This is a genomic window from Niallia sp. 01092 (genome assembly GCF_052318935.1).
In the GTDB taxonomy this organism is placed as follows: domain Bacteria; phylum Bacillota; class Bacilli; order Bacillales; family Cytobacillaceae; genus Niallia.
The window spans coordinates 1-47,863 of the sequence record NZ_JBQRKO010000029.1 but is presented as its reverse complement, the minus strand read 5'-3'; the positions used below and the strand labels follow the sequence as shown (position 1 = coordinate 47,863).

Here is a 47,863-nt window from a genome sequence, read left to right as displayed (position 1 = left end):
GCATACGCTCCTGTGGGGTCTCGTCTTTCTCGCATTCCCACAGGAGTCTACGTGTATTCAGTCTGCTGATACTTCTTCTCTATGTGAAAACAACAAACTTTGAGAAAACAGCCTTACTGAAAGCATATTGTAAAAGGAAAGTTAAATTTAACTACCTGTAAGTTCCAAAAATCCACTATAATGGAAGAGAAATACGAAAGGAGTATGTGTATGAACTTATCTGTTAGTAAAGAGCAGCGCATTAAGTCTATTGATGTGCTGCGCGGCTTTGCTATTTTAGGAATCTTCCTTGTTAATATTCCCACTATGCTCGGAATGGAATTATTTTTAGAGGAACGAAGCTACAACGGTTTCGATGCTTATCTGCGGCTATTTTACGATTTATTTGTGCAAACGAAGTTTTATGTTATTTTTTCCTTTTTATTTGGATTAGGATTTTGGATTTTTATGAGTCGTGCTGAACAAAGAGGAGCAAAAATGTATCGATTATTCTCACAGCGGTTAGTCATTTTACTCTTATTTGCTTTGATTCATATCAGCTTTTTTTGGAATGGAGATATTTTGAATACATATGCCTTCACAGGATTTTGGCTGCTGCTTTTTTATAAACGAAATCCAAAAACGATTTTAATCTGGTCGATTGTCCTGTTGGTGCTATCTGAGCTAATTACTATATTAGGTTCACTCGTAGAGACAACCGAATCTGTCGACTCGATCGTTCCAGCCTTTAATCAATTTGATGGCTGGTTAGAACAAGCGTATGCTAGAATTCAATTTTTTTTAATATACGGTATCCCTGCTAACATTGTTTATTTTCCAGAGATTTTAGGTTTATTTTTATTAGGCTTGTTTGTAGGAAAAATTGAGCTTTTTCAGCGGATAAATGAGTTAAGAAAAAACATCCGCACGATTCAGATCATCGCGTTCCTTTTAACCATCCCAAGCTGGATTATGCTTTTTGTCCAATTTACTCCAACAAGCTACAATCCGTCGGAAAACTATGTTTATGTGGTAACAAGCGGGAAAACGTTGTCGATCTTTTATGTCACTTCTTTATTACTATTACTTGAAAAAGAAAGATGGCAGACGTTCTTGGCTCCTGTTGGATACGTAGGTCGAATGGCTTTAACTAATTATTTAGGCCAAACCGTTGTGACTACAACATTATTCGCTCTATTATTTGATAATACGGCTGAAATTACGCTATGGCAATCCGCTATTTATTGTCTTGCTTTTTATGCGTTGCAAATGTTTTTAAGTAAGTGGTGGCTATCGCAATTCCAATTTGGCCCACTTGAATGGCTATGGAGAATGGGGACATATAGAAGAGTTCAGCCTTTATAAACGAAGGATCTGGAAAAAGTCGTTAATTAACAATATTTCTTTTATGAATCGCTCTTTCAAAGGCATCCGCATCTACCTTCAAAATAGGCTGTGTTATTATTGCAAATCTTATTATTAAAAATTAGATTTTTGAGGTGTAAAGTGTGTTTTTAAATAAAAAAATAGAGCAAAGACTATTGTTCTTTGCTTTTCTTGTTATTGTTTTATGTGTATCGCCCCTTTTTATCCTAGGAGAAAATGCTCATATTCGCGTACACGATAACTTAGACTCAAACTTAGCGTGGTATAAGGTATTAGCTGAAAGCGGAAAAATCATTAGTCCGGTTGATGCAACCATTCCTCAAATCATAAATGGATTACCCCGAAATGCTTTTGGAACGGAATTTAGCTTAATTGTATGGCTATATGCCTTATTTCCAACCATGACTGCTTATGCACTTAGTCAATTTATTACACGTATTGTCGCGTTTATTGGCATGTATCTTCTATTAAAAAAGCATTTTTTGCCTAAAAGCGAATGGGGATTCATTCGAATTGGGGCTGCTCTATCATTGGCGCTTACTCCTTTTTGGCCATCCGGCATGCTCAGTACACTCGGAATGCCATTAGCATTATGGGCATTTCTCAATATTCGCAAAGGGGAAAAATCTTGGGTAAATTATTTAACCTTAACTCTTTTGCCCTTCTATTCGAGTATTGTTCTAGGCTTTTTCTTTTTCTTAAGCGGAATGGGAATATTTTGGATTGTGGATGTAATGAGAGGAAAAGGATGGAATCTTCGCTTCTTCCTATCCATTGTTTATATGTCATTGATTTATTTACTGGTAGAGTATCGGCTTGTTTCTTCGTTTCTTTTTGATGATGAGCCTAATAGCAGAGATGAATACTTTCATGCAAGATTATCTTTTTTTCACTGCCTCCGACTCACATTGAAAAACTTTGCTTTAGGACATAACCATGTTATGACGATTCACACACTATTCATTTTACCTGCTTTATTAATCGCTTTATACTTAGTTTTTTATAAAAAACTGTGGAAGCAGGAAAAAGTGTTTGTATGGTTGTTTTGGCTAAACCTTGCTTTATCAGCATGGTATGCTTTTTGGTTCTACAAAGGCTGGCTTCCGCTGACAGAACGCTTTCATTTTTTGGATACGTTTAATTTTGCCAGATATCATTTTTTAAAACCTTTGATTATTTATGTTATGTTTGCTCTTTCTTTAAAAATCATTTGGTTTCATGGATGGAGAAAACTTACCTTTTATTTAGTTGCTGCTCAAATTGCATTGGGTTTACTTTTTAATGAAGAAATCATTTTTCATAAAGAACCTACTGTCAAACAATTTTTTGCAGAAGAACAATTCCAAGAGATGAAAGAGTACATAGGGATGCCGCAGGAAAGCTATCGTGTAGCAAGTATTGGAATCCATCCAGCGATTGCTCAATATAACGGCTTTTACACGCTTGATAGCTACAATAATTTTTACCCTTTAAGCTATAAACATGAGTTTAGAAAAATAATAGAAAAAGAACTTGATAAAAATAAAACGATTCGTACCTACTTTGATGAATGGGGTGGGCGCTGCTATATTTTTACGGATGAGCTTGGGAAACATTATATGTTTAAGAAAAGCTCTAAAAAAAGGCTGGAGAATCTTGAACTTAATATCGAGCCTTTTAAAAGAATGGGAGGCAAATATATTTTTTCTGCTGTTCCAATAGACAACGCCAACGAAAACAATCTAACACTAAAAAAAGTGTTTGAATCAAAATCTTCTGCATGGAAAATTTATTTGTATGAGGCTTTATAATTGGCTCTGTTAAATTCCATTGTTGATTTTCAAAGGCTGTTTTCGTATAGATTGTTGCTTTTAAACTCGCAGACTGAATACACTTCGCTTTCCGTGGGCGAGCGTCGAGCCTCCTCGTCGCATACGCTCCTGTGGGGTCTCGTCTTTCTCGCATTCCCACAGGAGTCTACGTGTATTCAGTCTGCTGAGCACTTCTTCTCCCATTTTTTATGTGAAAAACAACAAACTCTGAGAAAACAGCCTTTTCAAAAGGTCAGGGTATCCACTCCCTTTCCACGGACGAACTGACAAGCCTCCTCGCTCGTTCCTCACTGCGGGGTCTTGCCAGCCCGTTTTTTCCGCAAGAGGCTCGCAGATTCCCTTCCTATAAACAACATTATCATTTAACAGTTCCTTATAGTACCTGACTCCAGTGCATAATAGCATTACCGCACTAGGGTTAAGACACTCGTATGCTTAAATTCTAAATTTGGAAATAGCCTCTTGAAGCTCTAATGCCATAGACGACAATTCTTGACTCGCCGAGCTAATTTCCTCAAAGGAAGCTGTCTGCTCTTCAGCTGCAGCTGCTGCATTTTCAAAGTCTCCCTGAGCAGAGTGGGCAATCTCATCTACCTCTTTTATTGCTTCAACGATGTGATTTGTACTCGATGATATCTGCTTGATCGATGAAGAAATATCTTTCATCTGCTGAGAGACCTGTGAAACGATGGAGGTTATATCTTTAAATGTCACACCAGCTGTTTGGACAACATTCGAACCTTTTTCCACCTCTTGTGTACCACTATTAATAGAATTCACTGCAAGGTCTGTATCCGTCCGGATTTCTTTAATCAAGTCCCCAATCTGACCTGCTGCCTGTTTCGATTGTTCGGCAAGCTTCTTCACTTCATTGACCACAACGGTAAAGCCCTTTCCATGCTCACCTGCACGCGATGCCTCAATCGAAGCATTTAAAGCTAACAAGTTTGTCTGATTGGAAATATCAGAAATTGTATTAACAATCTGATCAATTTCATTGGACCGTTCTCCTAGCTTTGCGATAATATTTGCCGCTGCATTTACAGTTTGTTTGATTGTTTCCATCTGAGTCATAGCTGAAACTACAGCTTCTTCCCCAATCTTTGCTTTTTGAACAGCTTCTTCAGAACTTCTAGCAACCATATCTGAATCAGCGGAGACAATCTGAAACGTCTCAGACATTGTTACCACTGTTTCAGCAGCTTCACTCGTACTGTTGATTTGTTTTAAAGTTCCTTCTGTTACCGAATCAATTGTACCTGCTACTACTTGAGCTGCCTGAGCAGTCTGATCAGCGCTCGCATTTAGCTGTTCAGAGGAAGCAGCCACTTGTGCTGCATTGTCCTGTACTGTGTGAATGAGTCCGTTCAAATTATTCAACATACCATTCAAATCATTCGATACTTGACCTAATTCATCTTTAGAATGAATATCAAGGCGGTGCGTCAAATCTCCTGCCGTAATCTTTTTGATTATTTCAGACATATTAGAAAGATTTTTCAACGTATACTTTAATAGAAAATAAGTAATTGCTACGAGAATAACCACTATAATAATGAAATAGATTAAGAGATTTTTCGTCATACTCTTTAAAGGTGCAAATACTTCATCCTGCGTTACTGTAGTTGCAACAGACCAACCAGCGGACTCAACTGGTTCATATCCTATGTAATACTGTTCGTTGCCAAGCTTGGCCTCTTCTAATCCATTTTTTCCCTCTATCATTTTTTTCGCAATCGCTCCGATATCACCGTTTTGGCTTGTAAGAGGCTTATTCATAATGAAGTCTTTATCTGGGTGGTAAATTACGTTGCCGTCAGGTGCTAGCAATATACTGTAGCCTGTTTCTCCAATTTTAAATGGCTCCATTATGGAAGGAATGGAGTCTAAGAATAGATCAATGGCTACGATACCTACCTTCTCATTATTGACCTCTACTTCCTTCATTACGCTCATAATTACTTTACCGAAGACTTGATCCATATATGGTTCCGTGTAATATACGCCTTCAGCATCCTTTACTGGCTTATACCAAGGACGTTCAGAAAGGTCAAAGTCCGGACTTGACAGAACCTTTCCTGTCCCCGTTAAAAAGTTCCCTTTCTCACTCGCTACCCAGACCATTGCCACATCCGGGTCCATGCCTTTAATCGCTTCTAGTGACTGATTCATATCCTTATAATATGAGTTCGTTAACGCTTCATCCCGTGTTTTTGCTGTCTTGAGGTAATGAAGTACTGTTTGATTACTCGTAATTTGATCCACTAGCTGCCCTTTTTCCTCGAAAAAATTATTGATCTGATCAGCAATCCATTTACTCTCAACGGATACTTCCTTCTCAATATTTTGAGTCAAAATATTCTTGGTGTACATGTTTACAATTACAGCAGCAACAGAGAGAACTATTGCAATTGCTACAAATAAAACAAGGGATACTTTTGTTGAAATACTTTGTCGGTTCATTTATGGCCCCTCCTAAAATGATGATTAATTTCCTATAAATTTGGATGTATTAATGCTCCTATATTTTGAGTGATTATCCCAACTATATGTACTTCTTATTTATCGGTAATTTCACCTAATATGTTTATATAAAAACAAAGAAAGACATATTAATAATAAGATATTATGATTTATTAAGAAGGGGCGAAATGGATGGAATTTTTATCACGAGAACAAATTATTAATGAATTACAACAGTCATTTGAAATTTATATTAATAAATTCGGTATAGAAAATATCGGTATTTTTGAAGAAGAGGGACAAGCTGATCAATACTATATTGGTTATACAGTTAAAAAAGACGGCAAAACCTATCATATCCATATTCCATATATAAAAAACAATACTGGAGGGTTAAGCCCTATTAAGAAAGAGTGGACGGTAGAAACAGATGATCCAAAAGAGGAAGATGTTAGGGGATACAATGATTTAGAAAGTGTTTTTCGCGAAATTTAAAAGCCTCTACCTTTTTCGTTATAATATAAAGTAAGGGAAGAATAAAAAAACGACCTCTTCCCTTTACCTGTTTAAAATCCTTTGCAAAATTTTAATATTAATTTAGCAGGAGGTATTTTTTCGTTACATTTTTAAAGCGAGTTGTGCAACACATTCCACGTGCATCGTCTGCGGAAACATATCCACAGGCTGCACTTCAAGCGTTGTGTAGCCTCCGTCTTCTAAAATACGCAAGTCTCTTGCTAATGTCGCGGGGTTGCAGGATACGTAGACTACTTTTTTTGGCTTCATGTTAATAATTGTTTGCAGCAGTGCTTCGTCACAGCCTTTTCGAGGCGGGTCGACTACTAGCACATCTGCTTCATTTCCTTCTTTATACCAATTGGGGATAACTACTTCTGCTTCGCCAACGGAAAAATCCACATTGTGGATATCATTTATTTCTGCATTTCTTTTGGCATCATCTATTGCTTGTGGAACGATTTCGACACCGAATACTTTTTTTGCTTTTTGGGCAAGGAAAAGCGAGATTGTTCCGATGCCGCAATAAGCATCAATAACGCTTTCTTCTCCTTGTAAGCCTGCATATTCGAGCGCTTTATCATAAAGAACCTTTGTTTGCTCTGGGTTTACTTGATAGAAGGAACGGGCAGATATCGCAAATTTAATTTCTCCGATATAATCCGTAATCGTTTCTTCGCCCCAAAGCACTTTTGTTGTTTCTCCCATAATCACATTCGTTTTTTTGTTATTCACATTGTGGATAATGGATTTTAATCCAGGGATGCTTTTTACGATTTCATCCACAATTTTAATTTTATTCACCATTTCATTTGTGCGGGTAATTAGTACAACCATAATTTCTCCCGTCACTAATCCACGTCTTGCCATAATATGACGCAAATCGCCTTTATGGCGGCTTTCATCATATGCACGTATGCCATATTTATTGCAGATTGCTTTTACTTTTTTGATGACAACATCATTTTCTTCTTGTTGAATAAGACATTCTTCCATGTTGATAATTTGATGGGAACGCTGTTGATAAAAACCGCCAATCAGTCCGCCTTCTTGCTCACCAATAGGAACTTGTACTTTATTTCGGTAGCGCCAAGGTTCATTCATGCCAAGGGTTGGGTGAACAATTGTATTAATTTTTCCGATTCTCGTTAAAACATCTTGGACTTGTTTATGCTTTATTTGCAGCTGTCCTTCATAGCTTAAATGCTGAAGCTGGCAGCCTCCACATTCTTTATAAATAGAACATGGAGCTTCTACTCTATATGGGCTTTTTTCCTTCAGTTCTAAGAGACGGCCAAATCCGTAATTTTTATTTGTTTTAACCACCTTAACGGTAGCTTTTTCACCAGGCAACCCATTGGGGATAAATAAAGGGTATCCATCTACCTTTGCCACTCCGGAGCCATCATGTGTTAAATCTTCAAATACTATATCTATTATATCGTTCTTTTGAACAGGCAATGTTCGACTCATATGCTTCTTCCTTTACATATTGTTTTCCTAAGGCTGTTTTCTCAAAGTTTGTTGTTTATTACATAAAAACATGGGAGAAGAGTACTTAGCAGCCTGCATACACGTAGACTCCTGTGGGAATGCGGGAAAGACGAGACCCCGCAGGAGCGAATGCGACGAGGAGGCTTGTCGCTCGCCCACGGAAAGCGAAGGGTATGCAGGCTGCGCGTTTAAAAGCAACAATCTATACGAAAACAGCCTTTCCTAAATTAAGAGACAATAAAAAAATTATAACAATCGTTTACAAAAGTAAATCATACCATAAAAAAGCTAATTGATTACAGGAAGTTTTTTGGGAAGGACTTTGTTGAAGAAACAGTGGGATCTTTTTTACATAGAGAATGAGCTATTTTGGAGAATAGCCCATTCTTGTCCATTTATTATTGCTCAATCATTCTAGTTTTTTCAGGGTTGTCTTCATCGCGAATTTCGTTAATCGGAACAAACACCTCAAAGTGTCGGTATAAATTAACAAATTCTGCAGGAAGCATTCCGCCTAATTCACCATCAAGATTTAATTGCACCGTTTCATTGGACGTAATTTTTATATGATTGGCATTTGCATAAATAACGTTCGGATCATTTACATGCTCTCCGCGAAGAGCAAGGGTAGCAATGCGAATAAAATCTGCTAGATTTGCTTTTTTCAAGATAAGCAAAGAAAACAATCCGTCATTGATAGACGCACCGGGTGCTAATTTCTCAAACCCGCCGACAGAGTTCGTTAAACCAACTAAAAAGAGCATAACTTCCCCTTCAAATAGTTTTCCATCGTATTCAATCTTAACCGTTGTTGCCTTTAAAAATGGCAGCATTTCAATTCCTTTTAAATAATAAGCAAGCTGCCCAAGCATTGTTTTTAATTTGCTCGGCACTTCATATGTCAGCTCTGTTAAATGACCGCCGCCTGCGATATTAATAAAGTATTTATCATTTATTCGACCAATATCCATTGGAATCGTATCACCTTTTGCAATGATATCTGCAGCCGCTTCTATATCTCTTGGAATATGTAAAGCTCTTGCAAAATCATTTGTAGTGCCGACAGGAATAATTCCTAGTTTTGGACGGTATTCTTGTTCAGCTAACCCGTTCACCACCTCATTAATGGTGCCATCTCCGCCAGCTGCAACTACAAGATCATAACGCCTCTCTACTGCAATCTTTGCTGCTTTTGTAGCATCTTCAGGTCCTACTGTTGCGTGGCAGGAGGTTTCATATCCTGCATTCTCCAATTTTTTTAGCACTTCTGATAAATGCTTTTTAAACGCTTCACGACCTGAAGTAGGATTATATATAATTCTTGCACGTTTCATAACCATCATCCTATTTTTTCAAGATTTCGATCCATACTATACCATCTAACATCATAAACGATAACTACATCTTTAGGCAATATTTAGTAGCTTTTCAACAATGATTCTTCCCCATTATGCCCCTCTACTTCTTTTCTCAACCTATTATTTTTGGACAAAACTTAGTGCTTTTTGCTTTATTTTGTCCTTCATAAACTCTCTCAAAGACAAAACTTAGTGCTTTTTGCTTTATTTTGTCCTTCATAAACTCTCTCAAAGACAAAACTTGGTGCTTTTTCTTTATTTTGTTCTTCATAAGCTCTCTCAAGGACAAAACTTGGTGCTTTTTCTTTATTTTGTCCTTCATAAACCCTCTCAAAGACAAAACTTGTGCTTTTTTCTTTATTTTGTCCTTCATAAGCTCTCTCAAGGACAAAACCTGGTGTTTTTACTTTATTTTGTCCTTTATAAGCCCTTTCTCCAAGCGTTTAGCAACGCCGGTAGTTGATCACCCTGTACGCCTACGCTGAAGTTTCTAAGTTAAAAGAACTTTTCTTTTCTTATTAAAAACAATTAATCAAACGTTTGATTTAAACAAACGTTTGATTAATCTCTTTGAATGACTAAAATTGCACTGCTCATGCTATTAGTACAAAGAAAAAATCTGCATAAAAACAGATTTTTTACTATTTTTTATTCAGTTGTTACCTCTAAACTACCGCTGTTTACAATGTTAATTGTGGCATTTTTTTTGCCTTTTACATAGCTTGCTTCTGCTAGTATATTCGGTTCGTTTTCGTCTGCTTCATCTTTATTTTCACTTTTCCATTTTTCGCTTTCACTATCTAAAATCTCAGTATCTTTCACCTTTACTTGCACATTTTCTGTATCAGCCAGATTCAGATTAAGTGATGATGCATTGGAAATACTCCAATCTGTTCGAAGATTGCGTGGATTAACCGTTAATTCATCATTTTCTCCCACAATTTCAACTTTTATATTATTTGGAATAAGAATGGTTGACTGAATCGTAGAATAAGAAGAAGAAAAGCCCCTTGATTGGATCGGTAAATCTTTTAGATTTACATAAACGGTATCTCCTTTTTCATTTACTAATACATAATCTTGTGCTTTTTTAATCATTACTTTTTTATCCGCATTAACTGACCGGTATGTACCAAATAAGGAAACGGTATTATCATCTGTTCCTTCTATTGATAAGGGGCTGCTTTGCCCTTCTGTATCAATGACCACTCTTTTAATATTGTTCTTTATTTTATAATCATATGATGGTAAATCCATCGTTACTTCTTCTCTGTTAAATTCTTCTTGCATAGCAGTTATCAACCCAGTTGACTGTAAAAATACAATCGCTATACCAGCCGTTCCTATTATGCCAACAATAATAATGCTGAATAGATCAAAATTTAAATATGGTTTTTCCTGTTTAGAAGTGAATAGATAAAGCAGTATTTCTACGCCAAGCACCACTAAAATAACCGGCCACCAAACCTTCAGCACCGTTGTTATATCCCACTGTAAAAATTGCGATAATAACAGAAAAATTCCGAGAAATAGCAGTGATAACCCCATCGAAAATGTACCAACACGCCAAGTTCTCATTTATTTGCCCCCCTTGTTTCATTTAGGCTCTTTTCGTATAGATTGTTGTTATTTACCCCGCAGCCTCAATACACTTCGCTTTCCGCGGACGAGTGCCGAGCCTCCTCGTCGCTTTGCTGAGGACACTAGAAAAGTGGATGCTATGAAATATAGATAGTGAAAATCAAGCATTTAGAGGTTTGCGTTCGGTTTTCCGAGGCTTACCGCACGCTTTCCGCGGGGCGAGTGCCGAGCCTCCTCGTCGCTTTGCTCCTGTGGGGTCTCGTCTTTCTCGCTAATCCCGCAGGAGTCGTGCGGACGCCTCTCCTAACCAACATGATGGTCGTTTTCAAACTCCCTATACCATTTTTATCCTACTAAAATATAAGTGTTTTACCTATAATTTATATAATAAAACACTTCAGTGGCCTCGCTATGCTCCTGTGGGGTCTTGTCTTTCTCGCTTTTCCCGCAGGAGTCTACGTATATTCAGGCTGCTCAGTGTTTCAAAAACAACAAACTTTTAGAAAACAGCCTTCTTAAACCTTTATCTATTTTACCTGCTTCACTTTTTTCTTGCCCATTAATAAACGGCCGCCGCCTAATATTAGAACGAGACAAACAATTCCTGTCTGGAAGTAATGGTAAAATAAAAACTGCAGATCAATGCCATATAAGACGTGTATTTTTGGTGCTAATCCAGGCAAAATTATATTCACAAATAAATAATATACACCTAATAAAACAAGCCCTATACCAATCCATTTCTGGTGATTAATTAAATAGGAGATGACTGGTGTATCTTGCAACGGCTCATCTTCTCCTGCTTTTGACGCTTTTTGCAGTCCATCAAAAAAGCTATAAAACCAAATCAATGGAACCAAAAATAAAAAGATTCCTAATCGCAATTCATTTAAAATAAAGATCGAGAATAAAAATGCTGCCATTAATTGAATTCCACGCTGCTGCAATCCTAAATATAAATGTCCTGCACCAGGGAAAATTGATAAAAAAGTAGCAATGGCTTTGCTTTTTTTGCCTTCTTCTCTATTTTTTTCTAAGTCTTGAAAAATGGTTTGATCGACTAATTCTTCTCCATTTTGCTTCTTTGTAAATTGCTGCATCGCATCGAAAAATCCATATACCCATATAATAGGAAGAATAGCGATAAATATTAAAAACTCGCTTCTACCCGTTAATAAGGTAACAAAAAACACCATCATTCCCAGTCCTAAGAAAGAGCTCAACAACGTGATCCCACGATACATCAACCCTAATTGAAAATGACCAAGACCTGGTACAAAGGATAAAACAATCGTATAAAAACGATCTGACTCTGTTGTATTTACGAGAATCGTTTCTCCATTTTCATTTTGTTGTTCAACAGGCAATCTTCTTTTTAAATACCTGCTTGTTGTGATGCAAGTATCGATGATGCTGATGCAATAAATAACAAAACCAAAAAATACGATAAAAATGACAACTTCCTCATCCATAGAAGATGCTGCTAGCATAATAGAAAACAATGCCAATCCAAAAACAGCAGAACCATACAAAAATCCTCTCAGCTTCTGCCCGATATAAAACAACCCACCTCCCGGAAAAAACGCTAATATAAATGCGACGATCGGGTTCTTCATTACTTCTTTTCCTCCTTTATGTTGCCTTCTAGTTCATCCATCCAAGAAAAAGTTTTATCCACAAATCCAACGGTTACAGCCTCTTTTTTGGTTGGTATTTCTGCTTTTTGAATATTTTCTGTATGTTGAATAATCGATTGAAAAACCCCTGTAGACATCAGAATTAATGTTACCGCAGCTGCTAGTGTATATTGAAAAATAGTGGAGTGATAAAACCTCCGTCTCTTTTTTGTCTTTACCTCTAGCTTTGTTTCTGCCTCTTCATTGGAAATTCGCATCATAATTTGGTCGGTAAAAGCAGTTTCATCCGAAATGGTAGGAAGCACCGTTTCTTGTTCAGCTACAGCAGTTACATATATATCGAGACATTGATCACATGTATAAAGATGATCTTCTAAAAGAATTCGTTCATGCTCTTCTAACTCATTCTTTACATATTTCAGCCATTGTTCAAAAGAATAATGTGTTGTCATAAAAAGTCTTCCTCCTTCCAATGCTTTTTCATCCATATTCTAGCCCGATAAAGCTTTGTTTCAATCGTTTTCACTTGTACATTTTGTTCTCGTGCCATTTGTTGATAGCTTTTTTCGGCAATATAATAACCATAAATAACATCCCGATAATTGTCCGGCAGTTCTTCTAATCTTTGTCGAACTAATAACCGTCGCTGTCGATTGACAACTACTGTTTCTACCTCTTCTTTATTTGTATAGTGTAAATCCAGTTCGACAACTTCTGAAATATCTTCTCTTCTTCTTTGCTGCTTTCGTTTGACATCAATGGCATGATTAACAGCTATTCTTGTTATCCATGTTTTGAAGCCCTGGTTCTCGTATTTGGGGAGAGAGGTATAAATTTTGAGAAACACTTCTTGTGCAGCATCTTCTGCTTCCTTCTGGTCTTTCAAAACACTATATATAGTCCGAAACAAATCATGTCGATATTTTTCCACTAATAATCGAAACGCATGATCATTTCCGGCAATAATTTCTTCAATAAGATCTTGATCACTAATTCTTCTCTCCCCCTCTCCAAACCAGCTTACACACTAATAGACGATATACATAACAAAACCCCTACAGTAAAATAAAATTTTTTTGTAAGGAGAGAAAGTTTTTATTATTTAAATGATGACTGTTTTCGTATAGAATGTTACTTTTAAACTCGCAGCCTGAATACACTTCGCTTTCCGTGGGCGAGCGTCGAGCCTCCTCGTCGCATACGCTCCTGTGGGGTCTCGTCTTTCTCGCATTCCCACAGGAGTCTACGTGTATTCAGTCTGCTGAGTATTTCTTCTCTCATTAAAAAAACAACCAACTTTGAGTAAACAGCCTAAAATATAAGAACAATTCAACATGAAATAGTTTATAAAATACTATAATATCTTATCATGTATTAAAAAGAAGACAACTTCCTATTTTAATATGTTCATCATTTTTCAAACGGAACTATTTCCAGTAAAATACGTATAACAAAGAAAAAGTCTCTGGAAATGCGTGTTCAAAAGGTAACAAATTAGAAGCAAGAAGGTCGAGGCGGCGTAGCTTTGAGCAACGGAACGTATGCAATTAGATACGTGAGTAGCGGAAAAGCAAGCCAACGAAGAGATTCGCCGCTTATCATTTGGTACCTTTTTGAACATCCTCTGGAAAGGAGAAAAACATGATTTATTTATTTGCTGTGTTAGCTTTAACGTTAAATCCATTTGTATGGAAAACATATTATCAGAAAAAAGGGTTTCTTTCTTCCCAAATTTTCCGTGTCGTTGTTGGAGTAGTCTTTATTTTTCTATTAGATTATTTCCGCTTAATTGATTATTCTGTGCAAGCATTCATAAAATTCGGTTTACTTTATTTAGCTTTTTTCTTTTTTTGCGATTTATTTTATCCACGAGTGAAAGGATATGCTGTCACCTTTTTACTTAGCATTGTACTGCTCTTGATTTGGGCATATTTACAGTTTTTCTATCCATTGACAATTGCAAAAGATAAATATGCATTTGTAGCAAGTAAAACTACTGTTGCCAGTCGCGAAGAGGAATCAATGGATGAACAGCATATTGCCGTTGTCCCAGAAAGTTATGCAAGATATCGAAGTGAAAAGAAATTGGGAGAGCTTGCTCACTCCTCTTATTATGACCTTGGCGATTCTACTTTACAGAAGATTGATAACCACTTATATTGGGTAACTCCTATTGAATATACCGGCTTTTTTAAATGGACCAAAGGAAAAAACATCCCAGGATATATTAAAATGAGTGCAGAAGATGAAAATGAAGATGCTATTTTAGTAGAAGCTTCCATGAAATATGTACCTTCTGCTTATTTTCAAGAAGATATAAAAAGGCTCGTCCGCAGCAAGTATAAAGATACGATTTTGCTAGAAGCAAGCTTTGAACCAGACGATGAGGATAAACCATATTATGTAATTCCTTACGGGTACTATCATAAATTCCGTCAAATGGTGGATATAAAGGGAATCTACATCGTTGATCCAAAAACAGGTGATATAAAAGACTATTCCATAGAAAATATTCCTGATTTTATTGATCATGTCATTCCTACAAGTGTCGCCGAAGATTGGAATGAATGGTACGGCAAATATGTTCACGGGTTTTGGAATACAATTTTTTCAAAAGAAGATATGATTATGCCGACACAATGGGAAGATAATGATGAAGTAAACGGCGTTTTCAATCAAGCACTACAATTAAACTGGTTTACAGATTTTACTCGAGCTAAATCAGACAGCGGCTCGATGGTCGGCTATTCACTGTTAAATGCACGAACTGGAAAAATAACGTTTTATACAGAAGCAAATGGTTCGTTAAATGGAAAATCGGCTATTAATGTAGCGGAAAAAACTTTCCGAGCAGAAAAATATGAAGCTGGAACTCCTTTGCTTTATACAATTTACGGACAGTTCACATGGGTTGTTCCCCTTATGGACAGCAACAATGTACTGCGCGAAATGATGCTGGTTCATGCAAAGGATGAGAAGATCTACAGCTACAGCAACTCAAAAATAAAGCTATTTAATGATTATAAATATGCACTTGCCACACAGCTTAAAAATGATAAAACGGTACCTACAGATATTGCAAATAATAAAAAAGCAACTGGAACTGTCCGTTATGTTTATAAAGCTGAAGGGCAAAGCAGTACCGTGGTTAAGTTTATGCTAGATGGACAGGATACGATATTCCAAGTTTCCTCTACTGATTTTCCTTACAGCGTTTTTATTGAAAAAGGAATGAAGCTGTCTCTCGATTATATCGATACAGACGAAGCCATCGTATCTGTTGAACATTTAACAATAGAAGGGCTGCATTAAACTATTTTTTTGTTAAGATAGAAGAAGGTTAAAAACTTTCTTCTATCTGCAAATAAAAGAAACAAACATTATTCTTCAGCAGCATATAATGAAGACAACAGAACAACTATTATAAGAAAAGCGCAAGCGCCCTTGCTCATCGACGGAAAAAGCTGGACTGAATCGAGTGAGATAAAGGAAACACGAAGAGCGTAGCGATTCGATGTTGACTTATCGTAGACGAGGTGAGGGAAGCGTTGATGTCGATAGGGCGCTGGAGCTAGACACCCATCAGACTTCAGAAAACTTATATTTTCTTATCTTTTGAAAAAGGAGAATGCGATTGTTTATACTTTTGTTTGCTTCCTATCTTATCGGATCTATCCCTACTGCCTTAATAATAGGTAAAGTGTTTTATGGAATTGATATTCGCAAACATGGCAGCTTTAATCCTGGTGCAACGAATTCTATTAGAGTACTAGGAAAAAAAGCAGGATTAATTGTTCTTTTCATTGATATTGGCAAAGGTGCACTTGCTGCGTCCCTCCCATTGCTTTTCCAAGTAAATGTAGATCCTTTGTACACAGGTCTGCTTGCCGTTTTAGGTCATTGCTTTCCGATTTTTGCAAACTTTCGTGGAGGAAAGGCAATTGCTACTACTGCCGGGTCATTACTTATCGCTAATCCTTGGATGCTGCTCATTGCTTATGTTACCTTTATTCTTGTAATTGCTATTACAAAATACGTCTTTATTGGCAGTTTATCCGTTGGCGCAGCATTATTGTTATACGCCATCATCGAGCCTGGATTAAAAAATGAACTCATCTTTGTCATCTATTTGCTTTTATTAATCTACTTGCATCGCTCGAATATTATTAACTTCATTCAAAAAAAAGAACCTAAAATCAATGATAAAAATATCAAAAAAGATCGAATTGACCCGAAGAAAATTAGCTAGTACTCTATATTCAGACAAGTATTGCAACAATTTTTATGAAACAAAAAGGAATCTGTAGATTAGTAACTTTTCCTGGGAAATGAATGGAGAAATTGTCGAAATAAATGGGGAATAAAAAAGCGGAAGCGCCTTGATCAGCCCCGAAGAACAATGTTCTCTTGTCTCCAAAAGTGCATTTTACTTTTGGCTGTTTTCTCAAAGTTTGTTGTTTTTTACGTAAAAAAATGGGAGAAGAAGTACTCAGCAGACTGAATACACGTAGACTCCTGTGGGAATGCGAGAAAGACGAGACCCCACAGGAGCGTATGCGACGAGGAGGCTCGACGCTCGCCCACGGAAAGCGAAGTGTATTCAGGCTGCGGGTTTAAATGCAACAATCTATACGAAAACAGCCTTACTTTAGAAAATTTCTTATCTTAAAAAAAAGCGAAGGGAAACGATTTTGTATCGTTTCCCTTCGCTTTTTATTATCTTTTTGTTATTTCTTGCACCAATAACTTATTAACCAACTGAGGATTTGCTTGTCCTTTTGTTGCTTTCATAATTTGTCCAACAAGGAATCCAATCGCTTTTTGTTTTCCGTTTTTAAAGTCATCAATCGACTGTGGATTATTATCCAATGCTTCGCCAATAATTTTGAGCAATGCACCTTCGTCGGAAATTTGCACTAATCCTTTTTCTTTTACAATACTTTCCGCATTTCCGCCTTTTTCAATCAACTCTTTGAAAACTTGTTTCGCAATCTTGCTGGAAATCGTTCCATTTTCAATTAATTTGATCATGCCTGCTAAGTTTTCTGGCGTAAGCCCTACATCTGAAAGCTCTTTTTGTTCTGCATTAATATAAGCGGAAACATCGCCCATTAACCAGTTGGAAGCAAGCTTTGCATCTGCTCCTTGTGCGACTGTTTCTTCAAAGAAATCTGCCATTTCCTTTGTTACTGTTAAAACATTCGCATCATATGCTGGTAATCCAAGCTTTTCTACATATCTTTTTTTGCGAGCATCTGGAAGCTCTGGAATTTCTGCACGGATGCGCGCTTTCCAATCCTCATCAATATACAGATCCAATAAATCTGGCTCTGGGAAATAACGGTAATCGTCAGATCCTTCTTTTACACGCATTAATAATGTTTTATTTGTCGCTTCGTCATAACGGCGCGTCTCTTGGTCAATAACGCCGCCAGCACTTACTACTTCTCTCTGGCGTATTTCTTCATATTCCAGCCCTTTGCGAACAAAGTTAAAAGAGTTTAAGTTCTTTAATTCTGTTTTTGTACCAAATTCCTCTTGTCCAACTGGACGGATAGAAATATTCGCATCACAGCGAAGAGATCCTTCTTCCATCTTACAATCAGATACACCAGTATACTGAACAATCGATTTTAATTTTTCCAAATAAGCATATGCTTCATTTGGTGTACGAATATCAGGCTCTGATACAATTTCAATAAGCGGCGTTCCTTGACGGTTAAAGTCAACTAAAGAAAAGCCGTCTCCATGATTCAGCTTCCCTGCATCCTCTTCTAAATGAACGCGTGTGATGCCGATCTTTTTCTTATACCCATCAACTTCAATCTCAATCCATCCATGCTCACCGATCGGTTTATCAAATTGAGAGATTTGGTATGCTTTTGGATTATCCGGATAAAAATAGTTTTTGCGGTCAAACTTTGTATCTGTTGCGATTTCACAGTTAAGCGCCATCGAAGCTTTCATGCCATATTCAACCGCTTTTTTATTTAGTACAGGCAAAACACCTGGATACCCTAAGTCAACAACGGTTGTATTTGTGTTAGGCGCAGCTCCAAAATGGTTCGGACTGCTTGAGAAAATTTTCGATTCTGTTTTTAATTCTACGTGAACCTCTAATCCTATGACTGTTTCAAATTCCATTTCTATCACCCCTTACAGCGTTGGTTTTTGTTTATGATAATCTGTTGCTTGTTCAAATGCATACGCCACTTTATAAATGCTTGCTTCATCAAAGTGTTTTCCGATAATTTGCAAACCTAATGGCAATCCGTTTGATAATCCACATGGTACCGAAATTCCTGGTACACCTGCTAAGTTAACAGGAATCGTTAAAATATCATTTGCATACATCGTTAATGGATCATCGACATTTTCACCAATTTTAAATGCTGGTGTTGGTGTTGTTGGTCCAATAATTACATCATAGTTTTGGAAAACATCTTCAAAATCTTTTTTGATTAATGTACGTACTTTTTGTGCTTTTTTGTAATAAGCATCATAATAGCCAGAGCTTAAAGCAAACGTACCTAGCATGATTCTGCGTTTTACTTCGTCTCCAAAGCCTTCTGCACGAGTTCTTTTATATAAATCAATTAAGCTCTCTGCATCTTCCGCACGGTATCCATATCGAATGCCGTCAAAGCGTGAAAGGTTGGCAGAAGCTTCTGAAGAAGATAATAAGTAGTATGTAGCTAACGCATACTTACTGTGCGGCAAGGATACTTCTTCCCATGTTGCACCTAAACCTTCCAGCACCTTTAAGGCATCTAGGACCGATTGTCGAACTTCTTCTTGTACCCCTTCTCCTAAGTACTCTTTAGGTACAGCAATTTTCAACCCTTTTACATCGCCAGTTAATCCTTTTGTAAAATCAGGAACTTCTACATTAGCTGATGTAGAATCCATTGGATCTAGACCGGAAATAGATTGAAGAAGAAAAGCATTATCTTCAACTGTTCTCGTAATTGGTCCAATTTGATCTAATGAAGAAGCAAATGCTACAAGACCAAATCGAGAAATTCTTCCATATGTAGGTTTTAAACCAACTACGCCACAAAAAGCTGCCGGTTGACGGATAGATCCGCCTGTATCTGAACCAAGTGAAAAAAGAACCTCGCCGGCTGCTACAGATGCAGCAGAACCACCTGAAGATCCGCCAGGAACCGTATTTAAATTCCAAGGGTTTTTTGTTTTTTGGTAATAAGAGTTTTCTGTAGAAGAACCCATCGCGAATTCATCCATATTTAATTTACCGATTGTAATCGCTTCTGCCTGCTGTAATTTTTCGATTACAGTAGCATTATAAATTGGCTGGAAGTTTTCTAAAATTTTACTGGAACAAGTAGTTCTTAAATCTTTTGTTACAATATTATCTTTAATTCCAATTGGCATTCCAAATAATGCTCCCGTTTTTTCCCCGGAAACTAATTTTGCATCTAATTTTTTCGCTTTACGAAAAGCATTTTCTTCATCTAATGTGATAAATGCTTGTACTTTGTCATCTACTTCTTTAATGCGATTATACGCTTCTGTAACTAAATCAGAAACAGACACTTCTTTTTTATGTAATAATTCATGCAAGTCTGCAATCTTTTGGTCAAACAAACTCATTTTTTTCCCTCCTTATTCGATAATGGATGGCACTTTAATTTGTCCCTCTTGATGTTCAGGGGCATTGCGAAGAACCTCTTCTACTGGAAGACCTTTTGTAGCTTTATCTTCACGTAAAACATTTTTCATATCTAAAACATGTGATGTTGGTTCAATTCCTTCTGTATCGATTTCATTTAATTCTTCTGCAAATGAAATAATCGCATCCAGTTGTTTCTGAAATTTCGCTGCTTCTTCTTCTGTAATGGCTAGTCTTGCTAAGTTTGCCACGTGCTTAACTTCCTCAATTGTAATTCTTGACATCTTTGTCACCTCCATAATAATACGCACAACACAATAATCTGATAATATCAAACAAATCTCTATGAAAGCAACAAGAACGATAAAACTAACATAGAATATTCTTAAGAAAAACGCAGGCGTCCGAGCTAGACACTCGTCTAAGTTGAAAAATTTTATTTTTCTTATCTTTTTAGCTCTGTTAAACGATAATGTTGATTAAAGGAAGGGAATCTGGAATTCAGCAGAGCAATCTTTTTAAAAGGCTGTTTTCTCACAGTTTGTTGTTTTTTACGAAAAAAAATAGAATAAGAAGTACTCAGCAGACTGAATACACGTAGACTCCTGTGGGAATGCGAGAAAGACGAGACCCCACAGGAGCGTAGCGACGAGGAGGCTCGACGCTCGCCCACGGAAAGCGAAGTGTATTCAGGCTGCGGGTTTAAAAGCAACAATCTATACGAAAGCGGCCTGTTTTAATAGGTCAAAAAAATAAACGAAAGGCATTCCTTTGCCTCATCGTTTATTTTCTAAGCTTTTATAATCGTTAACTGGGCTATTTTTTAAAAAAGCTTCCTAACGAGGAGAAAAAACCTTTTTTTTCTTCCTTGGCCGCGTCATTTTCTTGTGTCATATTAGAGATATAAATTTCTTCTTTATCAATCGCATGATCATATGCCACGAGCAAGCCAATTTCACTAACATAGTTCTTATTTGTTACAATCGTATACTCCATTTTATTACCGTCTGCTATTTTAATATACTTTGACAAATAAGCATAGTCGAGATGACCATTTAAAAATAATTTGGCGCCAGCATTATTTTTTATTACTTCCTTCACTTCGTTATAAACACCATCTTCCCTAACTTGTGATTGCTTTAATGCAACAACCACCCTTTCCCGCAGTGTTCCGAGAAACTGTCGGCGTTCTTCAGGTTTCGTTTCCTTTGAACCGTACATGCCTTGTTGTAAATAATCATCTAGATTTGGATTTGACATAACATCTCTCCTTCCCTTCGATCACTCTTTACTACTATACTCTAATCTTTCAGGAAAAAACCTTTATTTACAAACTTTTGGAAGTCGATAAAAGAATCATGCTTAATTCTGATTATTTTTATTCATAAATATGCACAAAAGGCTTGTCTGCATCGGCGTCTCTAACAATGAGTGATTCGGCTCCGTTTACGGACGTAATACTAACTTGAACAGAAATATCGGATGAAAAATGGTCCATCACTTGTCCGGCAACAAATTGTGTGAATCCAATTACTTCTGCTTTCCCATACAATTGGATTGGTATTTCGATATTTAAGTTTTGCAATTTATTGTTTACATAAAAGGCTCTGCCAATTACTCCATTAAAATTCGGGAAGTATTCTTCAATATCTTGTTTAAAATAGGAAAATGGATCTTCATCAGATTTATACTTACTATCACCATTTGGGAATAGCACATATTGTTCATTAATTTTTTCCCAATCTCCCAAACTGCTGCTTCCTTTTGCTGCTGATGCATAAGCAATAAAATTGCCGGGAACAACAGAGGACGTTTCTTTTTGTTCAAACAAGGCTATCGTTATTGGAACAGTCCCTAATCCTTGCATTTTTCTAAGCCTTTTTATAACTTCTGAGGCAATTTTTTTTCCTTCACTTTCTAACTTTGCTTGACTGATATCGGATTTAAATACAGCACCACCTTTTTCTTTCTGGTAATAATAAACCGAATTTAAAGCCAATCCAATTGTTACGCCACCTAGTGTGACCGTTTTTGATTTTTTGTTCTTAATTAAATAATCATGTTCTAAAACATGAGCTAAATAAATCGGCTCCATTTGTCCGCTTTGTGCCATAGACAGCCCTTCATCCGATGGATTTAACCCAATATTATTACTTGCAGATACATCCTTTTCCCCTAGTTGTTGTTTTGTAAATTTCCTATTCAACCAACTTGAAACAACTTCCTTCGTTAAATATTGTCCTTCTTGAAAGTAATATTCATTTGGATCAAATGTATTCTGTGCTACACGCATTAATCCGGTTTCAAATTCGCTTATATCATATCGGGTATTTAAGTTATTTACGACTAGGCCTCTTGCCGCTGACGATTTAAAAGGCAATTTCATACTATAATAATCATCTGATATTTTATATTTTGGCAAAATAGCCGTCTCTGTTGTACTATCATTTGTTTTTGTTTTCACTTCTTCTTCCTTTTGAAAGCTCGGTGCACAAGCTGATAAAAAAAGAACAAGACATATGATCAACATGAATCGCTTTTTCATTCTTACAACACACCTTTAACCTTTAATTCTTCGACAAGCTTTTCCTCATCCCAAATCTCAATTTCTAATTGCTCTGCCTTCGTAAGTTTGCTTCCTGCATCTTCACCAGCTATTACTATATCTGTTTTTTTGCTGACGCTTCCCGTAATTTTACCGCCTAATCGTTCTATTTTTTCTTTCGCTTCATTACGTGAAAGCTGCTCTAGTTTACCTGTTAAAACAATCGTTTTTCCAGCAAATATACTATCTGTATTTTCAGCTTGTACTGGTTTCGGTCCAGTATACGTCATATTAACCCCAGCAGTCTGAAGTTCATCTATAAGGGCTTTTACTTCCTCTTGTTCAAAAAAAGTTACGATAGAATCTGCCATTTTTTCGCCGATTTCATTGATTGCCGTTAATTCTTCCTTTGTTGCTTTTGACAGCATCTCTATGCTATTAAATTCCATTGCTATCGTTTTTGCTGCTTTTGCCCCTACATGGCGAATGCCTAGGCCGAATAATAGCCTTTCAAGAGAATTTTCTTTAGACGCTTTAATCGCATTTAATAAGTTGGTAACAGATTTATCGCCCATTCTTTCTAATTGAATCAGCTGTTCATATGTCAAGGCATACAAATCTGCAACATCTTCAATTAACTTTTCTGTGAACAGCTGGCTAATCACACGTTCCCCTAATCCATCTATATTCATCGCATTTCGAGAAACAAAATGGATCAGCCCTTCTCTTATTTGGGCAGGGCATTTAGGATTGATGCATCGTAATGCTACTTCGCCTTCAATTCGGACGAGATCACTTTCACATTCCGGGCAATGTGTTGGCATAAGAAAATCTTCCTCATCCCCTGTTCTTCTTTCTACAAGAACATTCACTACTTCTGGGATAATATCGCCAGCTTTTTTTACTACTACACTATCCCCGATTTTAATGTCTTTTTCTCTAATAAGGTCTTCATTATGAAGGGATGCCCTTCTTACCGTTGTTCCCGCTACCTTTACTGGTTCTAACAATGCAGTTGGTGTAATAACCCCAGTTCTGCCGACAGTAAGCTCAATGTCCAACAGTTTAGTTACGACTTCTTCTGCCGGAAATTTGTACGCTATTGCCCATCTTGGACTTTTTGCCGTTGTACCTAAGCTGTTTTGATGCTCTAAACGATCTACTTTAATTACTATTCCATCAATTTCATAAGCCAAATGAGGACGCTTTTCCTGCCAGCCATCCACAAAGGCTAAAACTTCTTCGATTGTAGGGCATTTTTTTCTTTCTTTATTTGTCTTAAACCCTACTTCATCTAATAAATCTAATCCTTCACTATGTGATTGAATTCCTGTTTCGCCTACATCACCAATACCATATACGAAAATATCTAAATTACGAGATGCCGCAATTTTAGGATCTAATTGCCTTAAGGATCCAGCAGCAGCATTCCGTGGGTTCGCAAAAGGCTCTTCTTCCTTTTCTTCTCTTGCTTTATTTAAGGCGATAAAGGATTTTTTCGGCATAAATGCTTCCCCGCGAACTTCGATGCTAACAGGCTGCTTCAGTCTTAACGGAATAGAACGAATCGTTTTAAGATTGGCGGTAATATCTTCACCTGTGGTTCCATCTCCTCTTGTTGCTCCTTGCTCAAACAAACCATCTTCATAACGCAAAGAAACAGCCAGCCCATCTATCTTCAATTCACATACATATGTGAAGTCATCGCCAATTGCTTGACGTATTTTTCTGTCAAAATCACGTAAATCGGCTTCATTAAATGCATTGCCTAAACTTAGCATTGGCTTTTGGTGCTGTACCTTAGAAAACATGTCTAAAATTTCTCCACCTACGCGCTGCGATGGGGAGTCCATCGTTTTTAGCGCCGGAAATTCCTGTTCTAAGTGAACTAGCTCTTTTAATAAAGCATCATACTCTGCATCAGGAACAGAAGGATTATCGAGAACGTGGTATTCATAATTATATTGGTTTAATAAATTATGCAGTTCTTTTACTCTTTTTTCTGCTGTTTTTGCATCCATTATTCTATTCCTTTCTTTTCATATATAAGTGAGTGTTCAAAAAGGCGGACAATAAGAAAAGCGCAGGCGCCTTGCTCAGCCCCGAAGAAAAATGTTCTCTTGACTCAAAAAGTGTTTTTTACTTTTAGAGGCAAGAGGTTATCTTTCACAGGGGCTAGGCGCCGGAGCCAGACACTAAACTAGGTTTAAAATTTTCTTTCTTATTCTTTTAAGAAAAAGAGGCTCTCCGAACTTTTTGAACACTCCCTGTTATGCTTTCTGAATCGGCGCAAACTTAGCCAACAATCTTTTAATTCCTACAGGACTAGGGAAGGCAATATCCAGTTCTTTTGAATCTCCTTCTCCTTTGACACTAACAACTGTTCCAACACCCCATTTTCCGTGAGCTGCTTTGTCGCCAACACTCCAATTGATGCCTTCTCCACCAGTGGTTGTTGCTGCAGGACGAATAACCGCTTTCCGCACCCCTTGTTGGGCTGGACGTGAGAACAGATTGCTTGTTGATTGCGCACTGTTTCTTCTTTGCGGCATTAGACCATCAAGCAATTCCTCTGGTATCTCCTTTATAAATCTAGAAGGAGGATTCATATTTGTTCTGCCAAAAAGGGTTCTCATTTGCGCATTTGTTAAGTATAAATGCTTTTCTGCTCTTGTGATCCCCACATACGCAAGCCGCCTTTCTTCTTCCATTTCTACTTCCTCAACAAGAGAGCGAGAATGTGGAAATACGCCTTCTTCCATTCCAATTAAAAAAACAACTGGGAACTCTAATCCTTTTGCTGAATGAAGTGTCATCAACACAACAGAATCTGCTTGATTTCCATCTTCATCTAATTTATCAATATCAGCAACAAGTGCTAAATCGGTTAAAAATGCGATTAACGATTTATCGTCATTAGAATCTTCAAAGTTTTTGGTTACCGACATAAATTCTTCGATATTTTCTAAGCGGCTTTGTGCTTCAATTGATTTTTCCGCTTTTAACATCTCGATATAGCCTGACTTCTCTATTACTTCTTCCACTAGTTCCGTTACTGATAAATATTCCTGCATGTCACTGTAATTGCGGATTAAATTGCGAAATTCTGTTGCAGCTTTTGTGATTTTAGGACTTAGACCAATCAGTTCCACTGCATCTAACGCTTGATACATGGACATATCATGCATCGCTGCAAAGTTGGCAATTTTATCAATCGAAGTCGAACCAATTCCTCTTTTCGGAACATTAATAACCCGCTGCAGGCTGATGTCATCATCCGGATTCGCAATTAATCGCAAGTAAGCTAATGTATCTTTAATTTCTTTTCTATCGTAGAACTTTATTCCTCCAACAATTGAATACTCAATATTGGATTTCAAAAGCATTTCCTCCATCACACGGGATTGTGCATTTGTTCGATAAAGGATGGCGATATCAGACAGGTTTAACGATGTTTCTCTTCTTACTTCTTGTATTTTCCCAATCACAAATTGTGCTTCACCTTGTTCACTGTCTGCACGGTAATAATAAATTTTATTTCCTTGTTCATTTTCCGTCCAAAGATTTTTTTCCTTGCGTCCAGCATTATTTTCAATTACCTTATTTGCTGCTTGCAGAATTGTTTTAGTGGAGCGGTAATTTTGTTCTAACATAACGACCTTTGCATTAGGATAGTCTTTCTCAAATGAAAGGATATTGGTAATATCAGCTCCACGCCAACGGTAGATGGATTGATCAGAGTCACCAACTACACAAAGATTACGAAACCTGCTTGCTAATTGTTTTACTAAAAAATACTGGGATTTATTGGTATCCTGATACTCATCCACGTGAATGTATTGAAACTTGCGTTGATAATATTCTAAAACTTCAGGTACTCTTTGAAATAGATGAATCGTTTGCATAATAAGATCATCAAAGTCTAGTGCCTGATTTTTGCGCAGACGTTTTTGATATTCTGTATACACATCACTTACTATTTGAGAAAAATAATCCCCTGCCGTCTTCGCAAATTCTTCTGGCGTCACCAGTTCATTTTTCGCAGAACTGATGCTTGCCAAAATTGCTCGTGGATCATTTTTCTTCGGGTCAATATTTCGATCTTTTAAAATACCTTTTACAACGGATTGCTGATCGGTTGTATCTAAAATAGTAAAATTGCGATTATAGCCGATCCGATCAATATCTTTTCTTAAAATTCTTACACACATCGAGTGAAAAGTGGATATCCAAATGTCCTCACTTGCTCCCCCTAATACTGTCGCAATCCTTTGTCTCATTTCTTTTGCGGCTTTGTTTGTAAAAGTAATCGCTAAAATATTATAAGGATTTATTCCTTTTTCCACCATCAAATAAGCAATCCTCTGTGTTAATACTCTCGTTTTTCCACTTCCCGCACCTGCCATAATCAACAATGGTCCGTCTGTTGATTTTACAGCAGCTTCTTGTTCGGGATTTAAACCATTTAATATTTTATCTGTTAAAAATTTCATTCCTTCACCACCATAAGAACATATATTCTATTTTAATCTTTTCTTCCCCTTCATTCAACGCTTTCCATTTTAATTTGAACCGTTTGCAGAGCAGCCTTTATATCTTCATAAATAATATTGCCAACTACCACGACATCCGCATGTTCTGCCATTTTTTTTGCATCTTCCAAGCTTTGAATGCCTCCTCCATAAAAGAGGGTAGTATTCTTTAAACTTTTTTTCGCAGCCTTCACTATATTAGGATCACCCTGTGTTCCGCTATATTCTAAATAAAAAATAGGCAAATGGAACATCTTTTCTGCCATCATGGCGAATGCTGCAACATCTTCTTCTGATAAATCAGCATTTGCATTGGTTAATGCTGCTGCTTTGCAGTCTTTATTTAAAATACAATAGCCTTGTACTAATATTTCATCCCAGTTCATTATTTCTCCATATTCTTTTACTGCTTCGTGATGCAACCCTGTCACCCATCTTGTATCAGGGCTATTCAAAACAGTTGGAATAAAGTACAGATCAAATCCTGGTGTAACAGATTCTATTGTAGAAACCTCCAGCACACAAGGCACCGTATATCGACGGATGCGCGACATAAGACTCAACACATTTTCTAAAGTAATTCCGTCCGTCCCTCCAACGATGATTGCATCTGTACCGGATTCACAAATTTCCTCTAAATTTTCCTCTGATATTTCTTTATTAGGATCTAACTTAAAAACGTGACGCCACTCACGAACATTATACATGCATACTTCCTCCATTCTAACAGTCCATTCCATCATTATAGCATTTGTAATAACTTCTAAAAAGAAATCATAAAGGTTATTTGGATGTAAATATTTGCTGGAAATAAGAAGGCGAAAAGCTAGTAATTCTACAAAAATAATCGTCAAGCTTTCACTTAATTAGGACGTTTTATTCAAACAAAGGTTTCATTTTATAAGGCTGTTTTCGTAAAGAATGTTGCTTTTAATCCCGCAGCCTGAATACACTTCGCTTTCCGTGGGCGAGCGTCGAGCCTCCTCGTCGCATACGCTCTGCTTAAGTCTCGTCTTTCTCGCATTCCCACAGGAGTCTACGTGTATTCAGTCTGCTGAGTACTTCTTCTCCCATTTTTTTGCGTAAAAAACAACAAACTTTGAGAAAACAGCCTTTTATAATTATCTAATATAGTCACTTCCTTTTCCTAACCAACAAAAAAAGCAGGCTGCATTTTGCCTACTTTTCTTCCATTTTATTCTGTTGGATTTTCTTCTTTTTTAATTCTTTCTAAAGCCATTTCGTATGCGTCATTGCCATAATTTAAACATCTTTTCACACGTGAAATAGTTGCTGTGCTGGCACCTGTTTCTTTTTCAATCGTATGATATGTATTGCCTTCTCTTAACATTCTTGCCACTTCCAGTCGTTGTGACAATGACTGAATTTCATTTATTGTACATAAGTCATCAAAAAATTGATAACATTCTTCTAAATTTTCCAAAGAAAGAATGGAATGAAATAATTGATCCAATTCTTTCCCCCTTAATTTATCAATTTGCATGTTTTCATACCTCCATAAAAATTCACTTAAGTTTTATCATTTCAAAGAAACGGCTGCATTTATTCCAGGATTAGAAGGTATAATGTCTATCCATGTCTTCCCAGGTACAAGGCCTGACTGCTTATCATGTTCAACCGGAAGTATTCGACCATTTATATTCTTCCATTCAACTTCCCGCCACTTGCCTTTTTGCAATAAATAGCCTTTCCCACCTGATTTAAGATCAATTTCTCTTCTTCCTTTACTGTCAACAATAGAATGTTTAGCCTCTACAATAAAAACATTATCTACTGCGACAGGCTCATTTGTATTATAATCAACTGTTTGTTGACCGTTTGAAAAACGCAAGTATTTTTGTAAGCTGCTGTCATATTTAAATTCGGAATTAAATTGAACATTAGAGCCAAATTTAACATCGACTGTATTGTTTGTTTCTCCAGCTATTTTTTCTATATCCGAATCTTTTAAAAAAGCGAGAGATCTTGGCGGTTCGTCCATTTTATACTTTTTCATCGCCGCACCCTTTAATATATTGCTATAGCTAATATAAGAATTATGGGGAGCCACTCTGTTTGAAGCTCTTTTAAAAAGAGTGCCATCATATTGCATACCATTTAAATTATCAATATATTCTTTCGTTAAAAGCTTTTTTGCTTCCGGACTGTACCCATGAGCAATGTATAAAGTATTATATGCCTTTGCAAGGTGTATATAATACTCCCTCGAACTTCGAATTGGTCCGATTGTTTCTGGTATTTCACTTTGAAATATCGCAAGAAATCTTGTAATATCTCCTTCTGCTAGTACTTCATACACAACATCTGCTTTTGATAAACCTGATTGTGGTCTCCCAGCAGGATGATTATTAATCATTACTCCTATTGCTCTATCCGTACTTTTTTCCTTACTAACCAAACCTGTCAGCGGATATGTATATGCCAGCTCCTTAACCTCTTTGTCATCCTTTGCGGCAATACCGGTTTGATTATTTTCATTATGTTTGTTAACCTCTTCCGCCTCTTTACTGCATGCAGTTAGCAATATTATAAGCAAAAGAAAAATACAGATCTTTTTCATAGAACCTCCTAATAAGAAAAGCGCAAGCGCCTTGCTCAGCGCTGGAGCTAGACACTCATCTAAAGTTCAAAAATTTTTACTTTCTTACCTATTGAAATCCTTGTTTTTTGTAGAAGCGAAGCATTTTTATTATCTATTCACTTTGATATAAAATGATATCATTTTACTTTTTGTCATAATTTCCTATAACTATCGGAATATCCATCATATAGAAGTAGACTCTTTTATATTTTAACGCATTATCGCTGGAAAGAGTACATTTTTATTCATCACATCAAATAATCCTTTTTGCGTTATTCTTATATATGGCAAATGAGTAGAAGAAAAGAAAACTAATGTGTACATAGGATCCTCAAATGGAAAACCATTTTCCTTTATTATTTGTATCAATTCCTTTTCTTTTTTGATTAAGTCCTGAATGGGCATATCTGCCATCATCCCCTTCAAGGGAAGAGAAATTTCTAGAATGAGTTTGCCATCCTTAAATAACACGATTCCGCCGCCTAATTCTTTTAACCTATTAAAGGCTTTTATCATATCATCCTGCTTTTTTCCTAATAATATAATATCCCCATCTCCGGTATAAGAGCTGGCAAGGCCGTCTATCTCTTTTGTAAACCCTTTTAAAAACGTATTAATTCTCCACTTTCCTCTCCTGTCTAACAGCATAAAAAAACATTCATCATGGTCTTTAGATAATGTATCTCCTACAACATTTAAAGAAATAGAATACGGCTTTGTGATGACAGAATTTTCTAATTTAATTCCAAATGCCATAAAAAACTCCATATCATGCGGGCTCAAATTCCAATCTAAATCTAATGGACATAAATTATATTCATGCCAATTGATAGATGGAAAAGCATTTTTGATTTCTTTACCCTCTTTTTTGACCCATACACCTTTTGCCATTACTGACACTGGAGTTGGGTTATTTTTAGATGATAAAAAATTAATATTGGCTACTCTCCCTGTTGCTATGTTTCCATGCAAATGCTCTATATGATAGTATTTGGCGATATTGATCGTAGCCATATTATAAGCATCTATTAATGGCACCCCTTGATTAATAGCTATGTGTATTAAGTGATCAATATGTCCTTGTTCATAAAAATAAGAAGGCGATCCATCTGTCGTTAACATAAATTTATCATACTGATTAATTCCTAATGCTTGAATTTCTTGTAAAAGTTTAGGCAAATCCGGGCGAATTGATGAATATCGTAATGTCACCATATACCCTTGAAGCAGGCGGTCTAAAACTTCTGTTCCTGTCATTGCTTCATGGTCCGCATCCACTCCAAGCAGCATTAATTTTGCCAGTGTTTTTTCCGAAGCTCCTGGAAAATGTCCTTCTATTTGTTTGCGCATTCTTTTTGTTTCTTGCATCCAATGCAGAATCATATCATCACCGTCTAACAGCTTCGGCCACGCAGTCAATTCTCCACCTTGAAGAACGTTATCATGATTTAACCAGCTTTTTATATCACTATGAGAAAAAACCGTATCTTCGTCCTTTAATTCCGTTTGTGCATCATATCTGCACCACCAATAGATGGAGGAAGGAATATCTCTCATAAACCGCAAAAAGGAAAACGCTTTCTTTTTGTTTATCTGCATAGCTAAAACTAAATTATCATTAATAAGTGTTGTTGTTCCATATTGTGATGTATATTGTGCAAGCGTTAGGGGATTATAAATTTGAAAAGGATGTGCATGTGGTTCTATATATCCTGGTACAAGCAGTTCTGATGTGCAATCAATTATTTCACAATCATGAATATAATTTGGCATTTCTTTTCCAACATAAACAATGCGGTCTTGATAAATCCAAATATTAGCTTGCATCCATTTCCGTAATATTTGATTTAAATAGGTTGCATTTTGAAGGACCATTGTTGGAGATATTTCACCATTTAAAACATCAACATGATCACGCAGCTCTTTGTTTTTCCAACGGTATCGTTGATTGAACATTTTGTTTCGCCTCCCTTTTTCCATTCGCCCTATTATTCACGGAAATATTTTCATATATTAACTTTATATAGGTATCATCAATGAAAATGTTTACAATATTATTATTTTATCATATCGCTTTTTCATAACTATTACCACTTTGTTAATTTTATGTATACAGGAGGAAACATTTTATGAACCCAAAACAGAATATTAGCTTAATTAATGCACTGATTCGCATCACTTTCGGATTTACTTTTTTAGCATGGAGCACTGCCAAACTAGCAAGACGTGAATACAAACAATCTTATCTTTTAATCATGCTGCTTGCTGCCATGAAAATAGCAGAAGGAATTGTTCGCTTCTGTCCTGTTACTGCCTTATATAATAATAAAAACGATGTTTTTCCTATAAAACAAAGCAATCAAGAAAAACAAGCAAACAAAAAAGATCATGTAAATACTTCTTCAAAAGAAGTAGCTGAAATAATGGAAGAATTTAATCCATCGACTGTTTTTTCTCCGGATGACATGAAATAAGAAAAGCGGAAGCGCCTTGTTCAGCCCCGAAGAAAAATGTTCTCTTGGCTCAAAAAGTGTTTTTTACTTTTAGAGACAAGAGGTTATCTTTCACAGGGGCTAGGGGCTAGGCGCTAAAGCTAGACACCCGTCAAACTCCAGAATGCTTTCTTACCTAATAAAATAAGGGACAGATTTCTACAGTAATTTGTAAAAATCTGTCCCTTTTGGTTTTATTCTTTAATAGCCTTAAACCCGATGTCATGACGATAAAATACGCCATCACTCTCTAATTTATTATCTAATTCTTTATACACTTTTGTTTGTGCCTCTTTTAATGTAGTGCTTTTGGCTGCAACAAGCAATACTCGGCCACCATCTGTAACAAAATCTCCCTGATCATTTGTACTCGTTCCAGCATGAAAAATAGACACATCTTCCATTTTGTCGAGTCCTTTTATGACCGCACCTTTTTCATAGTCGCCAGGGTATCCTTTTGATGCAATGACAACCCCTAACATATCTTCGTCGTACCACTCAATTGTTGGCACTTCTCCTGCTAAAACGGCCAATAGCACTTCTACCAAGTCAGATTTCATTCTCGGTAATACAACTTGTGTTTCAGGATCTCCAAGTCGTGCATTAAATTCAATTACTTTTGGCCCTTGAGCCGTTGCGATTAAACCTGCATATAATATACCGGTAAAATTTCTTCCTTCTTGTGCAAGTGCTTTTGCAGTCGGTTTAACAATCGTTTCTAATGCTGTTTGTACAACACTTTCCGGAATGTGTGGAACAGGTGAATAAGCTCCCATCCCCCCTGTATTTGGGCCTTTGTCTCCATCATAAGCACGTTTATGATCTTGAGCAATTTCAAGTGGAATAACCGTTTCGCCGTTCACAAAGGACATTAAGGAGAATTCCTCACCAGCTAGAAATTCTTCGATAACAACCGTTGCAGATGCACTACCAAATTTTTCGTCCAGCAGCATTTCTTCAATACTAGCTAAAGCTTCTTCCATTGTCATTGCAACTGTTACACCTTTTCCAGCAGCTAAACCGTCTGCTTTAATAACAATAGGTGCACCTTTTTCTTCAATATAAGCTTTTGCTTCTTCATAGTTTGAAAAAGTAGCATATTCACCAGTAGGAATTTCATACTTCTTCATAATATCTTTCGCAAAAGACTTGCTTCCTTCGATTTCAGCTGCTTTCTGCTTTGGACCAAACACTTTTAAACCAGCTTCTTCAAACTTATCTACTACACCAGCAAGCAAAGGAACTTCCGGACCAACAATAGTTAAATCAATTTTGTTTGTTAATGCAAAATCGACTAGTTTTTCTACATCTGTTTCTTTGATTTGAATACGCTCTGCTACATCCGTCATCCCAACATTTCCAGGTGCAACAAAAACAGTGTCTACTTTATCGCTTTCCTTCACCTTTGTACAAATGGTATGCTCTCTTCCGCCGCGCCCAATTACGAGTATCTTCATTTTTGTCTCCATCCTCCAGCTAAAGGTTTAATGTTTGAAATGTCTTACTCCAGTTAAGACCATCGCAATTCCATATTCATTCGCTTTTTTAATGGAATCTTCATCTCTTATACTTCCACCTGTTTGAATAATTGCCGTAATTCCTGCTTTAGCAGCTGCTTCTACCGTATCATCCATTGGGAAAAATGCATCAGATGCTAATACTGCGCCAACACTTTTTTCACCAGCTTGCTCTAGTGCAATTTTTGCAGCTCCTACACGATTCATTTGACCAGCACCAATACCAAGCGTCATTTCTTTATCATTTACCACTATTGCATTGGATTTTACATGCTTAACGACTTTCCATCCGAATTTTAATGCTTCCCACTCTTCTTCAGTCGGCTGCTTTTCCGTAGGAATCGAAATAGTCGCATCATCCAACGTATAACGATCGAAGTCCTGTGTTAATAATCCGCCTTCAATTGAAGTAAACTTCATCTCTTTTTTATTTTCACCAGCAAATGGAATTGTTAATAAACGTAAATTCTTTTTCCCTTGTAAAATCGTCAATGCTTCTTCTGAATAAGATGGAGCGATGATAATCTCTAAGAAAATTTCACGAAGTTTTTCAGCTGTTTGTGCATCCACTTCTCTATTAAGGGCAATGATACCGCCAAAAATAGATACTGGATCTGCTTCAAACGCTTTTGAGAAAGCAGTAAAGATATCCTCTCCTGTTCCTACACCACACGGATTGCTGTGTTTAACAGCAACTGCTGCAGGCTCACTAAATTCTTTTACAATTTGAATTGCTGCATCTGCATCATTAATATTGTTATAAGATAGCTCTTTTCCGTGCAATTGTGTTGCATTGGCAATTGAGAAGTCAGATCCTAATGGTCTTCTGTAAAATGCCGCACTTTGATGTGGATTTTCGCCATAGCGTAAAGATTGCTTTAATTCATAAGTAACGGTTAATTTTTCAGGCGTTTCTTCTTCTGTAAGTTCCGTCATATATTGAGCGATCATTGCATCATAAGAAGCAGTATGACGGAATACTTTTGCAGCAAGTCTGCGTCTTGTTTCAAAGTTTACGTCACCTGTTTGCTTTAACTCATCTATAACGGTTGCATAATCAACCGGATCTACTACAACTGTTACATACTGATGGTTTTTAGCAGATGCACGCAGCATTGTTGGTCCACCAATATCAATATTTTCAATAGCATCTTCTACTGTTACATCTTGTTTTGCAATCGTTTGTTGGAATGGATAAAGGTTCACACAAACAATTTGAATAGGATCAATCTTATGCTCTTTTAACTGCTCCTGATGACCAGGTTCGTCAAATTTCGCAAGCAAGCCTCCATGAATATATGGATTAAGTGTTTTTACTCTTCCTTCTAAAATCTCTGGAAACCCTGTTACATCACTAACACTTAATACAGGAATACCGCTGTCTTGTATAGCCTTTTTAGTTCCACCTGTTGAAATTAATTCATATCCTAGATCATGCAGTTCTTTTGCAAAATCCGTAATTCCAGTTTTATCTGATACACTAATTAACGCCCTTTTTTTCATGTGCTTTTACCCTCCAATTAATATGTAGACAACCTGCTGCATTTTTTATTATTTTGTTTCAAGCAATGTTTTAATAACTTGTGGATAAAGTTTATGCTCTAATGCATGAATCTTTGTTTGCAAGCTTTCATTTGTTTCATTTTCTTCAACCATTACTTCCTGCTGAGCAATAGCTGGCCCCGTATCCATTCCTTCATCCACATAATGAACGGTTATTCCCGTTTTTTCTACTCCTGCTTCTAATGCTTGTCCGATAGCATCTTTACCAGGGAATAGCGGCAGTAAAGAAGGATGAATATTAATAATCTTCTGTGGATATGCCTGTAAAAGCGTATCACCGATTAATCGCATATAACCTGCAAGAATAATAAGTTCTACCTTCTTTGCTTTTAATTCTTTTAAGATTTCTTGTTCATATTCCGCTTTACTTTGAAATTCTTTTGCAGAGAAAACATAGGAAGGAATTTGATGTTTTTCTGCACGCTCCAACACGTAAGCCCCTGGTTTATCACATACTAATAAGCTTATATTAGCTTGGATTTCCTTGCTTTCAACGGCATCAACTATTGCCTGAAAATTCGATCCGCTGCCTGATGCAAAAATAGCAATATTTTTCATTTCTATTCCTCCACTATTTCAAGACGATGTTTATTTCACCATCTGCCGTTACCTTTCCAAGTGTATAAGCTTTTTCACCAATACTTGCAAAATGGCTAAGCACTTCTTCTGCAATATTAGAATCCACAGCCAAAACCATGCCTGTTCCCATATTAAATATATTGTACATTTCTTTGCGATTCAGCTTTCCGATAGACTCCATCAATTGAAATACTGCCGGCACTTCCCAATTGCTCTCATGAAGTTCCATTCCTAATCCCTCTGGAAGCATACGTGGAATATTTTCAATAAAACCGCCTCCTGTAATATGTGCAAGACCTTTTATTTCGAATTGTTTTAGTACAGACAACACTGACTTCACATATATTTTAGTTGGCTTAATCAACTCTTCTCCAAGCGTGCAGCCTAACTCCTCAACATAGTCCGTTAATGACATTTTTGCTTCTTCCAAAAACAGTTTTCTTACTAGTGAATAACCGTTGCTGTGAATACCGCTTGAAGCAAGACCAATTAACACATCTCCTGCTTTAATCTTTTCCCCTGTAATAAGGTTTTCCTTTTCACAAGCACCAACTGCAAATCCTGCTAAATCATACTCTTCTTCACTATACATTCCTGGCATTTCTGCAGTTTCTCCGCCTACTAATGCACAGCCTGCCTGCTCACAGCCATCTGCTATTCCTTTTACAATTGCTTCAATCTTTGCCGGCTCTGCTTTTCCACAAGCGATATAATCAAGGAAATAGATTGGTTCTGCTCCTTGCACGACAATATCATTAACACACATTGCTACAGCATCAATGCCTATCGTATCATGTTGATCTAACATAAAAGCAAGCATAAGCTTCGTTCCAACACCATCTGTTCCTGAAACTAATACAGGATTTTTTAAATTTAATACAGATAAATCAAACATTCCTCCGAATCCACCAAGTCCGCCTAATACACCTGGTCTCATCGTTTTCTTTACATGTTTTTTCATTCTTGTAACAGCTTCATATCCTGCTTCAATATTTACTCCTGCTTGTTTATAAGCTTCAGCCATTGTTTTTCCTCCTATAGTATATCTTCGCATTTCACTCTCACTTAATTAGAAATATAAGTTAAAATTTAATGATATACTTTACTCTTAATAATAGTTCTATACGATAAGGTCTTTTTCAAAAGAAAAGCGACATACTAACATGCCGCTTTTTCTTTTTTATAAAATGGTTCGTGTATTCTGCACTGTCAATTAACAGAGAGAATCTGCTCATCTGGATTACACTTTTTCCGTTGGATGTACAGTTGATGGATATATTTCCGTTGGGTACTTACCTGTAAAACAAGCTAAACAATGCCCTTTCGTCTCTCCATCATCTGTTCCGCCGATTGCATCAATCATTCCTTCTGTACTTAAGAAGGTTAAAGAATCTGCTCCAATTAATTCACGAAGTTCTTCTACAGCATATTTGGAAGCAATTAATTCTTCTTTTGTTGATGTATCAATTCCATAGAAACAAGGGTTTTTAATAGGAGGAGAACTGATTAAAACATGTACTTCCGTTGCTCCTGCTTCCCTTAGCATCGTGACAATACGTTTACTTGTAGTCCCACGAACAATCGAATCATCCACCATAATCACTCGTTTTCCCTCGACAACGCCACGAACAGGAGAAAGCTTCATCTTTACCCCTTGCTCCCTTAATGATTGGGATGGTTGAATGAATGTACGGCCAACATAACGATTTTTAATTAACCCTAATTCATAAGGAATGCCAGTTGCTTCCGCATACCCAATTGCTGCAGAAATACTCGAGTCAGGTACCCCTGTTACCACATCTGCTTCAATCGGTGCTTCAACAGCTAATCTTTTTCCAAGATTTTTACGGGCTGTATGAACATTTATGCCATTAATATTGCTGTCCGGTCTTGAAAAATAAACGTATTCCATTGCACACATCGCAGGATTAGATGCAACAGAAAACATTTCAGAGCGGAAGCCATTATCATCAATAATTAATAACTCGCCTGGTAAAACGTCGCGAATAAATTCAGCACCGACTACGTCAAATGCACATGTTTCCGATGCTACCACATAAGCATCCCCTAATTTTCCTAAAGAAAGTGGTCTCATGCCGTTTGGATCTAATGCAACCATTAATTCCGTTTCTGTCATGATTAAAAATGCATAGGCTCCTTTAATCATCGATAAGGCATTTTTTACACGTTCATTAAAATCAGAGAAACCGCCTCTTCTTATTAAATGTGCAACAACCTCTGTATCAGAACTTGTTTGAAAAATACTTCCTTGTGCTTCTAGCTGACTTTTTAATGCAGTAGCATTTACTAAGTTTCCATTGTGCGCAAGCGCCATGCTACCGCTTTGAAAGTGGAAAAGAAGCGGCTGGACATTTTCATATCCTCCACCGCCGGCAGTTGCATAACGAACATGACCGATAGCTGCTTTACCAGTCAATTCTTTCATTACATCCGGTGTAAAAATTTCAGCAACAAGGCCTTCGCCTTTCATTCCTTTTAATTTTTCTCCGTCTGTTGCAACGATGCCTGTACCTTCTTGGCCACGATGTTGTAAGCTGTGAAGTCCATAATAGGTAACTTGTGCAGCATCTCCATGCCCCCATACACCAAAAATTCCACATTCTTCATTTAAGCCTCTTATTTCAGCAAGCATGGAATTGCTCCTCTCCAGGCATTCTCTAATGATTCTACCTGTTCATTTATCAGAATATTTTCCCCCTGGCTAATGTTAAGAACGGCTGTGTCTGTTACTTCTCCAATCAATGCTGCTGGAACTAACTTTTCAAATGCTGCTTTGTTTTCTGGTTTAACGGTAATTAGGAAACGAGATTGAGACTCACTAAATAATGCAGAAACAGGGTTTCCAGTTGTGTCAATTTTAGCCCCTAATCCTTTAGACCCGATTAAACTTTCCGCTGCAGCAACAGCTAATCCACCTTCTGCTAAGTCATGAGCAGATGCTACAAGACCTGAACGGATTGCTTCTAACACAACAGCTTGATACGCTTTTTCTTTTTCTAAATCTAATTCTGGTGATTTACCTGTAATAGCACCATTTATTAATTTTTGAAGCTCACTTCCACCAAATTCATCTTTAGTTTCACCTAATAGATAAATCAAGTCACCAGCTTCTTTAAATTGTTGCGTAGTAATATGTTTAGTATCTTTTATTAAACCAACCATGCCAATTACTGGAGTTGGGTAAATAGCCGTTCCATTTGTTTCGTTGTATAAAGATACGTTTCCGCCGATTACTGGGGCATTTAGTGTTAAACAAGCTTCACTAATCCCTTCAGCTGCTTTTTCAATCTGCCAGAAAATCTCTGGTTTTTCTGGATTTCCAAAGTTTAAGTTATCTGTAATCGCTAATGGTTCTGCACCTGAACATACGATATTTCGAGCCGCCTCAGCAACTGCAATTTTCCCGCCAGTTTGCGGATCAAGATACAAATATCGAGCATTACAGTCAGTTGTCATAGCTAAAGCTTTTTGTGTACCGCGAATGCGGACAACTGCAGCATCTGAACCTGGTGATACAACTGTATTAGTACGTACCATATAGTCATATTGATCATAAACCCATTCTTTACTTGCAATTGTAGGTTGTTTTAATAGATTAATAAGTGTTTCGCTATAGTTTTCCACTGCAGGCACTGTATTTTCCATTGCTTGAAACTCACGGAAATACTGTGGCTCACTGGATGGCTTGTGATAAACTGGAGCATCTTCTGCCAGTGCATCTGCCGGTACGTTTGCAACGATATCTCCTTTATGCAGCAAACGAAGCATCTTATCATCTGTTACTTTTCCAATCGCAACTGCTTCTAGATCGTATTTATGGAAAAGATCTTTGATTTCTTGCTCTCTTCCTTTTTTCACAACGATCAACATGCGTTCTTGTGACTCTGATAACATCATTTCATATGCAGTCATCCCTGTTTCACGTTGCGGAACTAAGTCTAAGTTCATTTCAATTCCAGATCCAGCTTTACTAGCCATTTCTGCGCTAGAGCTTGCAAGACCTGCTGCTCCCATATCTTGTATTCCTACAAGTGCATCCGATTGAATTAATTCTAAACATGCTTCAAGCAATAGCTTTTCCATGAATGGATCGCCAACTTGAACTGCCGGGCGCTTTTCATCCGAGTTTTCAGTCAGCTCTTCTGAAGCGAATGTAGCACCATGAATTCCGTCACGGCCAGTTTTTGCTCCAACATACATAACCGTATTGCCAACACCATGTGCCTGCCCTTTTTTAATATCTTCATGATTAATTAAACCTACACACATCGCATTTACTAGTGGATTTCCAGCATAGGAGTTATCAAAAGCGATTTCGCCGCCAACCGTTGGAATACCGATACAGTTTCCATAGCCAGCAATCCCTGCTACTACCTCTTTAAAAAGATATTTCGTACGTGCATTATCTAATTCACCGAAACGTAAAGAGTTTAAAATCGCAATCGGTCTTGCACCCATGGAAAATACATCACGAATGATTCCGCCTACCCCTGTTGCAGCACCTTGATATGGCTCAATTGCAGATGGATGATTATGACTTTCAATTTTGAAAGCAACCGCTTGTCCATCGCCAATATCAACAATTCCTGCTCCTTCTCCAGGTCCTTGCAATACTTGAGGACCAGTTGTTGGAAACTTCTTTAATACCGGTTTTGAATTTTTATAGCTGCAGTGCTCAGACCACATAACGGAAAATAAACCCGTTTCTGTGTAATTAGGAAGACGTCCTAGAATTTTCTCCACCATCGCAAATTCTTCGTCCGTTACACCCATTTGTTTGTAAATTTGTTCTGTTTTAATTTGTTCTGGACTTGGCTCAAGCATTAATGACATTTGCTTCCCTCCACTGTTTTACGATTGATTGGAAAATCTTTAGACCATCTGCTCCGCCTAGAAGCTCATCTACAGCTCTTTCTGGGTGAGGCATCATGCCTAATACATTTCCTTTTTCATTTATAATACCGGCAATATCTTCTAAGCTGCCGTTTGGATTTTTCCCACTATATGTGAATACAATTTGATTATTTTTCTTTAAAGATGCTAATGTTTCTTCATCACAATAGTAATTTCCTTCTCCATGAGCAATCGGAATAGAAATAACTTCTTTTTCTTCATAGCTGGAAGAGAAGATCGTTTGGTTATTTACTACTTGTAATTCAACAGGTCGGCATATAAATTTCAAACTTTCATTTCTTCTCATTGCCCCTGGAAGCAAGCCTGCCTCTAACAAGATTTGAAAACCGTTGCATACTCCTAAAACTGGTTTACCTGCTTCAGCAGCTTTTACAACCTCTTTCATGACGTTGCTGAATCGAGCAATTGCACCAGAACGCAAGTAGTCTCCATAAGAGAAACCGCCTGGCAGTAAAATTCCGTCATACTCATCCAAGCTTTCTGCGTCATGCCAAACGTATTCTACTTCTTCCCCTAATTCATCCTTAATTGCGTGGAACATGTCGACATCACAATTGGACCCTGGAAATACGACAACTGCGAATTTCACTGTGCAACAACCTCCTCAACCTCGTAGCTATAATCTTCAATTACTGTATTTGCTAATAAACGCTCGCACATTTCTTTTACTTGCTTATCAAGATCTTGATCTGATTTCTCAATCGTAAGCTCTAAATATTTACCGATGCGAACATCACTTACGTCATTATAGTTTAATGAATGCAATGAGCTTTTTACTGCGTTCCCTTGTGGATCTAATACACTTTCTCTTAATGTGATATATACTTTAACTTTATACATGCTGTTGTCCCCCTAATCTTGCTAAAATATTTTGATAAGCTTCTGTTAAATTTCCTAAATCGCGGCGAAAAACATCCTTGTCCAGTTTTTCATTTGTTTCTTTATCCCATAAACGGCATGTGTCAGGTGATATTTCATCTGCAAGCAAGATATCCCCGTTATTATTTTTCCCAAATTCTAATTTAAAATCAATTAGTTGAATGCCTAATTCAGAAAAGAATTCACTTAATACTGTATTAACTTCTAGTGCTTTCTTTTTCAATGTTTTTACTTCATCCACTGTGGCAAGCTTTAATTCTTCGATATGATCTTCCGTTATCAAAGGATCGCCAAGCTCATCGTCTTTGTAATAAAATTCTACCATTGGTTTTGATAATGGAAGACCTTCTTTTATTCCTAATCTTTTTGAAATACTGCCAGCTGCAACGTTACGTACAACTACCTCTAATGGAATAATCGTTACTTTTTCCACTAACTGCTCTGTTTCAGAAATTTTTTTAATAAAATGCGAATTTACTCCAAGTTCTTTTAACTTTAAGAACAATAAGCTGGTAATTTCATTGTTTAATCTGCCTTTACCAGTGATGCTTGCTTTTTTTTCGCCATTAAACGCAGTTGCAGCGTCTTTATATTCTAACCACACTACATTTTCATCATTTGTTTCATATACTCTTTTAGCTTTTCCTTCATACAATAAAGCTCTCTTTTCCATGTTAAGAGTCTCCTTATCAAAAAAATTAGGGATAAAACGAAAATCTATTAAACTTGCTTTTTAGAAGGGATCAGACCCCTGTTGAAGAGGGGCCTAACCATTCACTTCTTCTTAAAGACCAAGTCTTGTAAAAATCGTATCTACATGTTTAATGTGGAAATTGTAATCAAAACAATCATCGAGTTCTTCTTTTGTTAATTTAGATGAAATAACTTCATCGTTTTCAACAAGCTGACGGAAAGGAACTTGTTTCTCCCATGATTCCATTGTTCTTGGCTGAACCGTATCGTATGCTTCTTCTCTTGTTAAACCTTTATCAATTAATGTTAATAAAACACGTTGAGAATAGATTAGGCCTAATGTACGATCCATATTGCGCTTCATATTTTCTGGATATACCGTTAAATTCTTCACGATATTGCTGAAGCGGTTTAACATATAATTTAACGCGATTGTAGCGTCTGGAATAATAATACGTTCTGCTGATGAATGAGAAATATCTCTTTCATGCCATAACGGTACATTTTCATATGCAGTTAACATATAACCACGAATGACTCTAGCAAGACCAGTCATATTTTCAGAACCGATTGGGTTGCGTTTATGTGGCATAGCGGAAGATCCTTTTTGCCCTTTTGCAAAAAATTCTTCTACTTCGCGTGTTTCACTTTTTTGCAGTCCGCGGATTTCGACAGCAAATTTTTCAATTGATGTTCCAATTAACGCAAGTGTAGACATATAGTCTGCATGTCTGTCCCGTTGTAATGTTTGAGTAGAAATAGGAGCAGGCTTTAAGCCTAATTGCTCACATACATATTTTTCAACAAAAGGATCGATGTTTGCATACGTTCCAACAGCACCAGAAATTTTACCATATTCAATACCAGCAGCAGCTGCTTTAAATCTTTCTAAGTTGCGCTTCATTTCTTCATGCCATAATGCCAGCTTTAGACCAAATGTCGTCGGTTCTGCATGAACTCCATGAGTACGCCCCATCATTACGGTATATTTATGCTCTTGGGCTTTATTTTTTAATACTTCGATAAAGTTTTCAATATCTTTTAACAGTATTTCATTTGCCTGTCTAATTAAGTAGGACGTTGCTGTATCTACAACATCAGTAGAAGTTAGACCATAATGAACCCATTTTCTTTCTTCTCCAAGCGTTTCTGAAACCGCTCTTGTAAATGCAACCACATCATGTCTTGTGTCCAACTCAATTTCTTGAATGCGTTTAATATCAAAAGAAGCATTTTCGCGAATTTTTTTTACATCTTCTTCTGGAATTTCTCCAAGCTTTACCCATGCTTCACATGCAAGAATTTCTACTTCTAACCATGCTTGAAAGCGATTTTGTTCTGTCCAAATATTTCCCATTTCTGGTCTTGTGTAACGTTCAATCATCTTTTATCCTCCGATTTTTTCTGTCTGTACATTCCAAATGTTAGTATTCTCAATTTCATCTAAAGCAATCTCAACAGATGAACGAAGCAATGTAGCATGACCCATCTTTCTTTTTTCTTTCGGTTCTTCTTTCCCATATAAATGGATTTTCCAATCTTGAAGATCTGAAATTTTGTTGATAATTTGCTCTTGATGCTCACCTAGAATATTAACCATTACAGCAGGTCTTAATAATCTTGTACTAGCTAGCGGCCAATTACAGACTGCACGTATATGCTGTTCAAACTGAGAAGTTTCACAAGCCTCAATTGTATAATGTCCTGAATTATGTGGTCTTGGAGCTAATTCATTAATATAAATATCATCATTCGCTGCAAGAAACATTTCTACAGCCAATGTACCAACTAAATTCAAATGTTCAGCCAGCATAGTGGCTTTTTCAATTGCCTGTTCTTTTGCATAATCGCTAATTCTTGCTGGAACAATTGATTCATGTAAAATATTATTAATATGAATATTTTCACTTACTGGAAAAACAGTGCTTTCTCCTTTTCCACTTCTTGTTACAATAACAGAAATTTCTTTTTCAAAAGGAATCCATTTTTCTAATACACAAGGTCCATTATTTAAAAGGACTTCTGCTTCTGCTATTTGACTGCTGTCTGTTATGACAAATTGACCTTTTCCATCATAACCTCCACGAGCCGTTTTTAAAACAGCTGGATATCCTAATTCCTCTAAACCGGTTTTAATATCTGTGCTTTTTTCTATTATTTTAAACGGTGCAACCTTTACACCAGCTTGTTCTATTGCCTGCTTTTCTTTAATTCTATCTTGGGTTATTTCCAATAGTGTGGACCCTTGTGGCACATTTGCATTATTTTTAAGCCATTCTAATGCTTCCGCATCGATATTTTCGAATTCGTACGTGATGACGTCACTGATATTTGCCAGTTTCTGAATTCCAGAAATGCTGTTATATGCATCAACTATTTTAATATCTGCCACTTGACCACAAGGTGAGTCTTCCACTGGATCTAATACAGCAATGCGAAAGCCTTGCACTTTAGCTGCAAGTGCCATCATTCTTCCTAATTGTCCCCCGCCAATAATCCCGATCGTTTGACCTGGCAGAATCATTGTATTAGACAAGTTCATCACTACTTTCCATAACCTCTTTTTTTGTTTTTTCTCTCATAAGCGCAATTCTATCTGCTAATTCAGAATCTGTAGCACCAAGAATTTGAGCTGCAAGAATACCTGCATTTGTTGAACCAGCTTTGCCGATTGCTACCGTTGCAACTGGTACTCCTCCTGGCATTTGTACAATCGATAATAATGAATCCATGCCATTTAGAGCCTTTGACTGCACTGGTACACCGATAACTGGTAAGGTCGTTTTAGCAGCAACCATACCTGGCAAGTGAGCTGCTCCACCTGCTCCAGCAATAATAACTTTAATTCCTCTGCTTCTTGCTTCTTCTGCATATTCAAACATTAAATCAGGAGTGCGGTGTGCTGAAACTACTTTTTTTTCATAGCTTACTTCAAGCTGATCTAGTATGTCACACGCATGTTTCATTGTTTCCCAATCTGATTTACTGCCCATGATAACGCCAATTTGAGCGGTCATGTTTCCCCTCCTGATTCTTAATCGTTATTTCCATATAAAAAGCCCTATTCGGATTCTTCTACTATTTAGAGAGAAAGTATCCGTCCAGGGCTCATTCGATAGAAGAAATAGACAAACTACTCTTCTACTGGCATCATAAACTTTCCCTCATAGTCCAGCGATTTACGGTTGCCGGGTAGAAACTTATGGGCCATATTCCCATTATTATATGAGGGCTATTAAATTTGATTTTTTATTTTCTTTGCCTTAACACTATATCATATTAACAAGCATTTTTATACATTGTCAACTAGAAAAAATCGAACAATTATACATTATCAACTACTAATGTTCGGGATTTACCTCTAGTTTTTAATTGCTTCAAAAATGATTTTCCTTGATATAGGTTCATACGATGTTTGTCCATTTGTGATTTGCTCTTTAAAAATAGGTTTTTCAATTCTTTTAACCGGAGTATAGCCTTCTTTTTTCATCCGATCTATGCATTCCACAATTGTTTCATTTTCCTGCACTTCGAATTTCATTTTTTGCCCCATGAAATAATTTTCCTTTCCTTACACTCTTTACCCAAAACCCACCATGTATTGTTTTTGGTTCATAAACAATAATAAATGCTTTCGGATCAATTTCTTTAATTGTTTGATATAAGCGAAGCTCATATTTTCTTGGTGTTAAAATTTGCAAAGCCATTCTGTCACCTTCTAAGCCGTTTGCCTGCCAATTAGTAACACCATATCCTTGCTCCCTTAAAATTTTTGGTAAATTCTTGTCATATTCTTTTGTTATGACATTAGCTGTTATATATCCTAACGCGAGTTTTTCTTCTATCTTCATACCGACAATTACACCAATAGCATAACCAACTGCATATGCTATCAGGTTTTGTATTTCATCTAAGTTATCCAATACTAAACCTAATCCTATTACATAAATAACTACTTCTATCGCACTTAAAGCAGCTGCGAAATACCTTTGTCCTTTTAATGTTAATATCATTCTAATGGTAAAAAAAGAAACATATACAATATTAATAAGCAAAATTATTAGTACCATTGTTATACTGTTCGCTAACATAAAGTTCACTTCCTAAATAAATGTTTAATTCACATAACAGGCAGTAAGATCCGAAAACTCCCGATAAAAAGCTAACTACATACTTGATAACTTAATCTCCAACGAAACCACAAAATATGACCTTTTAAACATAATTCGAGGAACAAAAAACTACAATCACCACACGTTCAATAGATCTCAGGCAACCTTCTGCAATTGATAAAAAAAGCCTAACAGAAAGTACTTTTTCTACTGTTTACTTCTCCATCACCCAAACTTTTTTAGATCTTATTTAGATAGAAATAATTTCAAAACTACTTAATTTAAACTCATTTTATATCACATTGTTTATAATAGCTACCTTACTTTTATATTTACCTGTTTTATCAGAACTAAACAAAGAAAAATAATGTTTTAGGTTTATTTTTTCATTCTTTTTCACAAAATAATCGCTTTTTTTCTTCTGAAACTATCCTTGCTCAACTCTTGTTCTATATTCCTTTGGCAGGAAATATTTTCATTCCACAAAAAAGGTTATATATTAAGCTTTATATTATGTAAGATTTCTTAACATTTTTTTGTTATTTTGCAAAATACCCATTACGAAGTATGGAATGAAACGCTTAGTATGAAATAAGGTCAACTAATGATTAGGTGATGCACTTTCCATCTGATGGTTAGTTGAGTTTTACTGAAAATAGATTATATAGACGTTGAATAGTTGTTTCTTCTGGGGCGTTTACTGATAGTCTGCTCCTCTTATTTTTTTTCGCTTCTCTGTTTAGCCAATTAAATAGAGATAAAGAAAAATGTAGGCACGGCGATTCGATGTTAACTTATCATAAAGGTACTTGAGCTAGACACTCGCCTACTTTCAAAAATTTATAGTTTTTTATCTTTGAACAAGGCTGTTTACGTATAGATTGTTGCTTTAAGCACGCAGTCTGCATACACTTCGCTTTCCGTGGGCGAGCGTCGAGCCTCCTCGTCGCATACGCTCCTGTGGGGTCTCGTCTTTCTCGCATTCCCACAGGAGTCTACGTGTATGCAGACTGCTAAGAAACACTTTTCTAAATGTTTTTTTATGTAAAAAACAACAAACTTTGAGAAAACAGCGTTGAACAAAACATAAGCACCTTGTTCGGCCTTGAAGAAAAATATTCAATTGACTCAAGAAAGTGCGATTAATTTTAGAGGCAAAGGGTTATTTTACACAAGAGCTAGGGTATGGGCGATTAGGACGCCATGTCTTTATATCGACAATTGTACCTCTCTGAACATTGATCCATAGAATTTAAAGTTTTCCAGAGCTACCTATATTATTACTATATAATGAAGATACTCGTTTAAATCACTTTATATAGGCGACCTTCTAATGTCAGAAGAAATAAATCCAACCATGTTTCGTTATACTGATGTTATAAGGTTTAGATGTTTTCAAAAATTTAGGGGGAATATCTTTCCACATATATGTAAATAGAATGAAGATATGGATAGAAGTATTTATCTGCCTAATTTGAAGAATAAGCATGCAGGAAGGCTACGGAGAAATTTTTAGACACAAAAAAAGTTTAAAGTATCATCACTTTAAACTTTTC

At 36.7% G+C, this 47,863-nt stretch carries 39 protein-coding genes and 1 riboswitch; of the genes, 6 read left to right on the top strand and 33 right to left on the bottom strand.

The window, feature by feature from the left end:
• The first annotated feature begins 210 nt into the window (after positions 1-210).
• Together ACTXGU_RS20245 and ACTXGU_RS20240 are read left to right on the top strand one after the other, a co-directional pair.
• The gene (locus ACTXGU_RS20245) at positions 211-1,344 is read left to right on the top strand and encodes a DUF418 domain-containing protein (RefSeq protein WP_443483333.1); all 1,134 of its coding nucleotides are present in this window, start codon (positions 211-213) and stop codon (positions 1,342-1,344) included.
• A gap of 143 nt (positions 1,345-1,487) precedes the next feature.
• Positions 1,488-3,155, top strand: a complete 1,668-nt coding sequence (locus tag ACTXGU_RS20240) for a DUF6044 family protein (protein ID WP_443483332.1) — start codon at positions 1,488-1,490, stop codon at positions 3,153-3,155.
• 456 nt (positions 3,156-3,611) lie between these two features.
• On the opposite strand, the gene ACTXGU_RS20235 is transcribed toward ACTXGU_RS20240, so the two are convergent.
• Positions 3,612-5,639 (bottom strand): methyl-accepting chemotaxis protein, encoded by a 2,028-nt coding sequence (locus tag ACTXGU_RS20235; RefSeq protein ID WP_443483331.1) that lies wholly within the window; start codon positions 5,637-5,639, stop codon positions 3,612-3,614.
• 192 nt (positions 5,640-5,831) lie between these two features.
• Between ACTXGU_RS20235 and ACTXGU_RS20230 the strand changes: the two genes are divergently transcribed.
• Entirely contained in the window at positions 5,832-6,134 is a 303-nt protein-coding gene (locus ACTXGU_RS20230; RefSeq protein WP_443483330.1) for a DUF5634 family protein, read from the top strand.
• A gap of 123 nt (positions 6,135-6,257) precedes the next feature.
• On the opposite strand, the gene rlmD is transcribed toward ACTXGU_RS20230, so the two are convergent.
• The 7 genes from rlmD to ACTXGU_RS20195 form a co-directional block, all read right to left on the bottom strand.
• Positions 6,258-7,628, bottom strand: coding sequence for a 23S rRNA (uracil(1939)-C(5))-methyltransferase RlmD (gene rlmD / locus ACTXGU_RS20225; RefSeq protein WP_443483329.1), 1,371 nt, complete (start codon positions 7,626-7,628; stop codon positions 6,258-6,260).
• A 419-nt stretch (positions 7,629-8,047) separates the two neighbouring features.
• Positions 8,048-8,983 carry a diacylglycerol kinase gene (locus ACTXGU_RS20220; RefSeq protein WP_443483328.1) on the bottom strand — a complete coding sequence of 312 codons (936 nt, stop codon included), beginning with the start codon at positions 8,981-8,983 and terminating at the stop codon, positions 8,048-8,050.
• Between the two features lie 136 nt (positions 8,984-9,119).
• Positions 9,120-9,380, bottom strand: a complete 261-nt coding sequence (locus tag ACTXGU_RS20215; RefSeq protein ID WP_443483327.1) for a hypothetical protein — start codon at positions 9,378-9,380, stop codon at positions 9,120-9,122.
• A 275-nt stretch (positions 9,381-9,655) separates the two neighbouring features.
• Positions 9,656-10,585 carry a LiaI-LiaF-like domain-containing protein gene (locus ACTXGU_RS20210; protein WP_443483326.1) on the bottom strand — a complete coding sequence of 310 codons (930 nt, stop codon included), beginning with the start codon at positions 10,583-10,585 and terminating at the stop codon, positions 9,656-9,658.
• A 530-nt stretch (positions 10,586-11,115) separates the two neighbouring features.
• Positions 11,116-12,204, bottom strand: a complete 1,089-nt coding sequence (locus tag ACTXGU_RS20205) for a hypothetical protein (RefSeq protein ID WP_443483325.1) — start codon at positions 12,202-12,204, stop codon at positions 11,116-11,118.
• Entirely contained in the window at positions 12,204-12,677 is a 474-nt protein-coding gene (locus tag ACTXGU_RS20200) for a hypothetical protein (RefSeq protein ID WP_443483324.1), read from the bottom strand. The genes ACTXGU_RS20205 and ACTXGU_RS20200 overlap by 1 nt, the downstream gene beginning before the upstream one ends.
• Positions 12,674-13,219 (bottom strand): RNA polymerase sigma factor, encoded by a 546-nt coding sequence (locus ACTXGU_RS20195; RefSeq protein WP_443483336.1) that lies wholly within the window; start codon positions 13,217-13,219, stop codon positions 12,674-12,676. Before ACTXGU_RS20195 ends, ACTXGU_RS20200 begins: the two co-directional genes overlap by 4 nt.
• Before the next feature lie 647 nt (positions 13,220-13,866).
• Here ACTXGU_RS20195 and ACTXGU_RS20190 point away from each other — a divergent pair.
• Both ACTXGU_RS20190 and plsY read left to right on the top strand, forming a co-directional pair.
• Complete coding sequence (locus ACTXGU_RS20190) at positions 13,867-15,537, top strand: hypothetical protein (RefSeq protein ID WP_443483323.1); 1,671 nt, start codon at positions 13,867-13,869, stop codon at positions 15,535-15,537.
• A gap of 316 nt (positions 15,538-15,853) precedes the next feature.
• Positions 15,854-16,474 (top strand): glycerol-3-phosphate 1-O-acyltransferase PlsY, encoded by a 621-nt coding sequence (gene plsY, locus ACTXGU_RS20185; protein ID WP_443483322.1) that lies wholly within the window; start codon positions 15,854-15,856, stop codon positions 16,472-16,474.
• Positions 16,475-16,941: 467 nt separating this feature from the next.
• Here plsY and gatB read toward each other — a convergent pair whose 3' ends face one another.
• From gatB to ACTXGU_RS20130, 11 genes are all read right to left on the bottom strand, one after another.
• Positions 16,942-18,369, bottom strand: coding sequence for an Asp-tRNA(Asn)/Glu-tRNA(Gln) amidotransferase subunit GatB (gatB, locus tag ACTXGU_RS20180; protein WP_443483321.1), 1,428 nt, complete (start codon positions 18,367-18,369; stop codon positions 16,942-16,944).
• 12 nt (positions 18,370-18,381) lie between these two features.
• Positions 18,382-19,839, bottom strand: coding sequence for an Asp-tRNA(Asn)/Glu-tRNA(Gln) amidotransferase subunit GatA (gene gatA / locus ACTXGU_RS20175; RefSeq protein WP_443483320.1), 1,458 nt, complete (start codon positions 19,837-19,839; stop codon positions 18,382-18,384).
• A gap of 12 nt (positions 19,840-19,851) precedes the next feature.
• The gene (gene gatC, locus ACTXGU_RS20170) at positions 19,852-20,142 is read right to left on the bottom strand and encodes an Asp-tRNA(Asn)/Glu-tRNA(Gln) amidotransferase subunit GatC (protein ID WP_443483319.1); all 291 of its coding nucleotides are present in this window, start codon (positions 20,140-20,142) and stop codon (positions 19,852-19,854) included.
• 532 nt (positions 20,143-20,674) lie between these two features.
• Positions 20,675-21,118, bottom strand: coding sequence for a YueI family protein (locus ACTXGU_RS20165; protein WP_443483318.1), 444 nt, complete (start codon positions 21,116-21,118; stop codon positions 20,675-20,677).
• Positions 21,119-21,236: 118 nt separating this feature from the next.
• Positions 21,237-22,403, bottom strand: a complete 1,167-nt coding sequence (locus ACTXGU_RS20160; RefSeq protein ID WP_443483317.1) for a CamS family sex pheromone protein — start codon at positions 22,401-22,403, stop codon at positions 21,237-21,239.
• A 2-nt stretch (positions 22,404-22,405) separates the two neighbouring features.
• Complete coding sequence (gene ligA, locus ACTXGU_RS20155) at positions 22,406-24,424, bottom strand: NAD-dependent DNA ligase LigA (RefSeq protein ID WP_443483316.1); 2,019 nt, start codon at positions 24,422-24,424, stop codon at positions 22,406-22,408.
• Positions 24,425-24,673: 249 nt separating this feature from the next.
• Positions 24,674-26,896, bottom strand: coding sequence for a DNA helicase PcrA (pcrA, locus tag ACTXGU_RS20150; protein ID WP_443483315.1), 2,223 nt, complete (start codon positions 26,894-26,896; stop codon positions 24,674-24,676).
• A gap of 50 nt (positions 26,897-26,946) precedes the next feature.
• On the bottom strand, positions 26,947-27,642 hold the full coding sequence (locus ACTXGU_RS20145) for a heptaprenylglyceryl phosphate synthase (RefSeq protein WP_443483335.1): 696 nt from the start codon (positions 27,640-27,642) through the stop codon (positions 26,947-26,949).
• 488 nt (positions 27,643-28,130) lie between these two features.
• Positions 28,131-28,439: a YerC/YecD family TrpR-related protein gene (locus ACTXGU_RS20140; RefSeq protein WP_443483314.1), complete on the bottom strand. Its 309-nt coding sequence runs from the start codon at positions 28,437-28,439 to the stop codon at positions 28,131-28,133.
• A gap of 36 nt (positions 28,440-28,475) precedes the next feature.
• On the bottom strand, positions 28,476-29,516 hold the full coding sequence (locus ACTXGU_RS20135; RefSeq protein ID WP_443483313.1) for a DUF3048 domain-containing protein: 1,041 nt from the start codon (positions 29,514-29,516) through the stop codon (positions 28,476-28,478).
• Positions 29,517-29,747: 231 nt separating this feature from the next.
• Positions 29,748-31,493: an adenine deaminase C-terminal domain-containing protein gene (locus tag ACTXGU_RS20130; protein ID WP_443483312.1), complete on the bottom strand. Its 1,746-nt coding sequence runs from the start codon at positions 31,491-31,493 to the stop codon at positions 29,748-29,750.
• Between the two features lie 173 nt (positions 31,494-31,666).
• Between ACTXGU_RS20130 and ACTXGU_RS20125 the strand changes: the two genes are divergently transcribed.
• A complete protein-coding gene (locus ACTXGU_RS20125; RefSeq protein ID WP_443483311.1) occupies positions 31,667-32,011 on the top strand; it encodes a YgaP family membrane protein in 345 nt (114 codons plus the stop codon).
• A gap of 212 nt (positions 32,012-32,223) precedes the next feature.
• On the opposite strand, the gene purD is transcribed toward ACTXGU_RS20125, so the two are convergent.
• The 14 genes from purD to ACTXGU_RS20055 form a co-directional block, all read right to left on the bottom strand.
• Entirely contained in the window at positions 32,224-33,486 is a 1,263-nt protein-coding gene (gene purD, locus ACTXGU_RS20120) for a phosphoribosylamine--glycine ligase (RefSeq protein ID WP_443483310.1), read from the bottom strand.
• Positions 33,487-33,513: 27 nt separating this feature from the next.
• Positions 33,514-35,049, bottom strand: coding sequence for a bifunctional phosphoribosylaminoimidazolecarboxamide formyltransferase/IMP cyclohydrolase (gene purH, locus ACTXGU_RS20115; protein WP_443483309.1), 1,536 nt, complete (start codon positions 35,047-35,049; stop codon positions 33,514-33,516).
• Between the two features lie 48 nt (positions 35,050-35,097).
• Positions 35,098-35,667 carry a phosphoribosylglycinamide formyltransferase gene (purN, locus tag ACTXGU_RS20110; protein ID WP_443483308.1) on the bottom strand — a complete coding sequence of 190 codons (570 nt, stop codon included), beginning with the start codon at positions 35,665-35,667 and terminating at the stop codon, positions 35,098-35,100.
• 13 nt (positions 35,668-35,680) lie between these two features.
• Positions 35,681-36,712: a phosphoribosylformylglycinamidine cyclo-ligase gene (purM, locus tag ACTXGU_RS20105; protein WP_443483307.1), complete on the bottom strand. Its 1,032-nt coding sequence runs from the start codon at positions 36,710-36,712 to the stop codon at positions 35,681-35,683.
• A gap of 216 nt (positions 36,713-36,928) precedes the next feature.
• Positions 36,929-38,341 (bottom strand): amidophosphoribosyltransferase, encoded by a 1,413-nt coding sequence (purF, locus tag ACTXGU_RS20100; RefSeq protein WP_443483306.1) that lies wholly within the window; start codon positions 38,339-38,341, stop codon positions 36,929-36,931.
• Complete coding sequence (purL, locus tag ACTXGU_RS20095; protein ID WP_443483305.1) at positions 38,326-40,542, bottom strand: phosphoribosylformylglycinamidine synthase subunit PurL; 2,217 nt, start codon at positions 40,540-40,542, stop codon at positions 38,326-38,328. Before purL ends, purF begins: the two co-directional genes overlap by 16 nt.
• Positions 40,526-41,212 (bottom strand): phosphoribosylformylglycinamidine synthase subunit PurQ, encoded by a 687-nt coding sequence (gene purQ / locus ACTXGU_RS20090; protein ID WP_443483304.1) that lies wholly within the window; start codon positions 41,210-41,212, stop codon positions 40,526-40,528. The genes purL and purQ overlap by 17 nt, the downstream gene beginning before the upstream one ends.
• The gene (purS, locus tag ACTXGU_RS20085) at positions 41,209-41,463 is read right to left on the bottom strand and encodes a phosphoribosylformylglycinamidine synthase subunit PurS (RefSeq protein ID WP_443483303.1); all 255 of its coding nucleotides are present in this window, start codon (positions 41,461-41,463) and stop codon (positions 41,209-41,211) included. The genes purQ and purS overlap by 4 nt, the downstream gene beginning before the upstream one ends.
• Entirely contained in the window at positions 41,456-42,175 is a 720-nt protein-coding gene (gene purC, locus ACTXGU_RS20080) for a phosphoribosylaminoimidazolesuccinocarboxamide synthase (RefSeq protein ID WP_443483302.1), read from the bottom strand. The genes purS and purC overlap by 8 nt, the downstream gene beginning before the upstream one ends.
• Before the next feature lie 111 nt (positions 42,176-42,286).
• Positions 42,287-43,579 (bottom strand): adenylosuccinate lyase, encoded by a 1,293-nt coding sequence (gene purB / locus ACTXGU_RS20075; protein ID WP_443483301.1) that lies wholly within the window; start codon positions 43,577-43,579, stop codon positions 42,287-42,289.
• Positions 43,580-43,582: 3 nt separating this feature from the next.
• On the bottom strand, positions 43,583-44,737 hold the full coding sequence (gene purK / locus ACTXGU_RS20070) for a 5-(carboxyamino)imidazole ribonucleotide synthase (RefSeq protein WP_443483334.1): 1,155 nt from the start codon (positions 44,735-44,737) through the stop codon (positions 43,583-43,585).
• The gene (gene purE, locus ACTXGU_RS20065; protein WP_443483300.1) at positions 44,724-45,212 is read right to left on the bottom strand and encodes a 5-(carboxyamino)imidazole ribonucleotide mutase; all 489 of its coding nucleotides are present in this window, start codon (positions 45,210-45,212) and stop codon (positions 44,724-44,726) included. Before purE ends, purK begins: the two co-directional genes overlap by 14 nt.
• 130 nt (positions 45,213-45,342) lie before the next feature.
• A riboswitch (purine riboswitch) is annotated at positions 45,343-45,444 on the bottom strand.
• 112 nt (positions 45,445-45,556) lie between these two features.
• Positions 45,557-45,736 (bottom strand): NETI motif-containing protein, encoded by a 180-nt coding sequence (locus tag ACTXGU_RS20060; protein ID WP_443483299.1) that lies wholly within the window; start codon positions 45,734-45,736, stop codon positions 45,557-45,559.
• Complete coding sequence (locus ACTXGU_RS20055; RefSeq protein ID WP_443483298.1) at positions 45,711-46,286, bottom strand: DUF2179 domain-containing protein; 576 nt, start codon at positions 46,284-46,286, stop codon at positions 45,711-45,713. The genes ACTXGU_RS20060 and ACTXGU_RS20055 overlap by 26 nt, the downstream gene beginning before the upstream one ends.
• Between the last annotated feature and the right edge of the window lie 1,577 nt (positions 46,287-47,863).

Bases quoted from the DNA above. Each gene is read 5' to 3' on its own strand.
- purC (WP_443483302.1), bottom strand. From the start codon at position 42,175: ATGGAAAAGAGAGCTTTATTGTATGAAGGAAAAGCTAAAAGAGTATAT.
- ACTXGU_RS20230 (WP_443483330.1), top strand. From the start codon at position 5,832: ATGGAATTTTTATCACGAGAACAAATTATTAATGAATTACAACAGTCA.
- ligA (WP_443483316.1), bottom strand. From the start codon at position 24,424: ATGGATGCAAAAACAGCAGAAAAAAGAGTAAAAGAACTGCATAATTTA.
- purL (WP_443483305.1), bottom strand. From the start codon at position 40,542: ATGTCATTAATGCTTGAGCCAAGTCCAGAACAAATTAAAACAGAACAA.
- ACTXGU_RS20165 (WP_443483318.1), bottom strand. From the start codon at position 21,118: ATGTCAAATCCAAATCTAGATGATTATTTACAACAAGGCATGTACGGT.
- gatC (WP_443483319.1), bottom strand. From the start codon at position 20,142: ATGTCAAGAATTACAATTGAGGAAGTTAAGCACGTGGCAAACTTAGCA.
- ACTXGU_RS20235 (WP_443483331.1), bottom strand. From the start codon at position 5,639: ATGAACCGACAAAGTATTTCAACAAAAGTATCCCTTGTTTTATTTGTA.
- ACTXGU_RS20205 (WP_443483325.1), bottom strand. From the start codon at position 12,204: ATGAAGAACCCGATCGTCGCATTTATATTAGCGTTTTTTCCGGGAGGT.
- ACTXGU_RS20135 (WP_443483313.1), bottom strand. From the start codon at position 29,516: ATGAAAAAGATCTGTATTTTTCTTTTGCTTATAATATTGCTAACTGCA.
- purB (WP_443483301.1), bottom strand. From the start codon at position 43,579: ATGATTGAACGTTACACAAGACCAGAAATGGGAAATATTTGGACAGAA.
- ACTXGU_RS20215 (WP_443483327.1), bottom strand. From the start codon at position 9,380: ATGAAGGACAAAATAAAGAAAAAAGCACAAGTTTTGTCTTTGAGAGGG.
- purM (WP_443483307.1), bottom strand. From the start codon at position 36,712: ATGGCTGAAGCTTATAAACAAGCAGGAGTAAATATTGAAGCAGGATAT.
- purN (WP_443483308.1), bottom strand. From the start codon at position 35,667: ATGAAAAATATTGCTATTTTTGCATCAGGCAGCGGATCGAATTTTCAG.
- ACTXGU_RS20200 (WP_443483324.1), bottom strand. From the start codon at position 12,677: ATGACAACACATTATTCTTTTGAACAATGGCTGAAATATGTAAAGAAT.
- ACTXGU_RS20245 (WP_443483333.1), top strand. From the start codon at position 211: ATGAACTTATCTGTTAGTAAAGAGCAGCGCATTAAGTCTATTGATGTG.
- purS (WP_443483303.1), bottom strand. From the start codon at position 41,463: ATGTATAAAGTTAAAGTATATATCACATTAAGAGAAAGTGTATTAGAT.
- gatA (WP_443483320.1), bottom strand. From the start codon at position 19,839: ATGAGTTTGTTTGACCAAAAGATTGCAGACTTGCATGAATTATTACAT.
- purK (WP_443483334.1), bottom strand. From the start codon at position 44,737: ATGAACTTGTCTAATACAATGATTCTGCCAGGTCAAACGATCGGGATT.
- ACTXGU_RS20130 (WP_443483312.1), bottom strand. From the start codon at position 31,493: ATGTTCAATCAACGATACCGTTGGAAAAACAAAGAGCTGCGTGATCAT.
- purH (WP_443483309.1), bottom strand. From the start codon at position 35,049: ATGAAAAAAAGGGCGTTAATTAGTGTATCAGATAAAACTGGAATTACG.
- rlmD (WP_443483329.1), bottom strand. From the start codon at position 7,628: ATGAGTCGAACATTGCCTGTTCAAAAGAACGATATAATAGATATAGTA.
- pcrA (WP_443483315.1), bottom strand. From the start codon at position 26,896: ATGAAATTTTTAACAGATAAAATATTAAATGGTTTAAATCCCGAACAA.
- purE (WP_443483300.1), bottom strand. From the start codon at position 45,212: ATGACCGCTCAAATTGGCGTTATCATGGGCAGTAAATCAGATTGGGAA.
- ACTXGU_RS20210 (WP_443483326.1), bottom strand. From the start codon at position 10,585: ATGAGAACTTGGCGTGTTGGTACATTTTCGATGGGGTTATCACTGCTA.
- ACTXGU_RS20220 (WP_443483328.1), bottom strand. From the start codon at position 8,983: ATGAAACGTGCAAGAATTATATATAATCCTACTTCAGGTCGTGAAGCG.
- purD (WP_443483310.1), bottom strand. From the start codon at position 33,486: ATGAAGATACTCGTAATTGGGCGCGGCGGAAGAGAGCATACCATTTGT.
- ACTXGU_RS20160 (WP_443483317.1), bottom strand. From the start codon at position 22,403: ATGAAAAAGCGATTCATGTTGATCATATGTCTTGTTCTTTTTTTATCA.
- ACTXGU_RS20145 (WP_443483335.1), bottom strand. From the start codon at position 27,642: ATGTATAATGTTCGTGAGTGGCGTCACGTTTTTAAGTTAGATCCTAAT.
- purF (WP_443483306.1), bottom strand. From the start codon at position 38,341: ATGCTTGCTGAAATAAGAGGCTTAAATGAAGAATGTGGAATTTTTGGT.
- ACTXGU_RS20060 (WP_443483299.1), bottom strand. From the start codon at position 45,736: ATGAAATTCGAAGTGCAGGAAAATGAAACAATTGTGGAATGCATAGAT.
- gatB (WP_443483321.1), bottom strand. From the start codon at position 18,369: ATGGAATTTGAAACAGTCATAGGATTAGAGGTTCACGTAGAATTAAAA.
- ACTXGU_RS20140 (WP_443483314.1), bottom strand. From the start codon at position 28,439: ATGCAAATTGATAAATTAAGGGGGAAAGAATTGGATCAATTATTTCAT.
- ACTXGU_RS20055 (WP_443483298.1), bottom strand. From the start codon at position 46,286: ATGTTAGCGAACAGTATAACAATGGTACTAATAATTTTGCTTATTAAT.
- plsY (WP_443483322.1), top strand. From the start codon at position 15,854: ATGCGATTGTTTATACTTTTGTTTGCTTCCTATCTTATCGGATCTATC.
- ACTXGU_RS20125 (WP_443483311.1), top strand. From the start codon at position 31,667: ATGAACCCAAAACAGAATATTAGCTTAATTAATGCACTGATTCGCATC.
- ACTXGU_RS20190 (WP_443483323.1), top strand. From the start codon at position 13,867: ATGATTTATTTATTTGCTGTGTTAGCTTTAACGTTAAATCCATTTGTA.